Genomic DNA, 57,671 nt, shown 5'->3' with positions numbered 1-57,671 from the left:
AGTGGGCTATCCTTCGCCCACTTTTCACTGGGAGTCGCTCCTGAATGCGCCGCAAGATCGTCGCCGGTAACTGGAAGCTGCATGGCAGCCGTCGATTCGCCACCGAGCTGGTGGAGCAGGTGGCGGCCGGCCTGCCGCTGGAGGGGGTGGACCTGGTGATCCTGCCGCCGCTGCCCTACCTGGGGGATCTGGTCGAGGACTTCGAGGGCGTGGCGCTGGCGTTCGGTTCGCAGGACGTCAGTTCAAACGAGAAGGGCGCCTATACCGGCGAGGTATCGGCCGCGATGCTGGTGGACGTGGGCGCCACCCATGGGCTGGTCGGCCATTCCGAGCGCCGCCAGTACCACCACGAGAGCAGCGAGCTGGTCGCGCGCAAGTTCGTGGCGGCCGCCCATGCCGGGCTCATTCCGGTCCTGTGCGTAGGCGAGACGCTGGAACAGCGCGAGGCCGGCCAGACCGAGCAGGTCATCGCCGCGCAGCTGGCGCCGGTGCTGGACCTGGCCGGGGCCGAGGCCTTCGCCCGGGCGGTGGTCGCCTACGAGCCTGTCTGGGCCATCGGCACCGGCCGTACCGCCAGCCCGGAGCAGGCGCAGGCGGTGCATGCGTTCATCCGTGGCGTAGTCGCCGGGCGCGATGCTAGAATCGCCGATTCGTTGCCGATCCTGTATGGCGGCAGCGTCAAGCCCGACAATGCTGCAGAGCTGTTCGCACAGCCTGACGTCGATGGCGGGCTGGTAGGCGGCGCTTCGCTGGTGGCGGCAGATTTCCTGGCCATCGCGAGGGCGGCAGCCGGTCGCTAACGGTGGAATTGTCCGGGACGTATTTCAAATGCTGATGTTGATCCTCAATGTGGTCTATGTGCTGGTGGCGATCGCGATGATCGCGCTGATCCTGATGCAGCGCGGCTCCGGCGCGGCGGCGGGCTCGGGCTTCGGCGCCGGTGCGTCGGGCACGGTGTTCGGCGCGCGCGGCGCATCCAACTTCCTGTCCAAGTCCACCAAGTGGCTGGCCGTGGTGTTCTTCGGCATCAGCCTGTTCATGGCCTGGTACGCCAGCCACGGTTCGCGTCCGGCCGACGCGGGGCTGGGCGTGATGTCCCGCGTGGAAGCGCCGGCCGCCCCGGCAGGCGAACTGCAGTCCGTTCCGCAGGCCGCGGCCACGGGCGAAGTGCCGCAGGCGGCGCCCGCCGCGGACAATCCGGCGCAGAGCGAAGAAAAGCCCGCCGAGGGCTCGCATAAAGACTGAAGACGGTTACAATACGCGCCGCACTGCGAAGCCGGTGCGCCGACGTAAGTAAGCCCAGGTGGCGGAATTGGTAGACGCACTACCTTGAGGTGGTAGCGACGCAAGTCGTAGGGGTTCGAGTCCCCTCTTGGGCACCATGAGTTTGTTATGCGGGTATGCGGGATGCGGCAGCTCCCGCCGTGGCAAGTCCCGTCAATCCCCATGCGCGGGCGCCTGCTGGTGCCCGGGCAGAGGCAAGAGAGAATCGCTGTGCTGGCCGAATATTTGCCGTCCCTGCTGTTTCTGATCGTCGCCACCGGCATCGGCGTCGCACTGATGCTGATCGGTCGTTTCCTTGGCCCCCGCAGCCCCGACGAGCAGAAACTGTCGCCGTACGAGTGCGGCTTCGAGGCGTTCGAGAACGCGCGCATGAAGTTCGACGTGCGCTATTACCTCATCGCCATCCAGTTCATCGTCTTCGACCTGGAAATCATCTTCATCGTGCCCTGGACCCAGGTGTTCATGGAGCTGGGCGCGCGCTCGCTCGTCACCATGGGCCTGTTCGTGGGCATGCTGTTTCTCGGCTTTATCTACGTGTGGAAGAAGGGAGCGCTGGAATGGGAGTGATTCAGACTCTCGATGGCCTGATGAACAACCCCATCCCGGAAGGGCGGGTTGACGACATCCTCCGGCCCGAAGGCGACAACCCGCTGCTCGAGAAGGGCTATGTCACCACCAGCGTCGACGCCCTGCTGAACTGGGCGCGCACCGGCTCGATGTGGCCGATGACCTTCGGCCTGGCCTGCTGCGCGGTGGAGATGATGCACGCCGGCGCCTCGCGCCTGGACCTGGACCGCTACGGCGTGGTGTTCCGCCCGTCGCCGCGCCAGTCCGACGTGATGATCGTCGCCGGCACCCTGGTCAACAAGATGGCCCCGGCGCTGCGCAAGGTCTACGACCAGATGCCCGACCCGAAGTGGGTCATCTCGATGGGCAGCTGCGCCAACGGCGGCGGCTATTACCACTATTCGTATGCGGTCGTGCGCGGCTGCGATCGCGTGGTGCCGGTGGACGTGTACGTCCCGGGCTGCCCGCCGACCGCCGAGGCGCTGGTGTACGGCATCCTGCAGCTGCAGAAGAAGATCTGGCGCACCCAGACCATCGCACGCTGACCTCCCTTTCCAGTTCAAGAGCACGCCAGCCCCCATGGCCCAGCAAGCACCTTCACTCATCGACCGGCTTCGCGCGCGTTTCGCCGGCGCGCAGGTCTCCGTGGTCGAACCGCGCGGCGAAGTGACGCTGGAGGTTCCGTCGGCCGACTGGCATGCCGTCGCCGTCGCGCTGCGCGACGAGTTCGGTTTCGAGCACGCCACCGACCTGTGCGGCGTGGATTACCTGGGCTTCGGCAGCGACGAGTGGGATACGGCCGACGTCTCCTCGCAGGGCTTCAGCCGCGGCGTGGAAGGCAAGGGCGCCGGCCGCTTCGCCTGGGGCGAGTTCCCCAGCCACGAAACCGGCGAGGGCGCGCAGCCGGACGCGCTGCCCAAGCAGCGCTTCGCCGTCGTCGTGCAGCTGCGTTCCTACCAGCACAACCAGCTGCTGCGCCTGCGCTGCTTCGCCCCGAGCGAAGCGCTGCCGGTGGTGGCGTCGCTGACCGGCGTGTGGCCGGGCCTGAACTGGTTCGAGCGCGAGGCGTTCGACCTTTACGGCGTGATCTTCGAAGGCCACCCGGACCTGCGCCGCATCCTGACCGACTACGGTTTCGTCGGCCATCCGTTCCGCAAGGACTTCCCGCTGATCGGCAACGTGGAAGTGCGGTACGACGAGGAAAAGAAGCGCGTTGTCTACGAGCCGGTGACTTCGGTCGAGCCGCGCGTGGGCGTGCCGCGCGTGATCCGCGACGACGCCCGCTTCGAGACCGCCGAAGGCGAGCGCGCGCAGAGGGAGGCAAGCAAGTGAGCGAGTTCCACCAGGCCTCCGAGGCCTTCGCCAGCAATCCCGCCGAAGGCCGGCAGGAGATCCGCAACTACACCATGAACTTCGGCCCGCAGCACCCGGCCGCGCATGGCGTGCTGCGCCTGATCCTGGAGATGGACGGCGAGACCATCATGCGCGCCGACCCGCACGTGGGCCTGCTGCATCGCGCCACCGAGAAGCTGGCCGAGTCCAAGCCGTTCAACCAGTCGATCGGCTACATGGATCGCCTGGACTACTGCTCGATGATGTGCAACGAGCACGCCTACGTCCGCGCCATCGAGACCCTGGTGGGCATCGAGGCGCCGGAGCGCGCGCAGTACATCCGCACCATGTTCGACGAGATCACCCGCATCCTGAACCACCTGATGTGGCTGGGCTCGAACGGGCTCGACCTCGGCGCGATGGCGGTGATGCTGTACGCGTTCCGCGAGCGCGAGGAACTGATGGACTGCTACGAGGCGGTGTCCGGCGCGCGCATGCACGCGGCGTACTACCGTCCGGGCGGCGTGTACCGCGACCTGCCGGACGCGATGCCCAAGTACAAGGAGTCGCGCTGGCACAAGGGCAACGCGCTCAAGCGCCTGAACGCCGCCCGCGAAGGCTCGCTGCTGGACTTCCTGGAGAACTTCACCAACGAGTTCCCGGCGCGCGTCGACGAATACGAGACCCTGCTGACCGACAACCGCATCTGGAAGCAGCGCACCGTCGGCATCGGCGTGGTCACCCCGGAGCACGCCCTGGCCTGGGGCATGACCGGCGTCATGCTGCGCGGCTCGGGCATCGCCTGGGACCTGCGCAAGAAGCAGCCGTACGCCAAGTACGACGCGGTCGATTTCGACATCCCGCTGGGCACCAACGGCGACTGCTACGACCGCTACCTGGTCCGCGTCGCCGAGATGCGCCAGTCCAACCGCATCGTCCAGCAGTGCGTGCGCTGGCTCAAGGCCAACCCCGGCCCGGTCATGGTGCGCAACTTCAAGGTCGCTCCTCCTTCGCGTGCGGAGATGAAGGACGACATGGAAGCGCTGATCCACCACTTCAAGCTGTTCAGCGAAGGCTACTGCGTGCCGGCCGGCGAGACCTACGCCGCGGTCGAGGCGCCGAAGGGCGAGTTCGGCTGCTACCTGGTGTCCGACGGCGCCAACAAGCCGTTCCGCGTGCACCTGCGCGCGCCGGGTTTCGCCCACCTGTCCTCGATCGACTCGATCGTGCGCGGCCACATGCTGGCCGACGTGGTGGCGATGATCGGCACCTACGATCTCGTGTTCGGCGAGGTCGACCGGTAATGCCGGGCAAACGCACAACGCCCGGTGCCAGCGCGGCCACGCTGCTGCAGGCACCGGTTTCCCAGGATCTGCTATTGGTTGAGGTCGGCCGATGAAGGCGACAGGTAATTTCGAGGCGGCGCGCGACGTCGACCCGATGGTGGTGCTGAGCGACAAGACGCGCGCTCACATCGATCACTGGCTGACGAAGTTCCCGCCGGAGCGCAAGCGCTCGGCGGTGCTGCAGGGCCTGCACGCCGCCCAGGAGCAGAACCAGGGCTGGCTGAGCGACGAACTGATCGCCGCGGTGGCCAAGTACCTTGACCTGCCGTTCGTGTGGGCCTACGAGGTCGCCAGCTTCTACTCGATGTTCGAGACCGAGAAGGTCGGCCGCAACAACGTCGCCATCTGCACCAACATCAGCTGCTGGCTCAACGGCGCCGACGACATCGTGCGCCACTGCGAGAAGAAGCTGGGCATCAGGCACGGCGAATCGACCCCGGACGGCCGCGTCTACCTCAAGCGCGAGGAAGAGTGCCTGGCCGGCTGCGCGGGCGCGCCGATGATGGTCATCAACGGTCACTACCACGAGCGCCTGACGCTGGACCAGGTCGACGCGCTGCTGGACGGGCTGGAGTAAGGCATGGCACACCACGAATCCAGGGGGCCGGTCGGTCCGGCGCCGCTTCCGCACAACGTGGTCTACACCACGCTGCACTACGACACCCCGTGGTCGTACGAGAACTACCTCAAGACCGGCGGCTACGCCGCGCTGCGCAAGATCCTCGAGGAGAAGATCGCGCCGGCCGACGTGATCGAGATGGTCAAGCAGTCCGGCCTGCGCGGCCGCGGCGGCGCGGGCTTCCCGACCGGCCTGAAGTGGTCCTTCATGCCCAAGGACGCGCCGCAGAAGTACATCCTGTGCAACTCGGACGAATCCGAGCCGGGCACCTGCAAGGACCGCGACATCCTGCGCTACAACCCGCACTCGGTGGTGGAGGGCATGGCGATCGCCTGCTACGCCACCGGTTCGACCGTGGGCTACAACTACCTGCGCGGCGAGTTCCACCACGAGCCGTTCGAGCACTTCGAGCAGGCCCTGGCCGATGCCTACAAGCACGGTTGGCTGGGCAAGAACGTGCTGGGCAGCGGCGTGGACATCGACATCTACGGCGCGCTGGGCGCCGGCGCCTACATCTGCGGCGAAGAGACCGCGCTGATGGAGTCGCTGGAAGGCAAGAAGGGCCAGCCGCGCTACAAGCCGCCGTTCCCGGCCAATTTCGGCCTGTACGGCAAGCCGTCGACGATCAACAACACCGAGACCTACGGCTCGGTGCCGGCGATCATCCGCAACGGCCCGGAGTGGTTCAAGGGCCTGAGCAAGACCGCCAACGGCGGCCCGAAGTGCTTCTCCGTTTCCGGTTGCGTGGCCAAGGGCGGCAATTTCGAAGTGCCGCTGGGCACCACCTTCGACGAGCTGCTGGAAATGGCCGGCGGCCTGCGTCCGGGCCGCACGCTGAAGGCGGCGATCCCGGGCGGCGTGTCGATGCCGGTGCTGACCGCCGAGCAGCTCAAGGGGCTGCCGATGGACTACGACACCATCCGCGCGCTGGGCTCGGGCCTGGGTTCGGGCGCCATCGTGGTGCTGGACGACAGCGTGTGCTGCGTCAAGTTCGCCTGCCGCATCAGCCAGTTCTTCCACAAGGAATCCTGCGGCCAGTGCACCCCGTGCCGCGAGGGCACCGGCTGGATGCACCGCGTGCTGGAGCGCATCGTCGCCGGCAAGGCCACGATGGAGGACCTGCACCAGCTGCGCACCGTCGCCGGGCAGATCGAAGGCCACACCATCTGCGCCTTCGGCGAAGCGGCGGCCTGGCCGATCCAGGGGTTCCTGCGCCAGTTCTGGGACGAATTCGAGTACTACATCGTCAACGGTCATTCGATGGTTGACGGCAAGAAGGTGGAGGCTGCTGCCGCATGAGCGCGCAACCCGTGAACCCGAGCGAGGCGCCGGTGGCGCCGGAAGGACACGTCACCATCGAGATCGATGGACAGACGATGTTCGCGCCCAAGGGGTCGATGATCATCCAGGCCGCCGACAAGGCCGGCATCCCGATTCCGCGCTTCTGCTACCACGAGAAGCTGCCGATCGCGGCCAACTGCCGCATGTGCCTGGTCGACGTGGAGAAGTCGCCCAAGCCGTCGCCGGCCTGCGCCACGCCGGTCATGGACGGCATGAAGATCCAGACCCGCAACGAGAAGGCGCTCAAGTACCAGCGCTCGGTCATGGAATTCCTGCTGATCAACCACCCGCTGGACTGCCCGATCTGCGACCAGGGCGGCGAGTGCGAGCTGCAGGACGTGTCGCTGGGCTACGGCCGTTCGGTCAGCCGCTTCAACGAGCGCAAGCGCGTGGTGGCCGACGAGGACATGGGCCCGCTGGTCGCCACCGAGATGACCCGCTGCATCCAGTGCACCCGCTGCGTGCGCTTCACCGCGGAGATCGCCGGCACCTATGAGCTGGGCGGCATGTACCGCGGCGAGAACCTGCAGATCGGCACCTACGACGGCAAGCCGCTGACCACCGAGCTTTCGGGCAACGTGATCGACGTATGCCCGGTCGGCGCGCTGACCAACAAGGTGTTCCAGTTCCGCGCCCGCCCGTGGGAACTGACCGCGCGCGAGTCGCTGGGCTACCACGACGCCATGGGCTCGAACCTGTTCCTGCACGTGCGCCGCGGCGAAGTGCTGCGCGCGGTGCCGCGCGACAACGAGCTGGTCAACGAGTGCTGGCTGTCCGACCGCGACCGTTATTCGCACCAGGGCCTGTACGCCGCCGACCGCGCGGTCAAGCCGCTGCAGAAGGTCAACGGCGAATGGCAGGAAGTGAGCTGGGCCGAAGGCCTGGCCGCCGCCCGCGAGATCCTCGACGGCAACCGCGGCGACGACCTCGGCGTGCTGGTGCATCCGTCCACCTCGAACGAGGAGGGCGCGCTGCTGGCCCGCCTGGCCGCCGGCCTGGGCTCGAACAACATCGACCACCGCATCGACAACCGCGACTTCTCCGACGCCGCGACCGCCGAGGTGTTCGGCGCCTCGCTGGCCGAGATCGAGAACGCCGACCGCATCGTGCTGCTGGGCAGCAACGTCCGCCACGAGCTGCCGCTGCTGCATGCCCGCCTGCGCAAGGCGCAGACCAAGAACGGTGCGCGGATCTTCGCGGTCAACCCGGTCGATTTCGATTTCGCCTTCGCGCTGGCCGGCAAGCAGATCGTCGCGCCGTCCAGGCTCGCCGACGCCATGGGCGACGCCGCGCTGCGCGAGGCGGTGAAGAGCGGCGGCAACACCGTCGTCATCGTCGGCGCGATCGCCGAGAACCACCCGCAGGCCGCCGCGATCCGCGCCGCCGCGCGCGACTTCGCCGCCGCCACCGGCGCAAGGCTGTGCCGCATCCCGCAGGGCGCCAACGCCATCGGCCTGTCCCGCGCCGGCGTGCTGCCGGCCGGCAAGGACGCCGGCGCGATGCTGGCCCAGCCGCGCAAGGCCTACGTGCTGTACGGCATCGAACCGGGCCTGGACTTCGCCGACGGCGCCGCCGCGCGCAAGGCGCTGGCCGGTGCCAAGGTGGTGGCGTTCAGCCAGTTCGCCTGCGTCTCGACCCGCGATGTCGCCGACGTGATCCTGCCGATCGGCGCGCTGCCGGAAATCGACGCGACCCTGACCAACCTCGACGGCCGCGAGCAGCAGGCCCGTGCCGGCGGCAAGCTGCCGGGCGAGGCCCGCGAGGGCTGGCGCGTGCTGCGCGCCCTCGGCGGCGACCTGCAGCTGGCCGGCTTCGGTTTCACCGACCTGGCAGGCCTGCGTGCCGGCCTGCAGCCGGTGCAGGTGGACGTGGCTGCCTCCGCGCAGCCGCAGGCGGCGGGCGAGGGCCTGGAAGTGGCTTCGACCCCGGCGATCTACCGCACCGATGCGGTGGTGCGCCGTGCCGAAGCACTGCAGGCACATCCGCTGAACAACGCGCCGCGCATCGTGCTCAACGCCGAGGACGCCGCGCGCCTGCAGCTGGCCGAAGGGCAGATGGCCAAGGTCGGCACCGACGCCGGCAAGGCGACCCTGCCGGTCGTGGTCGACGCGCGCGTCGCCGCCGGTGCGGTCTGGATTGAATCGGGCCACGGCGCCACCGCGCCGCTGGGCGCCGCTCGGGTAACGGTGGTGGCTGCATGAACGAGTTGCTGTTGAACGCGGTCGATCCGCTGCACCAGTGGTTCCTGGCGCTGGGCGACATCGGCATCGTGCTGTGGACGGTGCTGAAGATCCTGGTCATCGCCATGCCGATCATCGTGTCGGTGGCGTTCTACGTGCTGTGGGAGCGCAAGCTGATCGGCTGGATGCACGTGCGCCACGGGCCGATGTACGTCGGCCTCGGCGGCCTGCTGCAGGCCTTCGCCGACGTGACCAAGCTGCTGTTCAAGGAAATCGTGCAGCCGGCCAACGCGCACAGGGCGATCTACGTGCTGGCGCCGCTGATCGTGCTGGCGCCGTCGTTCGCGGCCTGGTCGGTGGTGCCGTTCGACTACAAGTTGGTGCTGTCCAACGCCAACGTCGGCCTGCTGTACCTGCTGGCGATGACCTCGCTGGGCATCTACGGCGTGATCCTGGCCGGCTGGGCGTCGAACTCCAAGTACGCCTTCCTCGGCGCGATGCGCTCGGCCGCGCAGATGGTCAGCTACGAGATCGCGATGGGCTTCGCCCTGGTCGGCGTGATGATCGCCGCCGGCAGCCTGAACCTGAGCCAGATCGTGCTGGCGCAGCAGGGCAGCTCGGGTTTCTTCGACTGGTTCCTGCTGCCGCTGCTGCCGCTGTTCGTCGTGTACTGGGTGTCCGGCGTGGCCGAAACCAACCGCGCGCCGTTCGACGTGGTGGAAGGCGAATCGGAAATCGTCGCCGGCCACATGGTCGAATACTCCGGCGGTGCGTTCGCGCTGTTCTTCCTGGCCGAGTACGCCAACATGATCCTGATCAGCTTCCTGATCTCGATCTTCTTCATGGGCGGCTGGCTGAGCCCGATCCAGGGCTGGGTCACGGCGGACGTATCGCCATGGGTCGACTGGATCTGGAACGGCGGCTGGCCGTGGCTGCTGGCCAAGGTGTTCTTCTTCGCCAGTTCGTACATCTGGTTCCGCGCCACGTTCCCGCGCTTCCGCTACGACCAGATCATGCGCCTGGGCTGGAAGGTGTTCATCCCGCTGACCATCGGCTGGATCGCAGTGGTGGCGTTGATGGTGTTCTACGGCGTGATCCAGAGAGGCGTTTGATTCATGAACAAGATCACCCACTATTTCAAGAGCCTGCTGCTGCTGGAGTTGATCTCCGGCATGTGGCTGACGCTGAAGTACGCGTTCAAGCCGAAGTACACCGTGCTGTACCCGATGGAGAAGTTCCCGCAGTCGCCGCGCTTCCGCGGCCTGCATGCGCTGCGCCGCTATCCGAACGGCGAGGAGCGCTGCATCGCCTGCAAGCTGTGCGAGGCGGTGTGCCCGGCGCTGGCCATCACCATCGACTCGGCCAAGCGCGAGGACGGCACCCGCCGCACCACGCGCTACGAGATCGACCTGTTCAAGTGCATCTTCTGCGGTTTCTGCGAGGAGAGCTGCCCGGTGGACTCGATCGTGGAAACCCACGTCCTGGAGTACCACTTCGAGAACCGTGGCGAGAACATCGTCACCAAGCCGCAGCTGCTGGCCATCGGTGATCGGCTGGAAGCCGAGATCGCCGAGCGCCGCGCCGCCGACGCCGCCTTCCGCTGAGGACCGAAAGATGGATTGGGTAAATATCGCTTTCTGGTTCTTCTCGATCGTCGCCGGCGTGTCGGCGCTGTCGGTGATCAGCGTGCGCAACCCGGTGTATGCCGTGCTGTGCCTGATCCTGACCTTCTTCTCCATCGCCTGCGTCTGGCTGCTGGTGGGCGCCGAGTTCCTCGGCGTGACCCTGGTGCTGGTGTACGTGGGCGCGGTGATGGTGCTGTTCCTGTTCGTGGTGATGATGCTGGACGTGGAAACGGACAGCCTGCGCGAAGGCTGGGTGCGCTACCTGCCGGTCGGGCTGGTGGTCGCGGTGGTGATGCTGGTGCAGATGCTGACCCTGATCGGGATCAAGGCGCGCCTTGCCACGCCGTTCCCGGCCGACAACGCCGCCGCGGTGGCCGCCGACAGCTCCAACATCACTTGGCTGGCGCGCAGCCTGTTCACCGAATACCTGCTGCCGTTCGAGTTCGCCGCGGTGATCCTGACCGTGGCGGTGATCGCCGCGGTGATGCTGACCCTGCGCCGGCGCACCGGCGTGAAGACGCAGAACCCGTCCGAGCAGTCGCGGGTCCGCGCCAGCGACCGCCTGCGCATCGTCAAGATGGCGGTGGAAAAGCCGGTCGTGCTGACCGACACCAAGCACAACGAAGGCGGCGAGGAGGCCAAGCCATGATTTCCCTGGGCCACATGCTCGCGCTGGGGGCGGTGATGTTCTGCATCTCCGTGGCCGGCATCTTCCTCAACCGCAAGAACATCATCGTGCTGCTGATGTCGATCGAGCTGATGCTGCTGTCGGTGAACATCAACTTCGTCGCCTTCTCGCGCGAACTCGGCGACACCGCCGGCCAGCTGTTCGTGTTCTTCATCCTGACCGTGGCCGCGGCGGAAGCCGCCATCGGCCTCGCGATCCTGGTGACCCTGTTCCGTACCCGCCACACCATCAATGTGGGCGAAGTCGATTCGTTGAAGGGCTGACCCACAGATGGAAATCACTCTCTCCAAGAGTCTGTTGATCGCAGTGGTGCTCGCGCCGCTGTTCGGCAGCATCATCGCCGGCCTGTTCGGTCGCCAGGTGGGGCGCAAGGGCGCCCAGTACGCCACCATCCTCGGCGTGGCGGTCAGCTGCGCGCTGTCGATGCACACCCTGTACCAGCTGCTGTGGGGCGGGGCGCAGCCGTTCAACCAGAACATCTACACCTTCTTCGAGGTCGGCCAGTATTCGGCGCACATCGGCTTCATGGTCGACCGCCTGACCGCGATGATGATGGTGGTGGTGACCTTCGTGTCGCTGCTGGTGCACATCTACTCGATCGGCTACATGGCCGACGACGACGGCTACCAGCGCTTCTTCAGCTACATCTCGCTGTTCACCTTCTCCATGCTCACCTTGGTGATGAGCAACAACTTCCTGCAGCTGTTCTTCGGCTGGGAAGCGGTGGGCCTGGTGTCGTACCTGCTGATCGGCTTCTACTTCAAGAAGCCGAGCGCGATCTTCGCCAACATGAAGGCCTTCCTGGTCAACCGCGTGGGCGACTTCGGCTTCCTGCTGGGCATCGCCGGCGTGCTGTGGGTGTTCGGCACCCTGGACTACGCGACCGTGTTCGCCAACGCGCCGCTGCTGGACGATCCCAACGCGCTGATCCAGGTGTGGTCGGGCTCGATCAACCTGTTCGGCCACCCGGTGCAGGTGCTGGGCGAGCCGGTGATCTGGTCGATCGCCACCCTGATCTGCATCTGCCTGTTCATCGGCGCGATGGGCAAGTCGGCGCAGGTGCCGCTGCACGTGTGGCTGCCGGACTCGATGGAAGGCCCGACCCCGATCTCGGCGCTGATCCACGCCGCGACGATGGTGACCGCCGGCATCTTCATGGTCACCCGCATGTCGCCGCTGTTCGAGCTGTCGCAGACCGCGCTGAACTTCATCCTGTTCATCGGCGCGACCACGGCCTTCTTCACCGGCCTGATCGGCATTGTGCAGAGCGACATCAAGCGCGTGGTCGCCTACTCGACGCTGTCGCAGCTGGGCTACATGACCGTGGCGCTGGGCGTGTCGGCCTACTCGGGCGCGGTGTTCCACCTGATGACCCACGCCTTCTTCAAGGCGCTGCTGTTCCTGGGCGCCGGCTCGGTCATCATCGGCATGCACCACGAGCAGAACATGATGAAGATGGGCGGCCTGCGCAAATACATGCCGATCACCCACATCACCATGTGGATCGGCACGCTGGCGCTGGTCGGCACGCCGTTCTTCTCCGGCTTCTACTCGAAGGACACCATCATCGAGGCCGCCGAACTGCATGCCCACGCCTCCGACAGCTGGGTGGCGACCTACGGCTACTGGGCGGTGCTGGGCGGCGTGATCGTCACCAGCTTCTACAGCTTCCGCCTGCTGTTCCTGACCTTCTTCGGCAAGGAACGCTTCCGCGACGCGCACGACGACCACGGCCACGACGCGCACCACCATGACGACCACCATGGCCATGGCGCGCACGAGCCGCACGAGTCGCCGTGGGTGGTGACCCTGCCGCTGATCCTGCTGGCGATCCCGTCGATCCTCATCGGCTTCTTCACCGCCGGCCCGATGCTGTTCGGCACCGACTGGGCCGGCCATGCCGGCGGCAACGGCATCCCGGGGCAGGTGATGTCCTTCTTCACCGGCATCGTCGACTTCCGCCATCCGCTGGGGACCGACCCGCAGATGCTCAACAGCGTTCCGCCGGCCGACGTCATCGGCCTGATCGGCGCCGAGCACTGGCATGGCGCGGTGCAGTTCGCCCTTCACGGGCTGACCGCCCCGGCGTTCTGGCTGACCGTCGCCGGCTTCGTCCTGGCCTGGGTGTTCTACATCTGGAAGCCGGAGCTGGCCGGCAAGTCCCGCAAGGCCCTGGCGCCGGTGGTTTCGGTGCTGGAGAACAAGTACGGCTTCGACAAGCTGTGGATCGACGGTTTCGCTGGCGGCAGCGTCAAGCTCGGCAAGGCCGCCCGCGCCGTGGACAGCAACGTGGTGGATGGGGTGGTGAACGGAGCGGCCCGCGTGGTCGAGCTGGCCGCCAACCTGCTGCGCCGCACCCAATCCGGTTTCCTCTACCACTACGCCTTCGTGATGATCATCGGCCTGATCGCCCTGCTGGGCCTGCTGATGCATTTCTGGCGTTGACCTGTACGGAATAAGAAGACGTGTCGAACTGGCCCCTACTCAGTATCCTCATCTGGCTGCCGATCCTCGGCGGTGCGTTGATTCTTGCCGTGCGCAACGCCCAGGCCGCCCGATGGGCGTCCCTGGCGGTGGCACTGCTCACCTTCCTGCTGAGCCTCGGTCTGCTCAGCGGCTACGACCGCACCGCCGCCGAGGTGATGCAGTTCGTCGAGCAGCACCCGTGGATCCCGGCCTACGGCATCGGCTACAACCTGGCCGTCGACGGCATCGCCATCGCGCTGGTGCTGCTGACCACGCTGGTGGGCGTGCTGGCGCTGATCGGCGCCTGGGGCGTGATCGACAAGCGCGTTAACCAGTACGTGGCCGCCTTCCTGATCCTGGAAGGCGTGACGGTGGGCATCTTCGCCGCCACCGACGCGATGCTGTTCTACGTGTTCTTCGAGGCCATGCTGATCCCGATGTTCCTGATCATCGGCGTCTGGGGCGGCCCGCGCCGCATCTACGCGGCGATCAAGTTCTTCCTCTACACCTTCCTCGGCTCGGTGCTGATGCTGGTGGCGCTGATCTACCTGTACATCAAGGGCGGCAGCTTCCAGCTGGCCGACCTGTACCAGCTGCAGCTGTCGGCGCGGGAGCAGACCTGGATATTCTTCGCCTTCCTGATCGCCTTCGCGGTCAAGGTGCCGATGTTCCCGGTGCACACCTGGCTGCCGGACGCGCACGTGGAAGCGCCGACCGCCGGTTCGGTGATCCTGGCCGCGATCGCGCTGAAGATCGGCGGCTACGGCTTCCTGCGCTTCAACCTGCCGATCGTGCCGGACGCCAGCAGCGAATGGGCCTGGCTGGTGATCGCGCTGTCGCTGGTGGCGGTGATCTACGTCGGCCTGGTGGCGCTGGTGCAGGACGACATGAAGAAGCTGGTGGCCTATTCCTCGGTCGCGCACATGGGCTTCGTCACCCTGGGCACCTTCACCGCACTGTGGCTGGTGCGCGAGGCCGGCAATGCCGATGCCGCGCGCCTGGGCCTGCAGGGCGCGATGGTGCAGATGATCTCGCACGGCTTCGTGTCCGGCGCGATGTTCTCCTGCATCGGCGTGCTCTACGACCGCCTGCACACCCGCCGCATCGCCGACTACGGCGGCGTGGTCAACGTGATGCCGTGGTTCGCCGCCTTCGCGCTGCTGTTCTTCATGGCCAATTCCGGCCTGCCGGGCACCAGCGGTTTCGTCGGCGAGTTCATGGTGGTGCTGGCCAGCTTCCAGTGGGAGCCGCTGGTGGCGCTGGGTGCGGCCACCACGCTGATCATCGGCGCGGCCTATTCGCTGTGGCTGTACAAGCGCGTGTTCTTCGGCGAGGTGGGCAACGCCCACGTGGCCGAGATGAAGGACATCAACGGGCGCGAATGGCTGGTGCTGGGCGTGTTCGCCGTCGGTACGCTGGCGCTGGGCGTGTATCCGCGGCCGCTGACCGAACTGATGGAGCCCTCCATCGCCAAGCTGGCGATGCAGATCGCATCGAGCAAGCTGCTGTAAGCGGCCCCGTCGAGAGTATTGATTCCAGGATTTGATGATGACAACGCCGACGCTACTGCCGTTGACCGCCGCCGACCTCCCGCCGCTGCTGCCCGAACTGGTGGTGATCGGCGGCGCCTTCGCCCTGCTGATCCTCGACCTGTTCATCAGCAACCGGCACAAGGTCTGGACCCACTTCCTGTCGGTCGCCATCCTCGCCATCGCCTTCGTGCTGCTGCTGGGCGGCGTGGGCGGGCAGGGCGAGGTGTTCCACGGCATGTTCATCCGCGACAACGCCGCCGACGTCATGAAGACGGTGGTGGTGCTGGTCAGCGGCCTGACCCTGGTCTACGGCTGGAGTTACCTGCGCGAGCGCAACCTTTACCAGGGCGAGATCGCGGTCCTGGTGCTGTTCGCCACGGCGGGCATGATGATCCTGGTGTCGGCCGGCAGCCTGCTGATGGTCTACCTGGGGCTGGAGCTGCTGGCGCTGTGTTCCTACGCGCTGGTGGCCAGCAACCGCGAGAACAAGCTGGCCGCCGAGGCGGGCATGAAGTACATCGTGCTCGGCTCGCTGGCCTCGGGCCTGCTGCTGTACGGCATGTCGCTGGTCTACGGCGCCACCGGCTCGCTGCACCTGGACGTGATCCACGACGCCGCCGCGCATTCGGACGAGCGCCTGCTGCTGCTGACCGGCGCGGTGTTCATGGTGGCCGGCGTCGCCTTCAAGCTGGGCGCCGCGCCGTTCCACATGTGGCTGCCGGACGTCTACCAGGGCGCCCCGGCGCCGATCGCGCTGTTCATCAGTTCGGCGCCGAAGCTGGCCGCGTTCGGCATGGCCTACCGCCTGCTGGAAGCCGGCGTCGGTCCGCTGTCGACCGAACTGCAGTACGTGCTGGCCGGCCTGGCCGCGCTGTCGCTGGTGGTCGGCAACCTGATGGCCATCGCCCAGGTCAACCTCAAGCGCATGCTGGCCTATTCGACCGTCTCGCACATCGGCTTCCTGCTGATGGGCGTGGCCGGCGGCGGCGCGGCGGGCTACTCGGCGGCGATGTTCTACGCCGTGGCCTACGCGATCATGTCCACCGCCGCCTTCGGCGTGATCGTCGCCCTGTCGCGCGCCGGCTTCGAGGCCGAGCGCATCGACGACTTCAAGGGCCTGAACGCGCGCAACCCGTGGATGGCCGGGCTGATGCTGTGCGCGATGTTCTCGCTGGCCGGCATCCCGCCGTTCCTGGGCTTCTGGGCCAAGCTGGCGGTGCTGGGCGCGGCGGTCAACGGCGGCCTGCTGTGGCTGGTGATCCTGGGCGTGATCAGCGCGGTGGTGGGCTGCTTCTACTACCTGCGCGTGGTCAAGGTCATGTACTTCGACGAGCCGGTGGGCGAGCCGCTGCCGCGCAACAACGACCGCCTCCTGGGCATCGTGCTGGGCGTGAACTGCGTGGCGCTGCTGGTGCTGCCGGTGGCCCTGGGGCCGCTGCTGGCCTGGATGCGCAACGCATTTGCACATTTGTCGTAAAAAACGATACAAAACGGCGCGATTCATGTAATATGCGCGCCCTGAGTTGATGGCGCCGCCGGCAAAGCCGGTGTCGCCGGACCATCGCAAGATGGTCGACCGGAACGACATCGTTCCGGGTTTCGGTGGAATCCCCGGATTTCCTGAAACGATGAAGTAAAAAAGACTTGCGGTAACGGTCCAATTACTTCATAATTCCGCTTCTGCTGCGGGGTGGAGCAGTCTGGCAGCTCGTCGGGCTCATAACCCGAAGGTCGCAGGTTCAAATCCTGCCCCCGCTACCAGTTCCGGCCTTCTTCAACATTCGTTGTCGAAGACTGAATCTGGGCTCGTAGGAACGATTGCTTCCGTTCCTGCAACCGGAATCCAGTCATTGGATTCATATCGGACAAAGGGCCCAGTCGGGCCCTTTGTTGTTTCCGCAAAACGAAAAGTCCGACCGGGTTTCCCGTTCCCCATCATCGAAATCAAGGCAGGCTGTGAGCGACAAGGCTACTGAAATCGCGAATCTGCTGGGCCCCACCGTGCAGGCGCTGGGCCTGGATCTGCTGGGCGCGGAATATCTGCCGGCCCCGGGCGGCGCGACGCTGCGTCTGTACATCGACGTGCCGCTGGCCGAGCAGCCCGAGCGCATGGTCAACATCGACGACTGCGAGCGGGTGAGCCGCGAGGTGTCCGCGCAGCTGGACGTCGAGGATCCGATCAGCGGCAACTACACGCTGGAAGTGTCCTCGCCGGGCGTGGATCGCCCGCTGTTCACGCTGGAGCACTTCGAGCAGCACCTGGGCCAGTCCGCAAAGGTGGGCCTGAAGCTGCCGCAGGAGAATCGCCGCCGTCTGCAGGGCGAGATCGCTGCAGTGGACGCCGACGCCGGCACCGTGACCTTCGTCGTCGATGGCAGGCCGTTCGTGGCCGCCTTCGACAACATCGACAAGGCACGCATCATTCCGGACTGGGCCGCGCTTGGCCTGGCTCCGAGCAAACCGACCGGTCCGGCCCCCAAGCAGGGCGGCGCGGCCAAGAACAAATCCAATAACGAAACCGCGGCCCGCAAGCCGCGCGCGGAGTAAGCCGATGAGCAAGGAACTTCTGCTGGTAGTCGACGCGGTCGCCAATGAAAAAGGCGTGCCGCGCGAAGTGATCTTCGATGCGATCGAGGCCGCGCTCGCCTCGGCGGCGAAGAAGCGCTACGCGGACCAGGACGTGCTGGCGCGCGTGTCGATCGACCACAAGGACGGCAGCTACGAAACCTTCCGCCGCTGGGAGGTCGTGGCCGACGACGTGGTGATGGAGTCGCCGGACCGCCAGATCCGCCTGATGGACGCGATCGACGAGGCCGACGGCGTCGAGGTCGGCGACTACATCGAGGAGCAGATCGAGAACCCGGACTTCGGCCGCATCGCCGCGCAGGCCGCCAAGCAGGTGATCGTGCAGCGCGTGCGCGAGGCCGAGCGGCAGCAGGTCGTGGACGCATGGAAGGACCGCGTCGGCGAACTGGTGACCGGCGTGGTCAAGCGCGCCGAGCGCGGCAACATCTATGTCGACCTGGGCGGCAACGCCGAGGCCTTCATCCCGAAGGACAAGGGCATTCCGCGCGACGTGCTGCGCGCCGGCGACCGCGTGCGCGGCTACCTGGCCGAAGTGCGTTCGGAGCCGCGCGGCCCGCAGCTGTTCATCAGCCGCGCCGCGCCGGAGTTCATGATCGAGCTGTTCAAGCTGGAAGTGCCGGAAGTCGGCCAGGGCCTGGTCGAGATCAAGGCCTGCGCCCGCGACCCGGGCGACCGCGCCAAGATCGCCGTCATCGCCCACGACAACCGCACCGATCCGATCGGCGCCTGCATCGGCATGCGCGGTTCGCGCGTGCAGGCGGTGAGCAACGAGCTCAACGGCGAGCGCGTGGACATCGTGCTGTGGAACGAGAACCCGGCCAACTTCGTCATCAACGCGATGGCGCCGGCCGAAGTGCAGTCCATCATCGTCGATGAGGAAAAGCACTCGATGGACCTGGCCGTGGCCGAGGAGCGCCTGGCCCAGGCCATCGGCAAGGGCGGCCAGAACGTGCGCCTGGCCAGCCGCCTGACCGGCTGGCAGCTCAACGTGATGACCCAGGACCAGGTCACCGCCAAGTCGGAAGCCGAGCAGACCGTCGCCCGCCAGCTGTTCATGGACAAGCTGGAAGTGGACGAGGAAATCGCCGGCATCCTGGTCAGCGAGGGCTTCAGCACCGTCGAGGAAATCGCCTACGTGCCGATCGGCGAGCTGCTGGCGGTGGAGGGCTTCGACGAGGACATCGTCGAGGAACTGCGCGCCCGCGCCCGCGACGCGTTGCTCAACGAGGCGCTGGCGGTGGAAGAGGGCGCCGAAGGCGGCGTGCCGGCCGAGGACCTGCTGGCGCTGCCGGGCATGGACGAGGCCACGGCCTATGCGCTGGCCGGCAACGGCGTGCGCACCAGTGAGGATCTGTCGGACCTGGCTGCCGACGAGATCCTGGAGTTCGGCATCGAAGGCATGGATCTGGAGCGCGCCGCGGCGCTGGTCCTGGCCGCCCGCGCCGAGGAGATCGCCCGCCTGGAGCGCGGCGAATGAGCCAGCGATGAACAGTGCCCTGAGCCGCTCAGGGCGTAGACTCCGCGCTGCCTTCGTCCGTATCGAGGGGGCGCCAACAAGATCATAGGATCCGAATGTCGCAGCAAACCACCATCCGCAAGCTCGCCCAACTGGTCAACACGCCGGTGGAGAAACTGCTGGAGCAGCTGGCCCAGGCCGGCATGAAGTTCAGCGGTCCCGACCAGGTCGTGACCAGCGCCGAGAAAGTGAAGCTGCTCGGTTTCCTTCGCCGTTCCCACGGCAAGGACGAGCAGGTCGCCGACGAGGCCGACGCCGCGCCGAAGAAGATCACCCTGAGCCGCCGCACGCAGCAGGAAGTGACCGTCAATGCCGGCCGCAGCAAGACCACGGTCAACGTCGAGGTGCGCCAGAAGCGCACCTACGTCAAGCCGGCTGCCGGCGCGCCCATGGATGCGGATGCCGAGCGCGCCGAGATCCTGCGCAAGCTCGAGGAGTCGCGCCAGCGCAACCTCGACGAGCAGCGCATGCTGGCCGAGAAGGACCGCGCGCGCGACGAGGAGATCGTGGCGCGCCAGAAGGCGGCCGAGGATGCCGAGCGCGAGCGCGCGGAGGCCGAGCGCCGGGCCGTGGAGGATGCCGCCAAGGCCGCCGAGGCGGCCAGGGCCGAGCCTGCGGCGCCGCCCGTCAGGCAGCCGATCATCGAGACGCTGACGCCGCGTCCTGCGCGCAACGCCGCGGCCACGCCGCGTCCTGCGGCGCCGGCACCGGCGCGCGAGGAGCGCGGCAGCGCACATGCCAAGCCGGGCAACAAGTCGCCTCGTGGCGGCCAGTCGGAAGACGAGGGCGGCAAGCGTTTCGGCGGCCAGCTGCACCTGTCGCCGTCCGACCGCGCCCGCCGCGGCAACAACAGCAATTCGCGTGGCCGCCCGGGCGCGCGTGCGCCGCAGGGGCGTCGCGGCAACGAGCAGTCGCGCGGCGGTGGCGGCAGCCACGGCTTCGAGCGTCCGACCGCGCCGGTGGTGCGCGAGGTCGCCATCGGCGACACCATCACCGTGGCCGATCTGGCGCAGAAGCTGGCGCTGAAGGGCGGCGAGGTGGTCAAGGCGTTGTTCAAGATGGGCGTGATGGCCACCATCACCCAGTCCATCGACCATGACACCGCCGCGCTGGTGACCGAGGAACTCGGCCACAAGGTGGTGCGCGCCGGCAACAACGATGCCGAGGACGCGCTGCTGGCCATCACCGATGTCGACCAGGGCGACGCCGTGCCGCGTCCGCCGGTGGTCACCATCATGGGCCACGTCGACCACGGCAAGACCTCGCTGCTGGACTACATCCGCCGCACCAAGGTCGCCAACGGCGAAGCCGGCGGCATCACCCAGCACATCGGCGCGTACCACGTGGAAACGCCGAAGGGCGTGATCAGCTTCCTCGACACCCCGGGCCACGCCGCGTTCACCTCGATGCGCGCCCGCGGCGCGCAGCTGACCGACGTGGTGGTGGTGGTGGTGGCGGCCGACGACGGCGTCATGCCGCAGACCAAGGAAGCCATCCAGCACGCCCGCGCGGCCAACGCGCCGATCGTGGTGGCGATCAACAAGATCGACAAGTCCTCGGCCGACCCGATGCGGGTCAAGAACGAACTGCTCGCCGAGCAGGTCGTGGCCGAGGATTTCGGCGGCGACACGCAGATGGTGGAGATCTCGGCCAAGACCGGCCAGGGCATCGACGACCTGCTGGACGCGATTTCGATCCAGGCCGAACTGCTTGAACTGAAGGCCGTGGCCGAAGGCCGCGCCGCCGGCGTGGTCATCGAATCCTCGCTGGACAAGGGCCGCGGCCCGGTCGCGACGGTGCTGGTGCAGCAGGGTCAGCTCAAGAAGGGCGACTACCTGGTGTGCGGCACCCAGTACGGCCGCGTGCGCGCGCTGTTCGACGAGACCGGCCGCCAGGTCGCCGAGGCCGGCCCGTCGATCCCGGTGCAGGTGCTGGGTCTGTCCGGCGTGCCGGACGCCGGCGACGACTTCGTGGTCGTCGACGACGAACGCCTGGCCAAGGAAGTGGCGCAGCAGCGCGAGACCAAGCGCCGCGAGTCGCGCCTGGTCGCCACGGCCGGCAGCCGCATGGAAGACATCATGGCGCAGATGGGCAAGGGCGAAGGCCAGCAGGTGCTGAACCTGCTGATCAAGGCCGACGTCCAGGGCTCGGTGCAGGCGCTGAGCCAGTCGCTGGTGGGCCTGTCCAACGACGAGATCCGGATCAACGTGATCCATTCCGGCGTGGGCGGCATCACCGAGTCGGACGCCAATTCGGCAGCCGCCTCCAAGGCCACGGTCATCGGCTTCAATGTGCGCGCGGACGCTTCGGCCCGCCGCATCATCGAGTCCAACGGCGTGGACCTGCGTTACTTCTCGATCATCTATGACGTGATCGACCAGGTGAAGCAGGTGGCGTCGGGCCTGCTGGGCGTGGAGATCCGCGAAGAGATCATCGGCATCGCCGAGGTCCGCGACGTGTTCCGCAGTTCGAAGCTGGGCGCCATCGCCGGCTGCATGGTCATCGAGGGCGTGGTCAAGCGGAACAAGCCGATCCGCGTGCTGCGCGACAGCGTGGTGGTGTTCGAGGGCGAATTGGAATCGCTGCGCCGCTTCAAGGAGAACGTGGAGGAGGTCCGCAACGGTACCGAGTGCGGTATCGGCGTGAAGGCCTACAACGACGTCAAGACCGGCGACCAGATCGAGTGCTTCGAGCGCATCGAAGTGCCGCGCACCCTGTAACGCGCAACATCGACCGGCTCGCATGATGCGGGCCGGTCGCGCTTTCCCCCGCAGCAACCAGACGAGCGAGAATCCGTGCCCAAGACCTTCCACCGTACCGACCGAGTTTCCGCGCAGATCCGCCGCGATCTGGGCACGCTGGTGCATGCCGCCGTGCGCGAGCACGGGCTGCCGTCGGTCAGCGTCTCGGACGTGGAAGTCACCCGCGACATGGCCCATGCCAAGGTGTTCGTCACCGCGCTGATGCCGGAGCGTTCGGTCGAGGCGGTCAAGGGCCTGCGCGAGCTGGCCGGCGAGCTGCGCATGGGCCTGGCCCGGGCGATGAAGCTGCGCCACGTGCCCGAGCTGCATTTCCACTACGACGATTCGGTGGACCGCGGCGAACGCATCGACAACCTGCTGCGCGACCTGCCCGATGCGCAGCCGGCACAGTCCGATGCCGACGACCCGTCCGGCGAGAAAGCCTGAGCATTTTCCTTCTCCCTGCGGGAGAAGGTGCCCGAAGGGCGGATGAGGGGCGAGCGCAGCGGCAATGGGGAACGATCCGTTCCTGGGCTTTAGCTCCCTTGCCAGGGGGCGGATTACTTTGACCAGCCTCTGGCTGTTGAAAAGCGCTTCTTGCCCGTGCCCTGCCTTGGTGCCCAACGCGCCACGCGCATGGGGTTCACTCCACCGCCGGGATTTTTCGACACGACATCCCTGTCGCGTCGAAGAGCGACATGGATGCACGCATGTCGCTGCTTCGGTGTCCTGTACGTCGGCTCCATCGCCGCGGAAGGGAATCGGAAATCGAAAGCGGACAAGCAATTGCAACTGCAGAAGCAGAAGCCAGCAACAGCAATGAAACCAGCCCCGCCATGACCCGTATCCAATTCCGCCGCCTGGACGGCATCGTCCTGCTCGACAAGCCCGCCGGCATGAGTTCCAACGCCGCGCTGCAGGTGGCGCGGCGCCTGTTCCGGGCGGAGAAGGGCGGGCATACCGGCAGCCTGGACCCGCTGGCCACCGGCCTGTTGCCGCTGTGCTTCGGCGAGGCGACCAAGATCGCCGGCCTGCTGCTGGGCTCGGCCAAGGCCTACGACGCGGAGATCGCGCTGGGCACGACCACCGATACCGACGACGCCGACGGCACGGTGCTGCTGCAGCGCCCGGTGCCGGCCATCGACGCGCAGGCGCTGCGGCAGGCGCTGGAGCCGCTGACCGGGCACATCCGCCAGCGCGCGCCGATCTATTCGGCGCTCAAGCAGGGCGGCGAGCCGCTGTATGCGAAGGCGCGCCGCGGCGAAACCATCGAGGCGCCGGAGCGGGACGTGCACGTGCGGTCCATCGAGGTGCTGGAACAGCAGCCGGAGCGGCTGCGCCTGCGCGTGACCTGCGGCTCGGGCACCTACATCCGCAGCATCGCCCGCGACCTGGGCGAGCGGCTGGGCTGCGGCGCGCACATCACCGCGCTGCGCCGGCTGTGGGTGGAGCCGTTCCTGTCCCCGCGCATGGTCGGCCTGGACGAACTGCGCGCCCTGGCCGAAGCCGGCGACGATGCGGCCTTGCTGGAATGGCTGTTGCCGCTGGAAACCGGGCTGAGCCATTTCGGTCGGGTCGAACTGGATGCCGGCCGCGCGCAGCGCTTCTGCATGGGCCAGCGCCTGCGCGAGCCCACCTGGCCGCCCGGCCTGGTGGCGGTGTTCGGCGACGATGGCCGGGCGCTGGGGCTGGGGCAGGTGGACGACACCGGGCGGCTGGCGCCGCAGCGTCGCTTCAATTCCTGAACGGCCGTCCCCCCAGGGCCGGCGCACCGCGCGCCTTGTCGCGGGAGGCGCGGATCGTTACAATTCTGCGGCCCTTTGCCGGGCACCGGTCCGCCGTCGGCGGGCCGCTTTCCTTAAAACGGCGAGCTGCGCGGTGCGTCATCAGCACGTTCCTGCCGGCCACGCATCCAGAGAAAACATCATGTCGATCGACACCCAGAAAGTTATTGAAGACAACAAGCGCGGCGCCAACGACACCGGTTCGCCGGAAGTCCAGGTCGCCCTGCTGACCGCCCGCATCGAGCAGCTGACCGAGCACTTCAAGCTGCACAAGAAGGATCACCACAGCCGCCGCGGCCTGCTGCAGCTGGTCAACCGCCGCCGCAGCCTGCTCGACTACCTGAAGAAGAAGGACGTCGAGCGCTACAAGGGCCTGATCGAAAAGCTTGGCCTGCGTCGCTAAGCAGCAATCCCTCCGCGGCGCAGCGATGCGCCGCGGTTTTGTTTTTGCACTACCGCAACACCGCAGCACGATCGCAATACGTTGACGGCCGGAACGACCGGCCACCCGCAGGCGGCAAGGGTCGCCGGCGGTCCATTCGCAGACAGCTTCCCCAAGGACACCCTCCGTGGCAAAAATCACCAAAACCTTCCAGTACGGCAAGCACACCGTCACGCTTGAGACCGGCGAAGTCGCCCGTCAGGCCAGCGGCGCCGTCATCGTCAAGATGGACGACACCGTGCTGCTGGTCACTGCCGTCGCCGCCAAGAGCGCGCGCGAAGGCCAGGACTTCTTCCCGCTGACCGTTGATTACCAGGAAAAGTTCTACGCCGGTGGCCGCATCCCGGGTGGCTTCTTCAAGCGCGAAGGCCGCGCGACGGAGAAGGAGACGCTGATCTCGCGCCTGATCGACCGTCCGATCCGCCCGCTGTTCCCGGAAGACTACAAGAACGAAGTGCAGATCATCGCCACGGTGATGTCGCTGAACCCGGAAGTGGACGGCGACATCGCCGCCCTGATCGGCGCCTCGGCCGCGCTGTCGCTGGCCGGCACCCCGTTCAAGGGCCCGATCGGCGCCGCCAAGGTCGGCTACAAGAACGGCGAGTACATCCTCAACCCGACCGTGTCGGAGCTGAAGGAATCGCAGCTGGAGCTGGTCGTGGCCGGTACCGCCAACGCCGTGCTGATGGTCGAGTCCGAAGCCGCGCTGCTGTCCGAAGAGGTGATGCTGGGCGCCGTGACCTTCGGTCACCGCGAGATGCAGAAGGTCATCAACGCGATCAACGAGCTGACTGTCGAAGCCGGCACCAAGCCGAGCGACTGGGTCGCCCCGGCCAAGAACGAAGCGCTGATCTCCGCGCTGAAGGAAGCCGTCGGCACCCAGCTGGCCGCCGCCTTCCAGGTGCGCGACAAGCTGCAGCGCCGCGACGCCATCGCCGCGATCAAGAAGGACGTGACCGAGCAGCTGGCCGGCCGCGTCGCCGCCGAGGGCTGGAACCCGGCCGAGCTGTCCAAGGAATTCGGTGAGCTGGAATACAGCACCATGCGCAACTCGGTGCTGGACACCAAGGTCCGCATCGACGGCCGCGCCCTGGACACCGTGCGCCCGATCAGCGTGAAGGCCGGCGTGCTGCCGCGCACCCACGGCTCGGCGCTGTTCACCCGTGGTGAGACCCAGGCCATCGTGGTCACCACCCTGGGCACCGCCCGCGACGGCCAGATCATCGATGCCGTCGCCGGCGAGTACAAGGAAAACTTCCTGTTCCATTACAACTTCCCGCCGTACTCGGTGGGCGAGTGTGGCCGCATGATGGGACCGAAGCGCCGCGAGATCGGCCACGGCCGCCTGGCCAAGCGTGGCGTGCTGGCGGTGATGCCGACCATCGAGGAATTCCCGTACACCATCCGCGTGGTGTCGGAAATCACCGAATCCAACGGCTCCTCGTCGATGGCCTCGGTGTGCGGTTCCTCGCTGGCGCTGATGGATGCCGGCGTGCCGGTCAAGGCGCCGGTGGCGGGCATCGCCATGGGCCTGGTGAAGGAAGACAACCGTTTCGTCGTGCTGAGCGACATCCTGGGTGACGAAGACCACCTGGGCGACATGGACTTCAAGGTCGCCGGTACCTCCGAAGGCGTGTCCGCGCTGCAGATGGACATCAAGATCGAAGGCATCACCGAAGAGATCATGAAGCAGGCGCTGGAGCAGGCCAAGGCCGGCCGCCTGCACATCCTCGGCGAGATGGCCAAGGCGCTGACCGCGCCGCGCGAGGAGCTGAGCGACTACGCGCCGCGCCTGCTGACCGTCAAGATCCACCCGGACAAGATCCGCGAAGTGATCGGCAAGGGCGGCTCGGTGATCCAGGCGATCACCAAGGAAACCGGCACCCAGATCGACATCCAGGACGACGGTACCATCACCATCGCCTCGGTGAACAACGCCGCCGCGCAGGAAGCCAAGCGCCGCATCGAGCAGATCACCTCGGACGTCGAGCCGGGCCGCATCTACGAAGGCAAGGTCGCCAAGATCATGGACTTCGGTGCGTTCGTCACCATCCTGCCGGGCAAGGACGGCCTGGTGCACGTCTCGCAGATCTCCAGCGAGCGCGTGGAACGCGTCGGCGACAAGCTGAAGGAAGGCGACGTGGTCAAGGTCAAGGTGCTGGAAGTGGACAAGCAGGGCCGCATCCGCCTGTCGATGAAGGCCGTCGAGGAAGGCGAGGGCACCCCGGCCGAGTAAGCCAGGGTATCGTTGCTTCATTCGGGAAAAGCGGGCCTCTGGCCCGCTTTTCTTTTGTCCGCGTCACCGACGGCGGCGGGCTCCCGCTTCCTGCCGGGCATCGCATGCGCGTGGCACATCGGTTCCCCATGTTCGTCCTCATCCGCAAAGCCGATTCCCCGTTGGGCTTTCCCTGCTGTCCGCGTGCATGACCCGCCTACAGCCGTCGCGACATCCACCCCGCAGCATGTAGGGGAACTGGTCGGACGGAGGAGCGGAGGATGTGGGGATGGGCCGCAGGGAGTCCGGGGCTGCCATGGCGGCGATGGAGCGCCGCGATGGCTCGCCCGCGGCTGGGCAAGGCCGCTGCGGCGTGTTTCCTGGCTGGTATCGGCGCGGCGCTGTGGGCGCCCTCCCTGCCGCCCTATGGGCTGCGCTGGGCGCTGCTGTCGGGTGGGGTGGCGATATGGAGCCTGGGGCGATGGCCTTGGGCTGGCGCGCTGCTGGCAGGTATCGGCTGGGCCACCCTGCACGCCGGCTGGGGATTGCAGGCGCAGTTGCCGCCAGCGCTGGAGCGCGGCGAGGCCGTGCTGGCCGGGACTGTCGTTTCGCTGCCCGAGGCCGAGCCGCGGCGGACGCGCTTCCGCTTCCGCGTCGACGACGCGCCGGCCCATCCGGCGTCCCTGCGCGGGCGCCTGCTGCAACTGGCGTGGTACGACGACTTCGGAAGTACGCAGGCGGGGCCGCGGACGGCGGTGCGCGCCGGCGCACGCTGGCAGTTCCGGGTACGCCTGCGTGCGCCGCGCGGGCTCGCCAACCCCGGCGGTTTCGATACCGGGCGCCATGCGCTCGCGCAGCGGATCGCCGCTACCGGACTGGTGGTGAACGGAAGCCACCAGGTACTCGGGGCGCCAGCCGGAATCGACGCATGGCGCGAACGCATGGCCGGGCGGATCGATGCCGCCATCGGCACGCCTTCCGCGCGGTACGTGCGCGCCCTGGCGGTCGGCGACACCCGGGCGCTGGACGACGGCGACTGGCAGATGCTGCGCACCACCGGGCTGACCCACCTGATCGCCATCTCCGGCTTCCATGTGGGCATGGTCGCCGGCTTCGTCGCGTTGCTTGCGGCCGGCATGTGGTGGTTGCTGCCCTGGTTCGGGCGCTGGTGCCCGCGTTCCCATGCCGCCGCCATCGCCGCCGTGGCGGGCGCCATCGGCTATGCGGCGGTGGCCGGCTTCGCGCTGCCGACCGTGCGCACGGTGCTGATGGTGGCCGCGGTGGCGCTGGCGCGGCTGGGCCGCCGTCGTGGCAGCGTGGCCGGCGCGTTGGCGCTCGCCGCGCTGGCGGTGCTGGCCTGGGACCCGCTGTCGATACTGCTGGCCGGATTCTGGCTGAGCTTCGCTGGCGTGGCCTGGCTGGCCTGGTGCCTGCCGGAGCGCCTGCACCCGCTGCGCGGCTTTCTTTCCGCGCAGCGGGTGGCGACCGTGGGCTTGCTGCCGTTCACCGTGATCCTGTTCGACCAGGCCTCGCTCGCCGGGCCGCTGGCGAACCTGCTCGCGATCCCGTGGTGGAGCCTGGTGGTGGTGCCCCTGGCACTGCTTGGCACCGGACTGGAGGCCCTGCTGCCCGGCGCCGGAGCCTGGGCATGGCGCGCGTCGGCAGTGTGCTTCGATCTGAGCTGGTCGCCGCTGTCGTGGCTGGGAAGCACCCGCTTCGCGCTGTGGTGGCTGCCGGAGGCGGGAAGCCTCGCGTTGCCGCTCGCGCTCACCGGCGCGCTGTGGCTGCTGCTCCCGCGCGGCGTGCCGGGCAAGGGGCTGGCGCTGTTGCTGTGGCTGCCGTTGCTCTGGCCCGCGCGCGAACAACCGCGGCATGGGGAAGTGGAACTGGTGCTGCTCGACGTGGGGCAGGGGCTGTCGGTGCTGGTGCGTACCGGCGACCACCACCTGCTCTACGACGCGGGGCCGGCGGTGCGCGATGGCTTCGATGCCGGCGAACGGGTCGTCGTGCCGGCCTTGCGTGCGCTGGGTGTGAACCGGCTCGACGCGATGGTGGTCAGCCACGGCGACAACGACCATGCCGGTGGCGCCGAGGCCGTCCGCCGTGCCCTGCCGGTCCGGGCCTGGCATGGGCCGCCGGGCGTGCAGCCGCAGCCGCCGATGGATGCGGTCGACTGCACGGCCGGCCTGCGCTGGCAATGGGAGGGGGTGTGGTTCGAATACCTGCATCCGCATGCCGGCTTCCCGTATCTGCGCAACGAGTCCAGCTGCGTGCTCCGGGTGCAGTCCCGCCATGGCACGGTGCTGCTGACCGGGGACATCGGCGAGGTCATCGAGGAAGGCCTGGTCCGGCGCCGGCGCGCGGCGTTGCGGGCCGACGTGGTGCTGATGCCGCACCACGGCAGCGGAGGCTCCTCGCTGCCGTCGTTCGTCGCCGCGACCGGCGCGCGCCTGGCGCTGGTGTCGGCCGGGCATGGCAACCGGTTCGGGCATCCGCGGCCCGAGGTGGTCGAACGCTGGCGCCGCGCCGGCGCCGAGGTGCTGGGCACGCCCGGCAGTGGCGCGGTGCGGGTATGGCTGGGAGAAAAGGGCCTGCAGCTGCGCGAGCGCCGGCAGTGGCGGCGCCGCCTCTGGGAGGCTGCTGGGCGGGCGCGGGCGGCTGTTATCCTATCGGAGGACGAAAAGACGGCCGTCGCGCCGGAGGGTTGAAACGTGTGGGAACTGGTCAAGGCCGGCGGTTGGCCGATGGTGCCGCTGCTGTTGTTGGGCGTTCTGGCTTTGGCGATCGTCCTGGAGCGTTTCTGGAGCCTGCGCCGCAACGAGGTGCTTCCGCCCGGGCTGGGGCAGGAGGTCCGCAACTGGGCGGCGCGCGGCAAGCTCGACGCCTCGCATATTGAATCGCTGCGCGCGAACTCGCCGCTGGGCGCGCTGCTGGCCGCGGCGCTGGAAGCCCGCAATCGTCCGCGCGACCAGATCCGCGAGCGCATCGAGGACACCGGCCGCCACCTGGTGCACCGGATGGGGCGCTACCTCAATGCCCTGGGGACGATCGCGTCGGCCGGTCCGCTGCTCGGCCTGCTGGGCACGGTGATCGGCATGATCCAGATGTTCCTGGGCATCCTCGACCATGGCGTCGGCGATGTGAACCAGCTCGCCGGCGGCATCGGCAAGGCCCTGGTGTGCACCGCCACCGGCATGATCGTGGCCATTCCCGCGCTGATGTTCCACCGCTATTTCCGCGCGCGCGTCGACGGCTACGTGATCGAGATGGAGCATGAGGCCGGCGCGCTGCTGGATACGCTCGACGGCCGCCCGGCGGTGATGGCCGCCACGCGGCAGGCGCCGCAGGCAGCGGCGGCCAAGGCCTGACCCCGCATGCGCATCCGCAACGACCGGGCCCAGGATGAACCGCATATCGATCTGGTGCCGCTGATCGACGTGATCCTGGTGCTGATCATCTTCTTCGTGGTCACCACCACCTTCGACGCGCGCTCCACCCTGCAGGTGCAGCTGCCCACCGCCAGCGACCAACACAACGCCGAGCCGCCGCGCTCGCTCAGCGTGCTGGTCAACGCCGACGGCCGCTACTTCATCAACGACCAGGAAGTGCTGCGCACCGACGTGGAATCGGTGAAGCGGACCATCGTCCAGGTCGCCGGCGACGACCGCGGGCAGACCGTGCTGCTGCGCGCCGACGCGCGTACCCCCTATCAGGCCGTGGTGACCGTGCAGGATGCGCTGGGGCAGCTCGGCTTCCGCCGCATTGCCATCGCCACCGCACCGGAGACGCAGCGATGAGCCGGCACGAGACCCCCTGGCAGACCTACCGGCGCCTGCTCGATTTCGCGCGGCCCTATCGCGGGCTGCTGATGATGGCCGCGCTCGGCATGCTGATCGAGGCGGCTGCCGGCGGCGGCTTCCTTGCGCTGATGAGCCCGATCACCAACAACCTGGTGAATCCGGAGGACATCGATCCGTGGATGCCGCTGGCCATCGTCGGCCTGTTCGTGCTGCGCGGCATCGCCGGCTACCTGACCGACATCGGCATGGGCAAGGCCGCGCGCAGCATCGCCCGCGACCTGCGCGTGCGCGTGCTGGGCAAGTATCTTCGTCTGCCCGGGCTGCAGTTCGACAACGAACCGGTGCCGTCGATGCTGGTGCGGCTGGGCTCGGACAGCGACCAGGTGGCGCAGGCCGCGGTCGACGCGATGAAGGTGGTGCTGCAGCAGTCGCTGCAGGCACTGGCCTCGCTGGTGATGATGCTCTGGTACAGCTGGCAGGTGACGCTGGCGATCTTCGTGCTGGCGCCGCCGCTGGCGTGGGTGATGGACAAGGTCGCCAAGCGCTACCGCAGCATCAGCCACCGCATCCAGGAAAGCGGCGCCGAATTGCTGCAGGCCGCCGACCAGACCCTGTCCAGCCAGCAGGAGGTCAAGATCTACGGCGCGCAGCGCAGCGAACTGGACCGCTACGGCGCGCTGGCCGACACCAATCTCAAGCTGGCGATGAAGGTCGAGGCCACGCGCAGCATTTCCTCGGCGATGGTGCAGCTGATCGGCGCGGTCGGCCTGGCGGTGCTGCTGCTGATCGCCGGCCACGAGGCGGCCGCCGGGCGCCTGACCGTCGGCGATTTCGTGGCGATGATGCTGGCGATGATGGCGATCATCCCCGCGCTCAAGCAGCTGACCAACGTGCAGAACATGACCCAGCGCGGCATCGCCTCGGCGCAGCGCCTGTTCGTGGTGCTCGACGCCCAGGACGAGCCGGATGCCGGCACCCTGGAGCTGCAGCGGGCCGAAGGGCTGCTGGAGTTCCGCGACGTCACCGCGCGCTATCCGGGGCAGACGCGGCCGGCGATGGAAGGCATCAGCTTCGTCGCGCGCCCGGGCACGGTGACGGCGATCGTCGGCCGCTCGGGCAGCGGCAAGTCCACCCTGATCAAGCTGATCCCGCGCTTCTACGAGCCCGAGTCCGGGCAGATCCTGCTCGACGGCCGCCCGGTGCAGGATTACCGGCTGGCCGACCTGCGCCGGCAGATCGCGCTGGTCGGGCAGCAGGTGGTGCTGTTCGACGGCAGCATCGCCCAGAACATTGCCTACGGCGAACTGCAGGACAGCAGCGCCGACCAACTGGAGCAGGCCATCGCCGGCGCCAACGCCCGCGAGTTCGTCGACCAGTTGCCGCAGGGCGTGGACGCGCAGGTCGGGGCCAAGGGCGGACGCCTGTCCGGCGGCCAGCGCCAGCGCCTGGCGATCGCGCGCGCCATGCTCAAGGACGCGCCGATCCTGATCCTGGACGAGGCCACCGCGGCGCTGGACAACGAATCGGAGCGGCTCGTGCAGGATGCCCTGCAGCGGCTGATGCCCGACCGCACCACGCTGGTGATCGCGCACCGTTTGTCCACCATCGAGCACGCCGACCAGGTGCTGGTGATGGACCAGGGGCGGATCGTCGAGCGCGGCACGCACCAGGAACTGCTGGCGCTGGGCGGCCTGTACGAACACCTCTACCGCATGCAGTTCCGGGAAAGGCAGGGCTGATGGCCGGCAAGGGAACGCAGACGCCGGCATGGTGGTATGACGGCGCCCCGGTGCCGTGGACGGCCCGCCTGCTGGCACCGCTGTACGGCGCCGTCGCCGGCCTGCGCCGCGGGCTGTACCGTCGCGGCTGGCTGCGGCGCCGCCAGGTGCCGGTGCCGGTGATCGTGGTCGGCAACATCACCGCCGGCGGTACCGGCAAGACGCCGCTGACCATCGAACTGGTCGAGCGCCTGCGCGATGCCGGCTGGAAGCCGGGCGTGGCCAGCCGCGGCTATGGCCGCGACGAGGCCGGCAGCGCGCGCTGGATCACGCCGGACCTGGCGCCCGAACTGGGCGGCGACGAGCCGGTGCTGATCGCCTGGAAGACCGGCGTGCCGGTACGCGTGGACAGGGATCGTGTCGCCGCGGCCAGGGCGTTGCTGGCAGCCGGCTGCGATGTCGTGGTCTGCGACGACGGACTGCAGCACTACCGGCTGGCGTGCGACATCGAGATCGAGGTGGTCGACGCGCAGCGGCGCTACGGCAACGGCCGGCTGATGCCCGCCGGACCGCTGCGCGAGCCGGTGGCGCGCGCGCGGGAATGCGACTTCCGCGTGGTCAACCTGGGCCAGGCCAGCGATACCGGCGAAACGCCGGCGGCCTGCGGATTCGGCGAATGGACGATGCGCCTGCGCATCGACAGCGCCCGCCCGCTGCGCGGCGGGCGCGAGCGCCCGCTGCAGGGCTTCGCCGGGCAGCGCGTGCATGCCGTGGCCGGCATCGCGCATCCGCAGCGCTTCTTCCAGATGCTGCGCGCGCGCGGCATCGGCGTGGTGCCGCATGCCTTCGCCGATCATCACCGCTACCAGGCTTCGGACCTGTCCTTCGGCAGCGAACTGCCGGTGTTGATGACCGAGAAGGACGCGGTGAAGTGCAGGGCATTCGCCAGCGACTGGCACTACGCCGTGCCGCTGCAGGCCGAACTGCCGGCCGCCTTTTGGGTGGCGCTGCTGGACCGGCTCACCAAGCTGGCGCGGGCTTGACCCTTCTGCCACCGGGAGAAGGTGCCCCCGAAGGGGCGGATGAGGGCAAGGGCGAAGCCACGTGCAGTTCAATACCGCGAAGGCTTCGCCCTGTACCCGCTCCCCAACCCCTCTCTCCGAGGGAGAGGGGCTTGTCGCATTTGGCCTTGAAGGGCAAGGAGTGTCATGAACAGCGTTCCCGATTTCGTCGTCGCCATCCCGGCGCGTTACGCCTCCACGCGCCTGCCGGGCAAGCCCCTGGCATCGCTGGGAGGACGACCGATGGTGGCGCGCGTCGCCGGCCGCGCCCTGGCCGCCGGCGCGCGCGAGGTCTGGGTGGCCACCGACGATGCGCGCATCGCCGACGCGCTGGCGGGGCTGCACGGCGTGCGCGTGGCGATGACGCGCGGCGACCATGCTTCCGGTACCGACCGCCTGGCTGAATGCGCGCGCCAGGCTGGCTGGGACGACGACACCATCGTGGTCAACCTGCAGGGCGATGAACCTTTCGCGCCGGCGGCCGGCATCCGTGCGGTGGCCGCGACCCTGGCCGCCAGCGGCGCGCCCATGGCGACCCTGGCCACGCCGGTGGAAGACGCGCCGACGCTGTTCGACCCCAATGTGGTCAAGCTGGTGCGCAGCGTGCAGGGCGATGCGCTGTACTTCAGCCGCGCGCCGATTCCGTGGCACCGCGATGCGTTCGCCCTGTCCACCGCACAGCTGCCGCAGGGGCAATGGCTGCGCCACATCGGCATCTACGGCTACCGCGCCGGCTTCCTGCAGCGGTTCGCGGCGATGCCGCCGGGCACGCTGGAGCAGATCGAATCGCTGGAGCAGCTGCGCGTGCTGGAAGCGGGTTTCCGCATCGCCGTCGCCTTGTCGCCCGAGCCGTTCCCGCCCGGCATCGACACGCCCGAGGACCTGGCGCGCGCGGCCGCGCTGCTGGAGGCGGCGCGTTGAAACTGCTGGTGGTGTGCCTGGGCAACATCTGCCGCTCGCCGATGGGCGAGGGCGCGCTGCGCGCCCGGATCGAGCGCTCGCCGCTGGCCGGGCGGGTCGAGGTGGATTCGGCCGGCACCGCCGGCTGGCACCAGGGCAAGGCGCCGGACCCGCGCGCCGTGGCGTGCGCGCGCCGCCACGGCGTGGACATCTCCGGGCTGCGCGCACGCCAGCTGCAGCCCGACGACTTCCTCCGTTTCGACCACGTACTGTGCGCGGACCCGGCCAATCTGGACGATGCCCGTGCCTTGGCGCCGCCCGGCACGCGGGACAAGGCCGCCCTGTTGCTGCCGTGGGCGGGCATCGCCACCGCCAGCGTCGTACCAGACCCCTATTACGGCGACGACACGGATTTCGAGCACAGCTGGTCGCTGCTGGAGGCGGCCGCCGAAGCAGCGGTAAGGCGCCTGTCGGCGCGGCTCGACTCCGGCATAATCGGGCCATGAACGCTCAGCCCGCCATGGATCTTCCCAAGTCCGGCACCTGGCTCAATGCGGCCCCGTCCACGTTGCAGGACCACGCCGGCCGCCCCCTGGTGCTGGCCTTCGTCAATGCCGCCTCGGTCTGGTGCGTGCAGCGGCTGTCCGAGGTGCTGCAGTGGCAGGCCCGCAATCCCGGGCGCCTGCAGCTGCTGGTGGTGCAGGTTCCGCGGTTCGATTTCGAGCGCGAGCCGCAGCCGGCGTTGAAGCTGCTGCGCCGGCATGGCGTCACCGCGCCGATCCTGCTGGATGCGCAATGGGAGACGTGGCGCCGGTTCGGCATCGAGGCATGGCCGACGCTGCTGCTGATCGATGCCCGGGGCCAGGAGCGCGAGCGGCTGGTCGGCGCGGCCGGCGATCTCGAGCGCAGCCTCAACGCGCTGTGCGAAGGGCTGGCGCCGCCGCTGGACGAAGACCTGCGCGCGGTGCCGGAAACCCACATGGAACCGCGCCTGCCGCTGCGTTTCCCTGCCGGGTTGGCGGCCAGCGCCGACCGGCTCTATGTCGCCGACACCGGCCACCACCGCATCCTGGAGTGCACCCATGCCGGCCGCGTCCTGCGCCAGTTCGGCGTGGGCAGCGCCGACCTGGTCAACGGCCCGGCGGCCGATGCCGCCTTCAACCGGCCGCATGGTCTGGCGCTGGAGCGCGAGATGCTCTATGTGGCCGATACCGGCAACCACGCTCTGCGCCGCATCCACCTGCCGAGCGGGCAGGTCGACACCCTGTGCGGCACCGGGCGCGCCGGCGATCCGGTGGCCGGCGTGCTGTCCCAGCCCTGGGACAGTCCGCTGAACCATCCGCTGGACATCGCCCTGGCCGACAACCAGCTGCACATCGCCATGGCCGGCGACAACCATGTCTGGAGCTACGACCTGGGCATCCGTTCGCTGCGCTGGCGCGCGGGCGCGGGCGCCGTGGAAGTGCGCGACGGCGGCGGCCATCTGGCCGCGTTCGCTCAGCCCTGCGGCGTGGTGGCGGTGCAGCAGGTGCTGTACGTCTGCGACGCACTCGGGTCGGCGATCCGTTCGGTGCAACTGCGCGGCGACGTGGTGCAGACGCTGGTGGGGCAGGGGCCGTGGGAGTTCGGCCTGACCGACGGTCCGCGCGTGCGCGCGCACCTGCAGTACCCGCAGGCGATCGCGATGGGCAGCGAGTCGCCGCTGCTGTGGATCGCCGACGCCGGCAACGGCTGCCTGCGCATGCTGCGCCTGGGCGGCGGCGACCTGTCCACGGTCAACCTACCGCGGCGCCTGCACGGCCCGGCAGCGCTGGCGGTGGCCGCCGGCGCGGTGTGGATCGCCGAGACCGACGCGCATGCGATCCTGCGGTTCGATCCGGTCAGCGGCGAACTGGGCCACGTGCCGATCGAGGAATGAGCGGCAAGGCGACAAGCGGCTTCGACGGCAAGGCGTACGCGGCGGCGTTGAGCACCGCGCCGGGCGTCTACCGCATGTACGCGGCCGACGACACGCTGCTGTACGTCGGCAAGGCCGGCGCGCTGCGCAAGCGCGTGGGCAGCTATTTCAACGGATCGCCGAAGAGCCACCGCATCATGATGATGCTCGCGCAGGTGGCGCGCATGGACGTGACCGTCACCCGCACCGAGGCCGAGGCGCTGCTGCTGGAGAACCAGCTGATCAAGTCGCTGGCGCCGCGCTACAACGTCTCCCTGCGCGACGACAAGACCTACCCGCAGGTGCTGCTCACCCGCGAGCAGTGGCCGCGCATCGCGCTGCACCGCGGCCCGCGTTCGATCCCCGGCCGCTACTACGGCCCGTATCCGGGGGTGGGCGCGGTACGCGAGACGCTCAACCTGATGCACAAGCTGTTCAAGCTGCGCAGCTGCGAGGACAGCGTGTTCCGCAACCGTTCGCGTCCCTGCCTGCAGTACCAGATCGGCCGCTGCAGCGCGCCCTGCGTGGAACTGGTGGCGCAGTCGGACTACGACGAAGCGGTGCGCCGCGCCGCGCTGTTCCTGGAGGGCAAGAGCGACCAGCTCGCCGACGAACTGATGCAGGCGATGCAGCAGGCCAGCGACGCGCTGGAATTCGAGCGCGCCGCGCGTCTGCGCGACCTCGTCGCGTCCCTGCGCAGCATGCAGAACCGGCAGTACGTGGACGGCCGCGCCGCCGACTTGGACGTGCTGGCCTGCGCCACGCAGGGTGCCAGCGCCTGCGTGCTGCTGCTCGCCTTCCGCGACGGCCGCAACCTCGGCACGCGCGCGTTCTTCCCGCGCACCAACGGCGAGGACAGCGCCGAGGAAGTGCTGGCCGCGTTCGTGTCGCAGTACTACGTCGAGCACGCGCCGCCGCCGGAAGTGCTGCTGGACCGCGAGATTCCCGATGCGGAAATGATCGAGGCCGCGCTGAGCACGGCGGCCGAGCGCAGGGTCGCGCTGAGATGGAGCGTGCGCGGCGAACGCGCCGGCTACGTGGAACTTGCCAGCCGCAACGCGCAGATCACCCTGGTCAGCGAACTGGACAGCCGTGGCGCGCAGCACGCGCGCAGCGAGGCCGTACGCGAAATGCTGGGGCTGGCCGAGCCGGTCAGGCGCGTGGAGTGCTTCGACATCAGCCACACCATGGGCGAGGCGACCGTGGCGTCGTGCGTGGTGTTCGACGCCGCCGGTCCGGTGCGCGCGCAGTACCGGCGCTACAACATCGGCGGCATCGAACCGGGCGACGATTACGCGGCCATGCGCCAGGCCATCGACCGCCGCTTCCGCCGCGCGGTGGAAGAGCAGGGTGTGCTGCCGGACGTGCTGCTGATCGACGGCGGCGCCGGGCAGCTCGCGCAGGCGCAGGCCGCGCTGGCCGACCTCGGCGTGGAGGGCGTGCTGCTGGTCGGTGTGGCCAAGGGCGTCGAGCGGCGCGCCGGCCACGAGGCGCTGGTGCTGCCGGACGGGCGCGAGCTCCGTCCGGGCGCGGCATCGCCCGCGTTGCAGTTCATCCAGCAGGTGCGTGACGAAGCGCACCGTTTCGCGATCACCGGCCATCGCGGGCGCCGGCAGAAGGCGCGCATGACCAGCAAGCTGGAGGATATTCCGGGCATCGGGCCGCGCCGCCGCGCCAGCCTGCTGAAGCATTTCGGCGGACTGGCCGGGCTGAAGGCGGCGGGCGAAGTAGAGATCGCGCGCGTGGAAGGCATCAATGCCGCCCTTGCAACGCGCATCTACGCTAACCTTCATGGACTGTCGATCCCGGATCCGGCAGCGGAGTAGAGCTGTAATGACCTTGACCGTACCCACCTGGCTGACACTGCTGCGGATCGTGATGATCCCGGTGCTGGTACTGGTGTTCTATCTGCCGTACACGTGGACCAACTTCGCCGCGGCCGCGATCTTCGGCCTGGCGGCGATCACCGACTGGCTCGATGGCTGGGTCGCGCGCCGCTACCAGATGCATTCGGCGTTCGGCGCCTTCCTCGATCCGGTGGCGGACAAGCTGATGGTGGCGGTGGCGCTGTTCCTGATCGTGCAGGGGCATCCGACCGCGTGGATGGCGTTCTGGGCCGCGGTGATCGTCGGCCGCGAGATCGCGGTGTCGGCGCTGCGCGAATGGATGGCCGAGATCGGCCAGCGCGCCAAGGTGCGCGTGGCGATGATCGGCAAGATCAAGACCACCGCGCAGATGGTCGCGCTGCTGTGCCTGCTGTACTCGGTATCGCCGAACACGCCGATGGCGAGCATCTGGATGGGCGGGCCGATTTTCCACATCGGCGACTGGACGCTGGCGATCGCCGCGTTGCTCACGCTGGTGTCGGCCGTGCAGTACCTGCGCGCCGCTTGGCCGAGCCTGCGCGAGGACGAAATCGCCGCGCGCTCGCAGTCGAAAAAAAGATGAAAGAGAGCTGTTGACAGGCAGGCGATTGCATGTAGAATTTCGCCTCCCAAGCGGGAATAGCTCAGTTGGTAGAGCGCAACCTTGCCAAGGTTGAGGTCGCGAGTTCGAGTCTCGTTTCCCGCTCCAGATCGATGAAAGTTCCGGGTTTGCATGGAGCGTCGTCGGAGGGATTCACCCCAGGGATAGCGGACGGCCGTGGCGGCCGGATGCGGTATCCGACGGATGGCCAACGCCTCCGGGAGCGTGAAGAAAGTTGTTAAAAAAGCTGGCGCAACACCTACGAAGTCTGTAGAATGCACGGCTCCCAAAGCGGGAATAGCTCAGTTGGTAGAGCGCAACCTTGCCAAGGTTGAGGTCGCGAGTTCGAGTCTCGTTTCCCGCTCCAAATAAGGAAAAGGCCCCGCGCGCGGGGTTTTTTCATATCGGGAGGCAAATTTCCTCCTGTAAGCTCGAAAAGATTCTGGCCTGGTAGCAGAGTGGTTATGCAGCGGATTGCAAATCCGCGTACGCCGGTTCGATTCCGACCCAGGCCTCCATTTGAAGCCCTGATTGATTCAGGGCTTTTTCTTTTTCCGATACCGGATCCTGCGCGTCCTGCGGGTAATGCCCGGCGCGTCAGCCGGTAATACCGCCGGCCTGCATGCGCTGCGCATGACGGAATCAGACAACGCGGCGATGCGGGTATTACAGCCTGCCTGGCCTTTGCGCCACGGACACATATCGGTCGCACGGCACAGCTTCTGTGCCGCGGTTGTTACGAGAGCGAAAAACCGCGTGTGCGGCCTCTTCTCCTGCATCCATCGCGGTACAGGCGCGCCGGTGCAGTCAGCGTCGTGATCCGGGTTTTGACGGCTGCGCACAACGTACGAACGGCGGGAACGGGATGCTCGTGGTCACGGCGAACGGCCGTGGTTACCAGGAAGAGCGTCATGACCAATCAGCGCGAGCAGAATCCGAACCCGCAGCAGAATTTCGGGCAGCAGAACCAGCAGGGCAACCAGAACCAGAAGCAGCAGCCCGGCCAGCAGCAGGACCAGGGCCAGGAGCGCAAGGCACCGGGCCAGGGCAACGAAGAAGAGGAGTGAGCACGGTCTTCGCGGACGTACTCAACGGCCCAGCCATCGACCGATGGCTGGGCTTTTCATTGCTGGCGGCTGGCGTTAGACCAGGATGGCCTGGTGGATCGCGCCCATGTGTTCGGCGGCCCTGGCGAGTTCGTTGACGATGTGGATGCGGGCCTCGCCGTGCCGCGCGACGGCCGCCTGCTGCAGTTCCTGATAGACCTGCCAGAACTCCGGTCCGGAGCCGTGCGCGACGTATGCGGCATGGAGTTCCATCCATTCCTCGTTCGCCAGGTACTGCGCGCTGTATCCCATGCTCCCTCCGTGCGTTGACGTTCCCCGGGCATGTGAAGATATCCGCCGATTCATTTCCGGATCGTTCAGAGGATGTCGACAAGAAATCAAAACGTGATGGACATCCGCCTGTGGCGCCGATGCGATGCCGATAGCGCGACCGGCGTAGGCCGAGGCGCGGCTTAGCCCTTGTTTCCAGCCTTGTCCGCCCTCCAATTCCCTGAAACCAGGAGGCATGCCATGCGAGCCCTCCGGGAGCGCACATGCATGCGAGGCGCAGATAAGCAGCGGATCCCGGGGTGCCGGGCGCGCGGTGGGAAAGGGCGATGGAAGTGGCGCCAGGACGCCGCCGCCCCGGAGGGCCTCAGCCGGCCGCGCTCATCGGCGCTGTCGGAGTGCGCACGTCAGGCCAGCGCCGCAGGATCGCGTCGCGGATGCCGGCGGCATCGATGCCGGCCTCGGACAGCAGGTCCTCGCGGCTGGCGTGGTGCTGGAAGCTGTCCGGCAGGCCCAGGTGCAGCACCGGCATGAGGATGGCGTCGGCGTTGAGCAGTTCGGACACGCCCGAGCCGGCGCCGCCGGCGACCACGTTGTCCTCGACGGTGACGAAGCCTTCGTGGGTGCGCGCGAGGTCGAGCACCATGGCCCGGTCCAGCGGCTTGACGAAACGCATATTGACCACGCTCAGGCCGAGTTCGCGGCCGACCTGCTCGGCCGCCGCGACGGTCGAGCCGAAGGCGAGGATGGCCAGGCGGTGGCCCTGCGCGCGCAGCTGGGCCTTGCCGATCGGCAGGGTGGACAGGTCGACGCCGGGCGCGACACCCGGGCCGGTGCCGCGCGGGTAACGCACCGCCGCCGGTCCCTTGTACTGCAGGCCGGTGCTGAGCATCTGCCGGCACTCGGCCTCGTCGGCCGGCGCCATCACCACCATGTTCGGCACGCAGCGCAGAAAGCTCAGGTCGAGGTTGCCGGCATGGGTGGCGCCGTCCGGGCCGACCACGCCGGCGCGGTCGACGGCGAACAGCACGTCCAGGTCCTGGATGGCCACGTCGTGCACCAGCTGGTCGTAGGCGCGCTGCAGGAAGGTGGAGTAGATCGCCACGACGGGCTTTGCGCCCTGCGTGGCCATGCCCGCGGCCAGCGTCACCGCGTGCTGCTCGGCGATGGCCACGTCGAAGTAGCGCTGCGGGTACTCCCGGCTGAAACGCACCAGGCCCGAGCCCTCGCGCATCGCCGGGGTGATGCCCATCAGCTGCGGTTCGGCGGCGGCGGCATCGCACAGCCAGTCGCCGAACACGTCGGTGTAGGTCGGCTTCTTCGGCGCGCTCTTGGCCGGCAGGCCCTTGCTCGGGTCGAACGGGCCGACGGCGTGGTAGCCGATCTGGTCGCCCTCGGCCGGCTCGTAGCCCTTGCCCTTGGTGGTCATGATGTGCAGCAGGTGCGGTCCCTTCTTGCCCTTGAGGGTCTTCAGGGTGGACAGCAGCAGCGGCAGGTCGTGGCCGTCGATCGGGCCGGTGTAGTGGAAGCCCATCTGCTCGAACGCGGTGGACGGCACGAACATGCCCTTCCACTGTTCCTCCCAGCGCTTGACGAAGCGCGCCGGCGGGCTGTGGCGCTTGTCGCCGAGGATCTTCTTGCCGCCTTCGCGCAGCGCATTGAGAGTGCGGCTGGCGGTGGCGCGGCCGAGCATCTTGGTCAGCCCGCCCACCGCTTCGGAGATGGACATGTTGTTGTCGTTGAGCACGACGAGCACGTTCGGCTCCTCGTCCATGCCGCCGGCGTGCGCCAGCGCCTCGAACGCCATGCCGGCGGTCATCGCGCCGTCGCCGATCACCGCCACCGTCCTGCGTTCGTCGCCCTGGCGCTGGCGGGCGATGGCCATGCCCAGCGCGGCGGAGATCGACGTGGAGGAATGGCCGACGCCGAAGGTGTCGTACTCGCTTTCCTCGCGCTTGGGGAACGGCGCCACGCCGTCCTTCTGCTTGACGGTGTGGATGGTGTCGCGGCGGCCGGTCAGGATCTTGTGCGGGTAGGTCTGGTGGCCCACGTCCCACACCAGCTGGTCGACCGGGGTGTCGTAGAGGTAGTGCAGGGCGACGGTGAGTTCGATCACGCCCAGCCCGGCGGCGAAATGGCCGCCGCTCCGGCCCACGGATTCGATCAGGTAATCGCGCAGTTCGCCGGCGACCGCGGGCAGCTCCGTTTCATCGAAGGCGCGCAGGTCGTGCGGGGTCTGGATGCGCGACAGGCGCGGGTAGCGGACGGAGTCGATCATTTTCTTCGTATTTCAGCCGAAGCGGTATTTTCGCCCCCATTCCGGGGTGGGGCAAGCAAACCGCCGACGGCGTGAGCAGGCGATGACGGAAGCGGAGGCCGCGGTTCAGGGAGGGCGGCCCGCGGTGCATGCCCGGGCAGGAGCGACTTCAGTCGCGATGGAGACTTCCCGGTAAGGGTTGCCGGTACGGCCCTGTCGCGACTGAAGTCGCTCCTACGGGGGAGTTGTGGCCCTGTGGCGTGTGGGCCGGGCAAGGCCGGCATTGCACGGCATCATGCGCTGCGGCGCAACGCCTTCTTCGGCAGCTGCGCCTTCAGGAAGGCCATCTGGTCGGCCAGGATGTTGCGGTTGGACAGGATCAGGTGCTCGATCCAGCTCGGCCGGTACGGCACCGCCAGCAGCGGCATGTTGGCCTGCTGCGGGGTGCGGTTGGCCTTGTGCGAGTTGCACTGGAAGCAGGCACTGACCACGTTTTCCCAGATGTCGCGGCCGCCCTTGGACAGCGGCATGACGTGATCGCGGGTCAGGTGCGGGCGGCTGAACTGCTGGCCGCAGTACAGGCACAGCTGCGCGTCGCGGGCGAACAGCGCGGTGTTGGTGAGGTTGGGCGTGGGGTCGATGGCGCGCGAGCGGGCGTGGCCGCGCGAGGCGATGATCGGGTGCAGGTCCAGGCCGCTGCGCAGCCCGCTGGCGCGGTTGGTGGCGCCGTGCACATGCAGGCAGGGATCGCCCAGGGTCCAGGCCACCGCGCCGCGCGCGTAGAGGCAGGAGGCTTCCTGCCAGTTGATCCAGTCGAGCACGCGGCCATGGGCGTCCAGCGACAGCAGGCGCACGGAACCAAGGCGGTGCAGGGAGGGCGGTAGCGAAAACTCCGCTTCCGGAGCGGATGCGGCGACTCCGGTATCGATCAGACCACGCGGTGTAGTGTCTGTCTCCATCGGGAAAACAGCTTATACACGAAGCGTGACAGTTTGTGTAAAGCCGGCCGCCATGGTCGATGGCGGCCGGGCCGGGTTCACTCGCCGAAGCGCGCGGCGTCCATGGCCATCAGCGGCTCGGCGCCGCTTTCCATGCTGCCGGCATGGGCCAGGGTGCGCGGCAGGATGCGCGCGTAGTAGAAGCGCGCGGTTTCCAGCTTGGCCTGCTTGAAGCCGTCGGTATGGGGCGAGGACTGCGTCGCGGCCACGGCGCGCGCCCACCAGTAGGCCAGCGCGACGTAGCCGCTGTAGAACAGGTAGTCCCAGCTGGCCGCACCCAGTTCGTCCGGGTTGGCGGCGGCGCGCTGCAGCACGTTCATGGTCAACTTGCCCCATTCCTGCGCCCTGGCGCCCAGCACCGGCAGGAACTCGGCCACGGCGGGGTTGCCGGCGTTGGCGGCGATGAACGCCTCGATCTCGGCCAGGAACAGTTTCAGGCCCGCGCCCTGCGACACGGCGGTCTTGCGCCCGATCAGGTCCAGCGCCTGGATGCCGGTGGTGCCTTCGTACAGGGTGGTGATGCGGGCATCGCGCGCCAGTTGCTCCATGCCGTGCTCGGCGATGTAGCCGTGGCCGCCGAAGCACTGCTGCGCGTTGTAGGTGCACTCGATGCTCCACTCGGTCAGGCAGGCCTTGACGATGGGCGTGAGGAAGCTGACCAGGGTCTCGGCGTCGGCGCGTACCTGCGCGTCGCCGGCGTTCTGCGCGGCGTCGAGCTGGGTGTAGGCGTGGGCGGCGAGCAGGCGGCCGCCCTCGGTCAGCGACTTGATCGACAGCAGCATGCGCCGTACGTCCGGCTGGGCGATGATCGGGTCGGCCGGCTTGTCCGGCAGCTGCGCGCCGCCGGGCGCGCGCGACTGCAGGCGCTCGCGGGCGTAGGCCAGCGCGCCCTGCCAGGCGCGTTCGGACTGGGCCAGGCCCTGGATGCCGACGCCCAGGCGGGCGGAGTTCATCATCACGAACATCGCCTGCAGGCCCTTGTGCGGCTGGCCGACCAGGTAGCCCTGGGCACCGTCGAAGTTCATCACGCAGGTGGACGAGCCGTGGATGCCCATCTTGTGTTCCAGCGCGCCGCAGCGCAGGGCGTTGCGCTCGCCCATGGCGCCGTCGCGGCCGACCTTGTACTTGGGGGTGACGAACAGCGAGATGCCCTTCGGGCCGGGAGGCGCGTCGGGCAGCTTGGCCAGCACCAGGTGGACGATGTTCTCGCTGAGGTCGTGCTCGCCGGCGGTGATGAAGATCTTGGTGCCGGTGATCGAATGGCTGCCGTCGGCGTTGGGCTCGGCGCGGGTCTTGATCAGGCCCAGGTCGGTGCCGGCGTGCGGCTCGGTCAGGCACATGGTGCCGGTCCAGTGGCCGGCCACCAGCGGCTTGAGGAAGGCTTCCTTCTGCCAGTCCTGCCCGTAGTGCTTGAGCGCCTCGACCGCGCCGTGCGACAGCATCGGGAACAGGCTCCAGGCCAGGTTGGCCGAGGACACCATCTCGCTCAGCGCCATGCCCAGCGTTTCCGGCATGCCTTGGCCGCCGAATTCCGGCGCCGCGGTCAGGCCGGTCCAGCCGCCTTCGACGAACTGCGCATAGGCTTCCCGGAAGCCCGGGGCGGTGGTGACCTCGCCGGTGGCCTTGTCCAGGGTGCAGCCGGCCTCGTCGCCGACGGCGTTGAGCGGGGCCAGCACGCTGGCGCTGAAGCGGCCGGCTTCCTCCAGCACGGCGTCGATGACGTCGGCGCTGGCGTCTTCCAGGCCCATCGCGGCGAACAGGGACTCGGCCTTGAGCACGTCGTGCAGGGCGAAACGGAGGTCGGTGACGGGGGCCTTGTAGTTGCTCATCGGTGCGGTCTCGGACGAAACGGAAAGGGGAAGCGGATCAGCGCAGCACGCCGGGCAGGCCCGGCGCCTGGTTCAGGCTGTTGCGCCCGTCCACCTCGAAGCTGCGCTGCTTCTTCTCTTCGGGCGTGGCCTTGACCGTGCCCTCCAGCTCGTAGAACAGCGAGCGGCCGCCGGCCAGGGCGTCGGCCATGACGATGCGGGCCGGCGAGCTGGGCTGCAGGCGGATCTTGACCACGTCGGCCGACTCCGGGCCGATGGACAGACCGGGCGCGGCCCTCAGGGTGCCAGCCGCCTGGTCGCCCACCTTCATCTCCAGCGCGATGTCGTCAAAGCGCATCGGCATCGAGCTGTAGTTGCGCAGGCGCAGCTCCACGTCCCAGCTGCCGTCGTTGCCGACGGTGAGCTGCTGGATGCCGGCGGCGGGCTCGGAAACCCGTTTCACCACGCCACCGCCGCAGGCGGCGAGCGCAAGGGTGAGAACTGCGGTCAGGACGTACTGTGGGCGAAAACGCATACTGCTCGGTCCTCGGGTCCGGAAGGAATCGCCCAAAGGATACTACGCCGTATGGCGGGCGGGGCCGCGCGGGCGCCGCAGGCGACGGATGGCGGAACTTTTCCGCCTGCCCATCTAGGCATGTCAGGAGACCGACAAAGTCGCCGCATTCGCATCTATCCGGAGAGGGGTTCATCAATGCGTTCATACAAGTTGTTGCCGCTGGCAAGCGCGATCCGTGGCGGCCTGGCCGCCGTCGCGCTGTGCGTGGCCATGCCGGCGTCCGCCGCGCCACCGCAGTTCGACATCGAAGGCGGCAGCATCGAGGACGTGCTGCCCGAGTTCGCCCGCCAGGCAGGCCTGCAGATCATCGCCCCGGCGACGATGGGCGATGAGGGGCGCATCGAGGTCGGGCAGGTGAAAGGCCGGATGGATGCGCGCCAGGCGCTGAACCGTCTGCTGGACGGCACCGGGCTCACCGTCGCCTCGGACGACGGGCGCACCATCACCCTGCGCGCCGCCGCGCCGATGCTGGCCTCGCTCGGCGGCCTGGGCGGCCTGGCCGTGGCGCAGGCCGCCGAGCCGGAACCGGTGCCGGCGCCGAAGCAGGCCGAGCCGGCCGGCCAGAAGGTCAGCACGCTGGACCAGGTCTCGGTGGTCGGCAGCCAGATCAAGGGCGTGGCCGCCTCGGAGACCCTGTTGCCGGTGATCGGGCTGCAGGCCGAGCAGATCGAGGCCACCGGCGCGGTCTCCGGCGACGAACTGTTCCGCTCGATCCCGCAGATGGGCGATGTGACCTTCCGCAACGGCTTCGGCACCAACAGCAGCAACTACGCGCGCGGCGACATCGCCTCCATGAACCTGCGCGGCCTGGGCGTGGGCAATACGCTGCTGCTGATCAACGGCCGCCGCACCGTGGTCCACCCCACCAGCCAGGCCGACGAGCAGCTGGTGCCGGTGCTGACCTACAACGCCAACACCGTCCCGGTCGCCAATCTGCGCCGGGTGGACGTGCTGCTCAACGGCGCCTCGGCGATCTACGGCACCGACGCGGTGGCCGGCGTGGTCAACAACGTGCTGCGCGACGACGTGGACGGCGGTTCGGTCAGCGTGCAGTACGGCTTCGGCGAGGGCACCGGCCTGCGCGACCGCAGCCTCAACGGATTGTGGGGCAAGAACTTCGCCGACATGCGCGGCAACATCACCGTCGCCTACAACTACCAGGACAGCACCGGGCTGGATTCCTGGGACCAGTCGTGGACCAACAGCCACCTGCGCTGGTTCGATTTCGAAGGCACGGAGTTCGATGGTTCCAACGCGCTGGACCTGCGCACGACCACCGGGCGCTGGGGCCAGTTCACCGCCCAGCATCCGGGCATCATCCGCTCCAACGGCAAGGCCCTGACCACGGCGGCCGGCTTCTTCCACGTGCAGCCCGATACCAACGAAGGCTGCGCCGTCACCATCAGCGACGGCGTCTGCATGCAGTCCGGTTCGGCGGCGACCTCCGGCGCCGACCGCAATACACGGTACGACGCGAACAAGAGCATCCCGGTGACATTCCAGCCGGACCTGGACCGCGTCAACCTGTTCGCCACCGGCAAGTACGACTTCGACAACGGCGTGGGCTTCTTCAGTGAGCTGGGCTACTACCGCTCGCGTTCGCGTTCGCTGCAGCAGCCGGTCAACTCGATCGCCTCGCTGCCGGCGACGGTGGCGGCCAGCGGCTACTGGAACCCGTTCGGCGCGAAGTACCTGCCCGACGGCTCGCTCAACCCGAACCGGCTGCCGGGCCTGAACATTCCCGACGAGGGCGTGGACGTGGTCATCCGCAACTACCGCTTCGACGAGCCCACACGCGTCACCGTCGACAACTCCCAGGTGCGCGTGCTGGGCGGCCTGCGCGGCTTCCACTACGGCTTCGACTGGGAAAGCGCGCTGCTGTACTCGCAGGCCAAGGTGCGCGATTCGCAGAACTCGGTCAGCGCCACGCTGTTCGAGGCCTCGATGGCCGGCTCCACGCCCGACGCCTACAACCCGTTCGGCGCCGGCAACAGCCAGGCCGCGATCGATTCGGTCATGTACGAATCGGTGCGCAAGAGCGAAAGCACGCTGATGCTCTGGGACTTCAAGGCCTCGCGTCCGGACCTGCTGAAGCTGCCGGCCGGTGAGCTGGGCGTGGCGATGGGCGTGGAAGCGCGCCGCGAGAAGCAGCTGGACGACCGCGACCCGCGCCTGGACGGCACGATCACCTGGCACAGCCGCGCCGGCGTGGAATATCCCACCGACCAATACGGTGTCAGCCCGACGCCCGATACGCAGGGCTCGCGCTCGGTGGGCGGCGTCTACGCCGAACTGTACGTGCCGCTGGTGTCGCGCGACTGGAACATCCCGCTGGTGCGCAGCCTGGACATGCAGATCGCCGGCCGCGCCGAGCATTACAGCGACTTCGGCAGCGTCGCCAAGCCGAAGGTCGCGCTGGGCTGGGAAGTGTTCGATGGCCTGAGCCTGCGCGCGTCCTGGTCGCAGGGCTTCCGCGCGCCGAACCTGGAGCAGGTCAACGCGACGGTCATCACCCGCGCCAACTCGCGGCGCGACCACATCCAGTGCGAGGCCGAGCTGCGCAACGGCACCATCGCCAAATACAGCGACTGCGCACACAGCTACAGCACCGCCGCGCGGCGTTCGGGCAACCCGGACCTGAAGCCGGAAACCTCGGACAACACCAGCGCCGGCGTCGTGTTCGAGCCGAAGTTCCTGCCCGAGGCGATGGGCAGGCTGCGCCTGTCGCTGGATTACTACAAGTACAAGCAGGAAGGCATCATCGGCATCTTCGGCGAGGGCAACGCGCTGATCCTGGACTACGTGATGCGGGTGCAGGGCGGCAGCAACCCCAACGTGATCCGCGCCGATCCCAACGCCGACGACATCGCCCGTTTCGAGGGCACCGGCCTGGCGCCGGCCGGCCAGGTGCTGTACGTGCTCGACCAGTACGTCAACCTGCTGCCGCAGACCGTGCGCGGCGTGGATTTCGGCCTGAACTGGGTCTCGCCCGAAACGGCCGCCGGGCGCTTCAACCTGGCGCTCAACGGCACCCGCCTGATCGAGTACTACCGCGAAGTCTCGCCGGCCATCCAGGAACTGCTGGACGCGCGCGAGGCCGGCATCATCAACGCGGCCACCTCGATCGGCGGCGGCGGCGACCTGATCATGGTCGACGGCAAGCCCAAGTGGAAATGGAGCGGCACGCTGAACTGGACCCTGGGCAATTTCCAGGCCGGCCTGAGCGCGCGTTACGTCGGCAACTTCTACGACACCGCACTGCAATATCCGGACGGCCGCTACTGGGAACCTGGCTCCAGCACCTTCTGGAACGGCCACGTGAAGTACAACCTCGCCGGGGATGGCTGGCTGTCCGATACCTCGATCAAGCTGGGCGTGAACAACATCGACAACCGCCGCCCGCCGGTGTCGGCCGATTCGCGCGGCTACCTGTCCACGCTGTACTCGGCCACGCCGCGCTACTGGTACATCAACGTGACCAAGGCGTTCTGATGGAACGATATGGCGCATGCGACCACGCCCGGCCACAGCCGGGCGGACCGGGAGGCGCGGCATGAGCGCGGCGATGGCCGCCGGGCGCGCGCTGTGGCTGGCCGAACACGTGCTGCCCTGCGAACCGGCGCTGCGCGACTGGCTGCGGCGCCGGCTGCCGGTGCACCAGGACGTGGACGACGTGATCCAGGAGACCTACGCCATCCTGGCGGCGATGGCCGATGTCTCCCATGTCCGTCAGCCGCGCGCGTACGTGTACTCGGTGGCGCAGTCGGTGGTGCTGCAGCAGCTGCGCCGCGCCCAGGTGGTGTCGATCGAGGCGGTGGCCGAGATCGAGCGGGTGGCCAGCAGCGGCGAGGAGGCGTGTCCGGAGCGGACCGCTTCCTCGCGGCAGGAGCTGGCACGGATCGGCGCGCTGATCGACAGCCTGCCCGACAAATGCCGCGAAGCCTTCGTGCTGCGCCGGGTCGAAGGCTATTCGCAGCGCGAGATCGCCCAGCGCATGCGGATCAGCGAGAACACCGTGGAGAAACACATCTGCAAGGGAATCCGGGTATTGATGGATTCGATGAAGCGCGATGGAGAGGACGTGGAAGAGGGCAGGGACAGGCTCGGAGCCGGAGGAGCGAGACATGCGCGCGCACGATGAACGCAGCATCGACGATATCGCCGCGGCCTGGGTGGCGCGCGAGGACCGCGCGCCGCTGACGGCCGCCGAGGCCGAATCGCGCGATGCCTGGCTGCAGGCCAGCGTGCGCCATTTCGGCGCCTACGCGCGGGCCCATGCGGTGCTGGCGCGTACCGGCCGCGCGCGGGCGCTGTCTTCCGGCGCGGCGCCGGCCGCGCCTGCGCCGCGCCCGCGCTTCGGGCGCTCGCGGCGGATGCTGCGCTGGGCCGCCGGCATGGCCGCGGTGCTCAGCCTGCTGGCGATCGGCGTGCAGCGGCAGAACGACGATGCCGAGTACTACGCCACGCGCAAGGGCGAGATCCTGCGCGTGCCGCTGCAGGACGGGTCGGCGATCACCCTGGACTCCGATTCGCAGGTGCGCGTGCGCTACACCGATGCGCGCCGCAACATTACCCTGCTGCAGGGCGAGGCGCTGTTCGACGTGGCCAAGAATCCCGGGCGCCCGTTCGTGGTGCGCGCGCAGGAGACCGACGTCACCGCGGTGGGCACCAGTTTCGCGGTCAGCCTCAACGAGCGCCGCAGCGGTGGCGTCGAGGTGCTGGTGCGCGAGGGCGTGGTGGACGTGGCCGATACCCAGGGTGCGGTGGCGCCGGCGCGGCTGCTGGCCAACTACCGCGCGCTGGCCAACCGCAGCCACGGCATCCGCATCGAGGCCGTGCCCAGCGAGGATCTCGCGCAGCAGCTGGCCTGGCGCGAGGGCATGCTCTCCTTCAACGGCGACACGCTCTCGGTGGCCGCCGCGCAGTTCCTGCGCTACAGCGATACCCGCATCGTCATCGACGATCCGGTGGTCGGCAGCCGCCGCATCGTCGGCCTGTACTCGGCCAGCGACCCGCTCGGGTTCGCCCGCAGCGTCGCCCTGAGCCTGGGGCTGGTGGTCGAACAGCAGGGCAAGGTGGTGCGCCTGCGCACGCCCGAAAGCGCGCCGCGCGCGGCGCATTCCATGCAATGACTCCGGATTGACTACATGAACGGGAACAACCGGCGCCTCCGCGCGCTCGCGGCGCTGACCGCGCTGCTGCTCTCCACCGGCCAGGCCTGCGTGGCCGCCACCGCCGCCGACACCGCGCTGCTGATCCGCGATGCGATGGTGTTCGACGGCACCGGGCGACCGGCCTATCCGGCCAGCGTGCTGGTGGAGGACGGGAAGATCGCCGCGATCGCCACCGGCGGCGAGCGGCTCGCCGCGCCCAAGGGCGCACGCGTGGTGGAGGCGCGCGGGCAGGCGCTGCTGCCCGGCCTGTTCGACCTGCATACGCACTGGACGCCGAACGCGCGCCCGGCCGAACTGCCGCAGATCGCCAACCTGTATATGGCCGCCGGCGTGACCACGGTCAGCGATTTCCACGAACCGCCCGAAGCGTACGCGCCGCGCCGCGCATGGCTGGCGGACATCGCCGCGCCTGACGTGAAGTTCGCCGCGCGCATGAGCACGCCGCTGGGCCACGGCGCCGACTGGGGCGACGAGAACACCACGCGCTGGGTGAATTCGCCCGAGGCCGCGCGCGCCGGCGTGCGTGCGGTCGCCGCCTACAAGCCCGATTTCATCAAGGCCTTCACCGATGGCTGGCGCTATTCCAATGCCGCCGACAACAGCAGCATGGACGAGGAAACCCTGGCCGCGCTGGTGGACGAGGCGCACAGGCACGCGTTGAAGGTGTTCACCCACACGGTGATGGTCAAGCGCGGCAAGGTCGCCGCGCGCGCCGGCGTGGACGTGATCGCGCACAGCGTGCAGGACATGTCCGTGGACGAGGAACTGGTGCGGCTGATGCGCGAGCACGGCACCGCCTACGCGCCCTCGCTGGCGGTCTATTTGCCCGGGCGCGTGGACGGCAGCGGCAAGGGCGGTGCGCGTACGGAGGTGTTGCAGCAGCGCGAGCGCAACTTCGCCAATGCCCTGCACAACGTGAAGGTGCTGCACGATGCCGGCATCCCGGTGGTGGTCGGCACCGATGCGGGCATGACCGGCACCCCGCACGGCGCATCGACCCTGCGCGAGTTCGAACTGCTGGTCGATGCCGGCCTGACGCCCGCCGAGGCGCTGGTGGCCGGCACCGCCAACAGCGCCCGCGCGCTGGGCGTGGGCGACCGCGGCACCATCGAGGTGGGCAAGCGCGCCGACCTGCTGCTGGTGAAGGGCCGGCCGTGGGAGCGCATCGGTGACATCCGCAATACCGAGCGGGTCTATGTCGCCGGGCGCCAGGTGCACGGCAAGGGCACGCAGCTGCCGGCCGGCAACCGCGCGCTGTCGCTGCCGGCGCAGCCGGTGGCGGCGCTGGTCGACGACTTCGAACGCGCCGACGGGCGCACCGCGCTGGATACGCTGCGCATCGACGAAGCCGATGGCGGCAACGACCGCACCGTGCAGGTCAGCGAGGTGATTGCGCGCGAGGCCGGTGGCAGCGCGCTGTCGGTGCAGGCCCGGCTCTCGACCAAGCCCGACGCCTATGCCGCGGCGATCCTGCCGCTGAGCCGCGGTTCGGTCGCGCCGGTGGACGTGCGCGGTTATCGCGGCATCCGCTTCGAGCTGCGCGGCGGCACCCCGGCGCTGCGGCTGGAAGTGCGTGCGCTGGACGGGCGCCGCTTCGCCGTGCCGGTCGAGGCCGCGCCGCAATGGCGCACGCTGGAGATCCCGTTCAGTGCGCTGCGGGGGCTGCCGCCATACCGCGCCAAGGGTCCGCTGCCCGAGTGGAAGGGCGACGACGTGCAGCAGCTGGTGTTCTCGGCCGGCGGCGCGGCCGGCGACAAGGTGTGGTTCGAAATCGACAACGTCGGCTTCTACTGAGGGGCGGGGCGTCGGCCATTCCAGGGCAATGCGTTCCCATTACCCTGGAATTAACCCGGCCAAAATTGCTCTGCGCAGAGCCTTGCGTAGGAGCGACTTCAGTCGCGATCGGGCTTGCCCGGTAAAGCCCCATCGCGACTGAAGTCGCTCCTACGCGAATCGTTGCTTCATCCGCGTTTTGCTGGCGCTCCATGCATGCTTGACGCGCTTGCAGATCGCTTTGGGAAGGCTGTTGAAATGTTCGATCAAAGGGAGCGGAGACAGGCGATGAATCGAGGGATGCTTGCCAGCGCGGTGCTGCTGGCGATGCTGGCCGGCAGCGCCGCGGCGGGCGACGGCGACGTGCTCGCCAGCCTGGACGCCTATGCCGCGCGCCAGGCGAAGGTCGGCCAGTTGCTGTGGCAGCAGCCGGAGCTGGGCTACCTGGAAGAGAAATCCTCGCGGCTGCTGCAGCAGGAACTGCGCCAGGCCGGCTTCCGCATCCAGGCCGGCGTGGCCGGCATGCCGACCGCGTTCGTCGCCTCCTACGGCACGCGCGGCGACGGTCCGGTGATCGCGCTGCTGGCGGAAATGGACGCGCTGCCCGGCATGGCGCAGGCGGCCGAGCCGGTGCGTGCGCCGATCGCCGGGCAGGACGCGGGACAGGCCTGCGGCCACAACCTGTTCGGTGCTGCATCCGTGGGTGCCGCGCGTGCCATCGCGCAGTGGCTGAAGGACAGCGGCACGCCGGGCGAGGTCCGCCTGTACGGCACGCCGGCCGAGGAGGGCGGTTCGGGCAAGGTCTACATGACCCGCGCCGGCCTGTTCGACGACGTGGACGTGGTGCTGCACTGGCACCCGGCCTCGGAGAACTCCGCCGCGCAGGGCACCAGCCTGGCCAACATCAGCGGCAAGTTCCGCTTCCATGGCGTCGCCGCGCACGCGGCCATTGCGCCGGACCGCGGCCGCTCCGCGCTCGATGCGGTGGAGGCGTTCAACCACATGGCCAACCTGATGCGCGAACACGTGCCCGACGGCACCCGCATCCACTACGTCATCAGCAACGGCGGCAGTGCGCCCAACGTGGTGCCGGACTTCGCCGAGGCCTACTACTACGTTCGCCACGTCGATCCGGCGGTGGTGCGCGAGGTGTTCGCGCGCCTGCGCAAGGCCGCCGACGGCGCGGCGCTGGGCACCGGCACCACGGTCGAGTTCGAGCAGACCGGCGGCGTGTTCTCGCTGCTGCCCAACGACACGCTGGGGCAGGTGATGCAGGCGGCCCTGGAGCAGGTGGGCGGCGTGCGCTACGACGCCAAGGACCAGGCGTTCGCCGAGACGCTGCAGCGCAGCCTGGAGCGGCGTCCGCCGCTGGCGACGGCGATGCAGCTGCAGCCGTACCGTGCGGACGAGGCCGGCAGCGCATCGACCGATGTCGGCGACGTCAGCTGGAACGTGCCGACCGTCGGCCTGGGCACCGCCACCTGGGTGCCGGGCACGCCGGCGCACAGCTGGCAGGCGGTGGCCGCCTCCGGCGCGCCGATCGGCGCCAAGGGCGCGCTGAACGCCTCCAAGGCGCTGGCGTTGGCCGCGGTGCGGCTGTTCCAGTCGCCGGACACCGTGCGCAGGGCTAGGGACGAGTTCGGCCAGCGGCGCGGCGCGGACTTCCGCTACGTGCCGCTGCTGCAGCGCGACGCGCCGCCGCTGGACTACCGGCGCCGGCCTGCCGCGCCGTGACGCCGCCGGGCGTCATTCGACCGGCGCCATCACCTTCAGCGGCGCCAGGTCGTAGCCCATGCCGGTGGCCTGTTGCTTGAGCCGTTCGAGCAGGGCGCCGTCCATCGACGGCGTGCGCGACAGGATCCACAGGTAGTCGCGTCCCGGCTCGCCGATCATCGCCCACTGGTAGTCCGGGTCCAGCGCGATCACCCAGTAGTCGGCCCACACCCAGGGCAGCCACGACAGCCAGTCCGGCGCGAAGCGGACCTGCAGCCGCCCCGGATGCCCGGCGACCGGACGTGCGGTGCCCTCGGCCTCGATCATGCCGCCGTCGGCGGTGCGGCAGCGGTTGAGCACGCCGATGCGGCCGTCGCCGCGCAGCCGGTAGCTGGCGGTGATGTCCGCCGTGCATTTCTTCTGGAACGACACCGGCAGGTGCGCGATCTCGTGCCACTGGCCGGCATAGCGGTCCAGGTCGAAGCGTTCGACCGATTCGACCGGCGCCGCCGCCAGCGCGGTGGCGGCGAGCAGCAGCGACAACGGCAACGACAGGAGCAGGCGTTGGTGCATGGTCTGGCCTCTAGGGATCGGACGCAGGCTATGCAAAGCGGCGCGCGACGAAGTAAAGGTTTTGTTGCCGCCAACCACGGCGGCAACCTGCGGGCCATCGACGGACGGTTCCTTCGTTGCTGCCGCCTTGGCCGAGTTCCTCCGGACAGGCATTGCCGGTCGGCCGAACCTCCTGCTGTTCCGCGCGCCCCAGGCATGGCTGCAGCCGCGTCGAGAAAGCGGCAGTCGCCTGTCTGGAAAGCGCCAACACGGAGACCACGAAAAAACTTTCGCATGACGCTTGCCGAAACCGGGAGACACCCGTATCATGCGCGTCCTCGCCGGCGGGAACGTCGCGAAAACAAAGTGGCCGGGTAGCTCAGTTGGTAGAGCAGGGGATTGAAAATCCCCGTGTCGGGGGTTCGATTCCCTCCCCGGCCACCACGAATCCGAAGGGCCTGCAGAAATGCAGGCCCTTTTCATTTGCACGGGCGCCTGCCGGTTGTGTGATGGCTTCGGTGCGTGGCGACGGGCCGTCGGGCTACAGTGGCCGCGGCGCCAGCCCGCGACCGGGGCGCGGGGAGGGCGACGATGGCGATAGACCTGCGCAAGCTGATACTGGCCTTGGCCCTGCTGGGGGCCTTCCTGCCGTTCGCCAACACGCTGTACGCCAGCTACCAGGTGCAGCGCCAGCAGCTGATGGACAGCACCCTGGGCAGCAACCTGGCGTATGCGACCAAGCTGGCCAAGAGCACCGACGATTTCATCCAGTCGGCGCAGCTGCAGCTGGAGTACACCGCGCAGCTCCTGTCCGGGCAGATGCACGACGCCGACAGGCTCGACACCGAAGCGGCGCGGCTGCGCCTGATGAGCAAGAACTTCAATTCCATCGTCATCTTCGACGACACCGGCAAGGTGCTGGCCACCTCGCCGGAGACCCTGCAGCTGCAGGGCAGGACCTTGGCCAGCGCCGCGGTCCGGGAATCGATCCGTTCGCGCGCGCCGCTCATCAGCAAGCCCTATCTTTCGGCCACCGGCAATTTCATCGTATTGATGGTCAGCCCGATCCGCGATCCGCAGGGCGGCTTCCTCGGGGCGATCGGCGGCGCCATCTACCTGCAGAAGGAAAACATCCTCGACCGGCTGCTGGGCCACCACTTCTACCGCGACGGCTCCTACCTGTTCGTGGTCGACGGCGACGGGCAGATCATCTACCACCCCGACAGCGGACGCGTCGGCAAGGTGGTACGCGGCAACCGCGCGATCGACGACGTGATCCGCGGTGGCAGCGGCACGGCCGCGGTCGTCAACAGCAAGGGCATCCCGATGCTGGCCGGCTACGCGCCGGTCACCGCGACCGGCTGGGGCGTCATCGCCCAGCGCCCGCGCGACGTCACCCTCGCGCCGCTGACCTCGCTGATGCGCACGGTGTTCCTCAAGACGCTGCCGCTGGCCGCGGCCACGGTGCTGCTGCTGTGGTGGTGCGCGCGCGTCATCGCCCGCCCGCTGCACATGCTCGCCGACGGCGCGCGCGCCATGGACCAGCCCGGAACCCCGCAGCGCCTGCGTTCGGTGCATTCGTGGTATTTCGAGTCGCGCGAACTGAAGAAGGCGATGCTGCTCGGCATCGGCCTGTTCCAGAAAAGCATCACCAAGCTGCGCGAGGACGTGAACACCGATCCGCTGACCGGGCTGGGCAACCGCCGCCACCTGCAGGCCAGGTTGCAGGACCTGCAGGAACAGGCGACCCCGTTCGCGGTCATCTCGCTGGACATCGACCATTTCAAGCGGGTCAACGACACCTGGGGACACGACGTCGGCGACCTGGTCCTCAAGCAGCTGGCCATGCACATGCAGGACGTCTCGCGCGCCGACGACGTGCCGTGCCGGGTCGGCGGCGAGGAATTCCTGCTGCTGCTGCCCGGCGCAACGGTGGCCAGCGCCGCGCAGGTGGCCGAACGGCTCCGCCGCCAGGTCGAGCAGGCCGGCATGCCGCCGGTCGGGCAGGTGACCGTGTCGCTGGGCGTGGCCGGCTGGCCGGAAAGCGGCGCGGACATCGCCGCCGTATTCAAGATTGCCGACGAAAGGCTCTATGCCGCCAAGCGCGGCGGCCGCAACCGGGTCGAGTTCCACGTTCCGGTGGCCTGAATCGCTTGGCCCTGGCGTCGAGCGGGGGGAAGTGGAGGCAAGAAAAAACCCCGGGGATACCCGGGGTTTTCTGTTTGGTGGAGCCAGGGAGGATCGAACTCCCGACCTCGTCATTGCGAACGACGCGCTCTCCCAGCTGAGCTATGGCCCCGTATTTCATGGTGATCGCAGTGCGCTGGATGAGGGTGGGACCCCGCCAGCCGTGTGACTGCTTCACATGGCCCGCGAATTCTAACGCGATGCCGGCGCCGGCGCCAAGAGGGGAAGCAGCAGCGGTTGCAACTGGTCGCGACGCCAGCCGCCGAGCGCGGCTGGCCAGTCGCCGCCTTCCAGCAGCGCTTCCAGGTGCCTGCGCGAGGCGAGCAGGCCATCGGGCAGCTCCAGTTCGGCGGTGCGGCGGGCCACCGCGTCCTGCAGGCGCTTGAGCGCGGCCTTGTTGCCGTCGGTGGCGGCCAGCGCCTGCGGTGCCTGGTCCTCGTCGGGCAGCGGCGTCTGCAGGGTCTGCCACACAGCCTGCGCCAGCTTGCGCGGCGCCTTGGGGAAGCGCTCGAACAGCCGCAGCAGGCTTTCGTAGTCGGCCGGCGGCGTGCGCGCCAGCACCGTGGCCAGTTCGTTGTCCAGGATCCAGCTGCGCGGCCTGTCGCTGTGCCGGGCCTGCTGGTCGCGCCAGCGCAGCAGCCGCAGCAGGCGGCGCTGCGCGTCGGGCTCCAGGAACTGCGCCGCGCGCATGGACAGGTGCGGCCATTGCTCGGCTTCGTCCCTTTCCACCGACGCCAGCAGGCGCTGCGCATCGTCCTGCAGCCACGCCTGGCGGCCGAGTTCGCGCAGGCGCGCGTCGATCGCATCGTGCAGCGCGAACAGGTACTCCACGTCGTCGGCGGCGTATTCGAGCTGCGCATCCGACAGCGGCCGGCGCATCCAGTCCGAGCGGGTCTCGCCCTTGGGCAGGGCGACGCCGGTGACCTGCGCCACCAGCTTCTGGTAACCCATGCCGCCGCCGATGCCGGCCAGCGCGGCGCCGATCTGGGTGTCGAACAGCGGGCGCGGCAGGGCGCCGCAGGCGCACTTGAAGGCGACCAGGTCCTCGCTGGCGCTGTGCATGACCTTGAGGATGGACGCGTCTTCCAGCCAGGGACGCAACGCGTCGGTCATGCCCGGCGCCAGCGGGTCGATCAGCAGGATGTCCTCGCCC

Annotated in this window: 46 protein-coding genes, 7 tRNA genes and 1 pseudogene (1 of these 54 only partly in view); 46 read left to right on the top strand and 8 right to left on the bottom strand. The window is 68.5% G+C overall.

Going from position 1 to position 57,671, the window contains the following annotated elements:
• The first annotated feature begins 44 nt into the window (after positions 1-44).
• The 39 genes and pseudogenes from tpiA (at position 45) to CQ393_RS18070 (ending at position 39,212) form a co-directional block, all read left to right on the top strand.
• Complete coding sequence (gene tpiA / locus CQ393_RS10590) at positions 45-800, top strand: triose-phosphate isomerase (protein WP_153191508.1); 756 nt, start codon at positions 45-47, stop codon at positions 798-800.
• Between the two features lie 28 nt (positions 801-828).
• On the top strand, positions 829-1,245 hold the full coding sequence (secG, locus tag CQ393_RS10585; RefSeq protein WP_153191507.1) for a preprotein translocase subunit SecG: 417 nt from the start codon (positions 829-831) through the stop codon (positions 1,243-1,245).
• 52 nt (positions 1,246-1,297) lie between these two features.
• Positions 1,298-1,382, top strand: a tRNA-Leu gene (locus tag CQ393_RS10580).
• Positions 1,383-1,494: 112 nt separating this feature from the next.
• On the top strand, positions 1,495-1,851 hold the full coding sequence (locus CQ393_RS10575; RefSeq protein ID WP_054664847.1) for an NADH-quinone oxidoreductase subunit A: 357 nt from the start codon (positions 1,495-1,497) through the stop codon (positions 1,849-1,851).
• A complete protein-coding gene (locus CQ393_RS10570) occupies positions 1,842-2,396 on the top strand; it encodes an NADH-quinone oxidoreductase subunit B (RefSeq protein ID WP_054664850.1) in 555 nt (184 codons plus the stop codon). Before CQ393_RS10575 ends, CQ393_RS10570 begins: the two co-directional genes overlap by 10 nt.
• A gap of 34 nt (positions 2,397-2,430) precedes the next feature.
• Positions 2,431-3,183 (top strand): NADH-quinone oxidoreductase subunit C, encoded by a 753-nt coding sequence (locus CQ393_RS10565; protein ID WP_153191505.1) that lies wholly within the window; start codon positions 2,431-2,433, stop codon positions 3,181-3,183.
• Positions 3,180-4,487 carry an NADH-quinone oxidoreductase subunit D gene (locus CQ393_RS10560; protein ID WP_343199932.1) on the top strand — a complete coding sequence of 436 codons (1,308 nt, stop codon included), beginning with the start codon at positions 3,180-3,182 and terminating at the stop codon, positions 4,485-4,487. The genes CQ393_RS10565 and CQ393_RS10560 overlap by 4 nt, the downstream gene beginning before the upstream one ends.
• A gap of 91 nt (positions 4,488-4,578) precedes the next feature.
• Positions 4,579-5,106 (top strand): NADH-quinone oxidoreductase subunit NuoE, encoded by a 528-nt coding sequence (nuoE, locus tag CQ393_RS10555; protein WP_153191504.1) that lies wholly within the window; start codon positions 4,579-4,581, stop codon positions 5,104-5,106.
• A gap of 3 nt (positions 5,107-5,109) precedes the next feature.
• Positions 5,110-6,447 (top strand): NADH-quinone oxidoreductase subunit NuoF, encoded by a 1,338-nt coding sequence (nuoF, locus tag CQ393_RS10550; RefSeq protein ID WP_153191503.1) that lies wholly within the window; start codon positions 5,110-5,112, stop codon positions 6,445-6,447.
• Positions 6,444-8,690: an NADH-quinone oxidoreductase subunit NuoG gene (nuoG, locus tag CQ393_RS10545; RefSeq protein ID WP_153191502.1), complete on the top strand. Its 2,247-nt coding sequence runs from the start codon at positions 6,444-6,446 to the stop codon at positions 8,688-8,690. The genes nuoF and nuoG overlap by 4 nt, the downstream gene beginning before the upstream one ends.
• A complete protein-coding gene (gene nuoH / locus CQ393_RS10540) occupies positions 8,687-9,781 on the top strand; it encodes an NADH-quinone oxidoreductase subunit NuoH (protein ID WP_153191501.1) in 1,095 nt (364 codons plus the stop codon). Before nuoG ends, nuoH begins: the two co-directional genes overlap by 4 nt.
• Before the next feature lie 3 nt (positions 9,782-9,784).
• A complete protein-coding gene (nuoI, locus tag CQ393_RS10535) occupies positions 9,785-10,273 on the top strand; it encodes an NADH-quinone oxidoreductase subunit NuoI (RefSeq protein WP_153191500.1) in 489 nt (162 codons plus the stop codon).
• A 10-nt stretch (positions 10,274-10,283) separates the two neighbouring features.
• Positions 10,284-10,943 carry an NADH-quinone oxidoreductase subunit J gene (locus CQ393_RS10530; RefSeq protein ID WP_153191499.1) on the top strand — a complete coding sequence of 220 codons (660 nt, stop codon included), beginning with the start codon at positions 10,284-10,286 and terminating at the stop codon, positions 10,941-10,943.
• A complete protein-coding gene (gene nuoK, locus CQ393_RS10525; protein WP_057640727.1) occupies positions 10,940-11,245 on the top strand; it encodes an NADH-quinone oxidoreductase subunit NuoK in 306 nt (101 codons plus the stop codon). The genes CQ393_RS10530 and nuoK overlap by 4 nt, the downstream gene beginning before the upstream one ends.
• 7 nt (positions 11,246-11,252) lie before the next feature.
• On the top strand, positions 11,253-13,427 hold the full coding sequence (gene nuoL / locus CQ393_RS10520) for an NADH-quinone oxidoreductase subunit L (protein ID WP_153191498.1): 2,175 nt from the start codon (positions 11,253-11,255) through the stop codon (positions 13,425-13,427).
• Positions 13,428-13,447: 20 nt separating this feature from the next.
• On the top strand, positions 13,448-14,959 hold the full coding sequence (locus CQ393_RS10515; protein WP_343199931.1) for an NADH-quinone oxidoreductase subunit M: 1,512 nt from the start codon (positions 13,448-13,450) through the stop codon (positions 14,957-14,959).
• 37 nt (positions 14,960-14,996) lie between these two features.
• Positions 14,997-16,457 (top strand): NADH-quinone oxidoreductase subunit NuoN, encoded by a 1,461-nt coding sequence (nuoN, locus tag CQ393_RS10510; RefSeq protein WP_153191497.1) that lies wholly within the window; start codon positions 14,997-14,999, stop codon positions 16,455-16,457.
• A gap of 207 nt (positions 16,458-16,664) precedes the next feature.
• Positions 16,665-16,741 (top strand) — tRNA-Met (locus tag CQ393_RS10505).
• Positions 16,742-16,936: 195 nt separating this feature from the next.
• On the top strand, positions 16,937-17,527 hold the full coding sequence (rimP, locus tag CQ393_RS10500; protein WP_343199930.1) for a ribosome maturation factor RimP: 591 nt from the start codon (positions 16,937-16,939) through the stop codon (positions 17,525-17,527).
• Positions 17,528-17,531: 4 nt separating this feature from the next.
• On the top strand, positions 17,532-19,043 hold the full coding sequence (gene nusA / locus CQ393_RS10495; RefSeq protein ID WP_153191496.1) for a transcription termination factor NusA: 1,512 nt from the start codon (positions 17,532-17,534) through the stop codon (positions 19,041-19,043).
• A 95-nt stretch (positions 19,044-19,138) separates the two neighbouring features.
• Positions 19,139-21,802, top strand: coding sequence for a translation initiation factor IF-2 (infB, locus tag CQ393_RS10490; RefSeq protein WP_153191495.1), 2,664 nt, complete (start codon positions 19,139-19,141; stop codon positions 21,800-21,802).
• A 75-nt stretch (positions 21,803-21,877) separates the two neighbouring features.
• Positions 21,878-22,270 carry a 30S ribosome-binding factor RbfA gene (gene rbfA, locus CQ393_RS10485; RefSeq protein WP_343199929.1) on the top strand — a complete coding sequence of 131 codons (393 nt, stop codon included), beginning with the start codon at positions 21,878-21,880 and terminating at the stop codon, positions 22,268-22,270.
• A 389-nt stretch (positions 22,271-22,659) separates the two neighbouring features.
• Positions 22,660-23,568 carry a tRNA pseudouridine(55) synthase TruB gene (truB, locus tag CQ393_RS10480; RefSeq protein ID WP_153191494.1) on the top strand — a complete coding sequence of 303 codons (909 nt, stop codon included), beginning with the start codon at positions 22,660-22,662 and terminating at the stop codon, positions 23,566-23,568.
• A 181-nt stretch (positions 23,569-23,749) separates the two neighbouring features.
• Positions 23,750-24,010, top strand: a complete 261-nt coding sequence (gene rpsO, locus CQ393_RS10475; RefSeq protein ID WP_055769748.1) for a 30S ribosomal protein S15 — start codon at positions 23,750-23,752, stop codon at positions 24,008-24,010.
• A gap of 166 nt (positions 24,011-24,176) precedes the next feature.
• Positions 24,177-26,285, top strand: a complete 2,109-nt coding sequence (gene pnp, locus CQ393_RS10470) for a polyribonucleotide nucleotidyltransferase (protein WP_343199928.1) — start codon at positions 24,177-24,179, stop codon at positions 26,283-26,285.
• Between the two features lie 260 nt (positions 26,286-26,545).
• Positions 26,546-29,082 (top strand): annotated as a pseudogene (locus tag CQ393_RS10465) (DNA internalization-related competence protein ComEC/Rec2); the annotation flags it as partial.
• Positions 28,976-29,632 (top strand): MotA/TolQ/ExbB proton channel family protein, encoded by a 657-nt coding sequence (locus tag CQ393_RS10460; protein WP_343199927.1) that lies wholly within the window; start codon positions 28,976-28,978, stop codon positions 29,630-29,632. The pseudogene CQ393_RS10465 and the gene CQ393_RS10460, both read left to right, overlap by 107 nt.
• Before the next feature lie 6 nt (positions 29,633-29,638).
• On the top strand, positions 29,639-30,061 hold the full coding sequence (locus CQ393_RS10455) for a biopolymer transporter ExbD (protein WP_153191493.1): 423 nt from the start codon (positions 29,639-29,641) through the stop codon (positions 30,059-30,061).
• Positions 30,058-31,803, top strand: coding sequence for a lipid A export permease/ATP-binding protein MsbA (gene msbA, locus CQ393_RS10450; RefSeq protein WP_153191492.1), 1,746 nt, complete (start codon positions 30,058-30,060; stop codon positions 31,801-31,803). Before CQ393_RS10455 ends, msbA begins: the two co-directional genes overlap by 4 nt.
• Positions 31,803-32,825 (top strand): tetraacyldisaccharide 4'-kinase, encoded by a 1,023-nt coding sequence (gene lpxK, locus CQ393_RS10445; RefSeq protein ID WP_153191491.1) that lies wholly within the window; start codon positions 31,803-31,805, stop codon positions 32,823-32,825. Before msbA ends, lpxK begins: the two co-directional genes overlap by 1 nt.
• 165 nt (positions 32,826-32,990) lie before the next feature.
• Positions 32,991-33,764 carry a 3-deoxy-manno-octulosonate cytidylyltransferase gene (kdsB, locus tag CQ393_RS10440; protein WP_153191490.1) on the top strand — a complete coding sequence of 258 codons (774 nt, stop codon included), beginning with the start codon at positions 32,991-32,993 and terminating at the stop codon, positions 33,762-33,764.
• On the top strand, positions 33,761-34,249 hold the full coding sequence (locus CQ393_RS10435; RefSeq protein WP_153191489.1) for a low molecular weight protein-tyrosine-phosphatase: 489 nt from the start codon (positions 33,761-33,763) through the stop codon (positions 34,247-34,249). The genes kdsB and CQ393_RS10435 overlap by 4 nt, the downstream gene beginning before the upstream one ends.
• Positions 34,246-35,661, top strand: coding sequence for a hypothetical protein (locus CQ393_RS10430; protein WP_153191488.1), 1,416 nt, complete (start codon positions 34,246-34,248; stop codon positions 35,659-35,661). Before CQ393_RS10435 ends, CQ393_RS10430 begins: the two co-directional genes overlap by 4 nt.
• Positions 35,658-37,505, top strand: coding sequence for an excinuclease ABC subunit UvrC (uvrC, locus tag CQ393_RS10425; RefSeq protein WP_153191487.1), 1,848 nt, complete (start codon positions 35,658-35,660; stop codon positions 37,503-37,505). The genes CQ393_RS10430 and uvrC overlap by 4 nt, the downstream gene beginning before the upstream one ends.
• Positions 37,506-37,512: 7 nt before the next feature.
• Positions 37,513-38,127, top strand: a complete 615-nt coding sequence (pgsA, locus tag CQ393_RS10420; protein ID WP_153191486.1) for a CDP-diacylglycerol--glycerol-3-phosphate 3-phosphatidyltransferase — start codon at positions 37,513-37,515, stop codon at positions 38,125-38,127.
• A 50-nt stretch (positions 38,128-38,177) separates the two neighbouring features.
• Positions 38,178-38,253: transfer RNA gene (locus CQ393_RS10415), tRNA-Gly, on the top strand.
• Between the two features lie 183 nt (positions 38,254-38,436).
• A tRNA-Gly gene (locus CQ393_RS10410) sits at positions 38,437-38,512 on the top strand.
• A 77-nt stretch (positions 38,513-38,589) separates the two neighbouring features.
• Positions 38,590-38,663: transfer RNA gene (locus CQ393_RS10405), tRNA-Cys, on the top strand.
• A gap of 393 nt (positions 38,664-39,056) precedes the next feature.
• Positions 39,057-39,212 (top strand): hypothetical protein, encoded by a 156-nt coding sequence (locus CQ393_RS18070; protein WP_194269643.1) that lies wholly within the window; start codon positions 39,057-39,059, stop codon positions 39,210-39,212.
• A gap of 75 nt (positions 39,213-39,287) precedes the next feature.
• On the opposite strand, the gene CQ393_RS10400 is transcribed toward CQ393_RS18070, so the two are convergent.
• From CQ393_RS10400 to CQ393_RS10380, 5 genes are all read right to left on the bottom strand, one after another.
• Complete coding sequence (locus CQ393_RS10400) at positions 39,288-39,503, bottom strand: hypothetical protein (RefSeq protein WP_153191485.1); 216 nt, start codon at positions 39,501-39,503, stop codon at positions 39,288-39,290.
• A 343-nt stretch (positions 39,504-39,846) separates the two neighbouring features.
• Positions 39,847-41,757 carry a 1-deoxy-D-xylulose-5-phosphate synthase gene (gene dxs / locus CQ393_RS10395; RefSeq protein ID WP_153191484.1) on the bottom strand — a complete coding sequence of 637 codons (1,911 nt, stop codon included), beginning with the start codon at positions 41,755-41,757 and terminating at the stop codon, positions 39,847-39,849.
• A 272-nt stretch (positions 41,758-42,029) separates the two neighbouring features.
• Positions 42,030-42,695, bottom strand: a complete 666-nt coding sequence (locus CQ393_RS10390; protein ID WP_153191483.1) for an HNH endonuclease — start codon at positions 42,693-42,695, stop codon at positions 42,030-42,032.
• A gap of 77 nt (positions 42,696-42,772) precedes the next feature.
• Positions 42,773-44,563: an acyl-CoA dehydrogenase C-terminal domain-containing protein gene (locus tag CQ393_RS10385; RefSeq protein ID WP_153191482.1), complete on the bottom strand. Its 1,791-nt coding sequence runs from the start codon at positions 44,561-44,563 to the stop codon at positions 42,773-42,775.
• A 37-nt stretch (positions 44,564-44,600) separates the two neighbouring features.
• Positions 44,601-45,077 carry an LEA type 2 family protein gene (locus CQ393_RS10380; RefSeq protein ID WP_153191481.1) on the bottom strand — a complete coding sequence of 159 codons (477 nt, stop codon included), beginning with the start codon at positions 45,075-45,077 and terminating at the stop codon, positions 44,601-44,603.
• A 177-nt stretch (positions 45,078-45,254) separates the two neighbouring features.
• Between CQ393_RS10380 and CQ393_RS10375 the strand changes: the two genes are divergently transcribed.
• The 5 genes from CQ393_RS10375 to CQ393_RS10355 all read left to right on the top strand — a co-directional run bounded on the left by CQ393_RS10375 (position 45,255) and on the right by CQ393_RS10355 (position 53,800).
• Positions 45,255-48,611 (top strand): TonB-dependent receptor, encoded by a 3,357-nt coding sequence (locus CQ393_RS10375; RefSeq protein ID WP_228114449.1) that lies wholly within the window; start codon positions 45,255-45,257, stop codon positions 48,609-48,611.
• A 61-nt stretch (positions 48,612-48,672) separates the two neighbouring features.
• On the top strand, positions 48,673-49,260 hold the full coding sequence (locus CQ393_RS10370) for an RNA polymerase sigma factor (protein ID WP_153191480.1): 588 nt from the start codon (positions 48,673-48,675) through the stop codon (positions 49,258-49,260).
• Complete coding sequence (locus CQ393_RS10365; RefSeq protein ID WP_153191479.1) at positions 49,244-50,251, top strand: FecR domain-containing protein; 1,008 nt, start codon at positions 49,244-49,246, stop codon at positions 50,249-50,251. The genes CQ393_RS10370 and CQ393_RS10365 overlap by 17 nt, the downstream gene beginning before the upstream one ends.
• A 15-nt stretch (positions 50,252-50,266) precedes the next feature.
• Positions 50,267-52,087 (top strand): amidohydrolase family protein, encoded by a 1,821-nt coding sequence (locus CQ393_RS10360; RefSeq protein WP_153191478.1) that lies wholly within the window; start codon positions 50,267-50,269, stop codon positions 52,085-52,087.
• Between the two features lie 267 nt (positions 52,088-52,354).
• A complete protein-coding gene (locus tag CQ393_RS10355) occupies positions 52,355-53,800 on the top strand; it encodes an amidohydrolase (protein WP_228114447.1) in 1,446 nt (481 codons plus the stop codon).
• Between the two features lie 12 nt (positions 53,801-53,812).
• Here CQ393_RS10355 and CQ393_RS18065 read toward each other — a convergent pair whose 3' ends face one another.
• Entirely contained in the window at positions 53,813-54,352 is a 540-nt protein-coding gene (locus CQ393_RS18065; protein WP_194269642.1) for a lipocalin family protein, read from the bottom strand.
• Between the two features lie 347 nt (positions 54,353-54,699).
• On the opposite strand from CQ393_RS18065, the gene CQ393_RS10345 reads away from it, so the two are divergent.
• Both CQ393_RS10345 and CQ393_RS10340 read left to right on the top strand, forming a co-directional pair.
• A tRNA-Phe gene (locus CQ393_RS10345) sits at positions 54,700-54,775 on the top strand.
• Between the two features lie 147 nt (positions 54,776-54,922).
• A complete protein-coding gene (locus tag CQ393_RS10340) occupies positions 54,923-56,479 on the top strand; it encodes a sensor domain-containing diguanylate cyclase (protein WP_153191476.1) in 1,557 nt (518 codons plus the stop codon).
• 75 nt (positions 56,480-56,554) lie between these two features.
• Here the strand turns inward: CQ393_RS10340 and CQ393_RS10335 are convergent.
• Together CQ393_RS10335 and rnd are read right to left on the bottom strand one after the other, a co-directional pair.
• Positions 56,555-56,630: transfer RNA gene (locus CQ393_RS10335), tRNA-Ala, on the bottom strand.
• Between the two features lie 80 nt (positions 56,631-56,710).
• A protein-coding gene (gene rnd, locus CQ393_RS10330) for a ribonuclease D (protein WP_343199926.1) crosses the window boundary here: on the bottom strand, positions 56,711-57,671 show its 3' portion. The gene runs 134 nt beyond the window's last position; the window shows 961 of its 1,095 coding nt (coding positions 135-1,095); its start codon lies off the right edge, out of view; its stop codon occupies positions 56,711-56,713.

Source organism: Stenotrophomonas sp. MYb238 (assembly GCF_009496535.1).
GTDB lineage: Bacteria > Pseudomonadota > Gammaproteobacteria > Xanthomonadales > Xanthomonadaceae > Stenotrophomonas.
This window is presented reverse-complemented; position numbering and strand designations above follow the sequence as displayed.

Coding starts and splice junctions, on each gene's coding strand:
- tpiA (WP_153191508.1), top strand. CDS start 45: ATGCGCCGCAAGATCGTCGCCGGTAACTGGAAGCTGCATGGCAGCCGT.
- secG (WP_153191507.1), top strand. CDS start 829: ATGCTGATGTTGATCCTCAATGTGGTCTATGTGCTGGTGGCGATCGCG.
- CQ393_RS10570 (WP_054664850.1), top strand. CDS start 1,842: ATGGGAGTGATTCAGACTCTCGATGGCCTGATGAACAACCCCATCCCG.
- CQ393_RS10565 (WP_153191505.1), top strand. CDS start 2,431: ATGGCCCAGCAAGCACCTTCACTCATCGACCGGCTTCGCGCGCGTTTC.
- nuoE (WP_153191504.1), top strand. CDS start 4,579: ATGAAGGCGACAGGTAATTTCGAGGCGGCGCGCGACGTCGACCCGATG.
- nuoF (WP_153191503.1), top strand. CDS start 5,110: ATGGCACACCACGAATCCAGGGGGCCGGTCGGTCCGGCGCCGCTTCCG.
- nuoG (WP_153191502.1), top strand. CDS start 6,444: ATGAGCGCGCAACCCGTGAACCCGAGCGAGGCGCCGGTGGCGCCGGAA.
- nuoH (WP_153191501.1), top strand. CDS start 8,687: ATGAACGAGTTGCTGTTGAACGCGGTCGATCCGCTGCACCAGTGGTTC.
- nuoI (WP_153191500.1), top strand. CDS start 9,785: ATGAACAAGATCACCCACTATTTCAAGAGCCTGCTGCTGCTGGAGTTG.
- CQ393_RS10530 (WP_153191499.1), top strand. CDS start 10,284: ATGGATTGGGTAAATATCGCTTTCTGGTTCTTCTCGATCGTCGCCGGC.
- nuoK (WP_057640727.1), top strand. CDS start 10,940: ATGATTTCCCTGGGCCACATGCTCGCGCTGGGGGCGGTGATGTTCTGC.
- nuoL (WP_153191498.1), top strand. CDS start 11,253: ATGGAAATCACTCTCTCCAAGAGTCTGTTGATCGCAGTGGTGCTCGCG.
- nuoN (WP_153191497.1), top strand. CDS start 14,997: ATGACAACGCCGACGCTACTGCCGTTGACCGCCGCCGACCTCCCGCCG.
- nusA (WP_153191496.1), top strand. CDS start 17,532: ATGAGCAAGGAACTTCTGCTGGTAGTCGACGCGGTCGCCAATGAAAAA.
- infB (WP_153191495.1), top strand. CDS start 19,139: ATGTCGCAGCAAACCACCATCCGCAAGCTCGCCCAACTGGTCAACACG.
- truB (WP_153191494.1), top strand. CDS start 22,660: ATGACCCGTATCCAATTCCGCCGCCTGGACGGCATCGTCCTGCTCGAC.
- rpsO (WP_055769748.1), top strand. CDS start 23,750: ATGTCGATCGACACCCAGAAAGTTATTGAAGACAACAAGCGCGGCGCC.
- CQ393_RS10455 (WP_153191493.1), top strand. CDS start 29,639: ATGCGCATCCGCAACGACCGGGCCCAGGATGAACCGCATATCGATCTG.
- msbA (WP_153191492.1), top strand. CDS start 30,058: ATGAGCCGGCACGAGACCCCCTGGCAGACCTACCGGCGCCTGCTCGAT.
- lpxK (WP_153191491.1), top strand. CDS start 31,803: ATGGCCGGCAAGGGAACGCAGACGCCGGCATGGTGGTATGACGGCGCC.
- kdsB (WP_153191490.1), top strand. CDS start 32,991: ATGAACAGCGTTCCCGATTTCGTCGTCGCCATCCCGGCGCGTTACGCC.
- CQ393_RS10430 (WP_153191488.1), top strand. CDS start 34,246: ATGAACGCTCAGCCCGCCATGGATCTTCCCAAGTCCGGCACCTGGCTC.
- uvrC (WP_153191487.1), top strand. CDS start 35,658: ATGAGCGGCAAGGCGACAAGCGGCTTCGACGGCAAGGCGTACGCGGCG.
- pgsA (WP_153191486.1), top strand. CDS start 37,513: ATGACCTTGACCGTACCCACCTGGCTGACACTGCTGCGGATCGTGATG.
- CQ393_RS18070 (WP_194269643.1), top strand. CDS start 39,057: ATGACCAATCAGCGCGAGCAGAATCCGAACCCGCAGCAGAATTTCGGG.
- CQ393_RS10400 (WP_153191485.1), bottom strand. CDS start 39,503: ATGGGATACAGCGCGCAGTACCTGGCGAACGAGGAATGGATGGAACTC.
- dxs (WP_153191484.1), bottom strand. CDS start 41,757: ATGATCGACTCCGTCCGCTACCCGCGCCTGTCGCGCATCCAGACCCCG.
- CQ393_RS10390 (WP_153191483.1), bottom strand. CDS start 42,695: ATGGAGACAGACACTACACCGCGTGGTCTGATCGATACCGGAGTCGCC.
- CQ393_RS10385 (WP_153191482.1), bottom strand. CDS start 44,563: ATGAGCAACTACAAGGCCCCCGTCACCGACCTCCGTTTCGCCCTGCAC.
- CQ393_RS10380 (WP_153191481.1), bottom strand. CDS start 45,077: ATGCGTTTTCGCCCACAGTACGTCCTGACCGCAGTTCTCACCCTTGCG.
- CQ393_RS10375 (WP_228114449.1), top strand. CDS start 45,255: ATGCGTTCATACAAGTTGTTGCCGCTGGCAAGCGCGATCCGTGGCGGC.
- CQ393_RS10370 (WP_153191480.1), top strand. CDS start 48,673: ATGAGCGCGGCGATGGCCGCCGGGCGCGCGCTGTGGCTGGCCGAACAC.
- CQ393_RS10365 (WP_153191479.1), top strand. CDS start 49,244: ATGCGCGCGCACGATGAACGCAGCATCGACGATATCGCCGCGGCCTGG.
- CQ393_RS10360 (WP_153191478.1), top strand. CDS start 50,267: ATGAACGGGAACAACCGGCGCCTCCGCGCGCTCGCGGCGCTGACCGCG.
- CQ393_RS10355 (WP_228114447.1), top strand. CDS start 52,355: ATGAATCGAGGGATGCTTGCCAGCGCGGTGCTGCTGGCGATGCTGGCC.
- CQ393_RS18065 (WP_194269642.1), bottom strand. CDS start 54,352: ATGCACCAACGCCTGCTCCTGTCGTTGCCGTTGTCGCTGCTGCTCGCC.
- CQ393_RS10340 (WP_153191476.1), top strand. CDS start 54,923: ATGGCGATAGACCTGCGCAAGCTGATACTGGCCTTGGCCCTGCTGGGG.